General features: G+C 74.8%; 34 protein-coding genes and 3 pseudogenes. 19 read left to right on the top strand and 18 right to left on the bottom strand.

What is annotated here, in order from left to right; translation table 11 throughout:
• The 3 genes from ABD363_RS27775 to ABD363_RS27765 all read left to right on the top strand — a co-directional run.
• The coding region (locus ABD363_RS27775; protein WP_344608378.1) for an SDR family NAD(P)-dependent oxidoreductase at nucleotides 1–4,213 on the top strand (4,213 nt) is incomplete at its 5' end.
• Nucleotide 4,214: 1 nt separating this feature from the next.
• The gene (gene fabD, locus ABD363_RS27770) at nucleotides 4,215–6,563 is read left to right on the top strand and encodes an ACP S-malonyltransferase (protein ID WP_344608376.1); all 2,349 of its coding nucleotides are present in this window, start codon (nucleotides 4,215–4,217) and stop codon (nucleotides 6,561–6,563) included.
• Between the two features lie 318 nt (nucleotides 6,564–6,881).
• Entirely contained in the window at nucleotides 6,882–7,394 is a 513-nt protein-coding gene (locus ABD363_RS27765) for a DinB family protein (protein ID WP_344608374.1), read from the top strand.
• A gap of 55 nt (nucleotides 7,395–7,449) precedes the next feature.
• On the opposite strand, the pseudogene ABD363_RS27760 reads toward ABD363_RS27765, so the two are convergent.
• Nucleotides 7,450–7,980 (bottom strand): annotated as a pseudogene (locus ABD363_RS27760) (helix-turn-helix domain-containing protein); the annotation flags it as partial.
• Between the two features lie 104 nt (nucleotides 7,981–8,084).
• Entirely contained in the window at nucleotides 8,085–9,074 is a 990-nt protein-coding gene (locus tag ABD363_RS27755) for an aldo/keto reductase (protein ID WP_344608372.1), read from the bottom strand.
• A 216-nt stretch (nucleotides 9,075–9,290) separates the two neighbouring features.
• On the opposite strand from ABD363_RS27755, the gene ABD363_RS27750 reads away from it, so the two are divergent.
• From ABD363_RS27750 to ABD363_RS27715, 8 genes are all read left to right on the top strand, one after another.
• Entirely contained in the window at nucleotides 9,291–10,247 is a 957-nt protein-coding gene (locus ABD363_RS27750; protein ID WP_344608370.1) for a GlxA family transcriptional regulator, read from the top strand.
• 107 nt (nucleotides 10,248–10,354) lie between these two features.
• Nucleotides 10,355–11,353 carry a type I glyceraldehyde-3-phosphate dehydrogenase gene (gene gap / locus ABD363_RS27745; RefSeq protein WP_344608368.1) on the top strand — a complete coding sequence of 333 codons (999 nt, stop codon included), beginning with the start codon at nucleotides 10,355–10,357 and terminating at the stop codon, nucleotides 11,351–11,353.
• Nucleotides 11,354–11,726: 373 nt separating this feature from the next.
• A complete protein-coding gene (locus ABD363_RS27740) occupies nucleotides 11,727–12,791 on the top strand; it encodes an NAD-dependent epimerase/dehydratase family protein (RefSeq protein ID WP_344608366.1) in 1,065 nt (354 codons plus the stop codon).
• Nucleotides 12,788–13,624 carry a UbiA family prenyltransferase gene (locus tag ABD363_RS27735; RefSeq protein WP_344608364.1) on the top strand — a complete coding sequence of 279 codons (837 nt, stop codon included), beginning with the start codon at nucleotides 12,788–12,790 and terminating at the stop codon, nucleotides 13,622–13,624. The genes ABD363_RS27740 and ABD363_RS27735 overlap by 4 nt, the downstream gene beginning before the upstream one ends.
• On the top strand, nucleotides 13,624–14,805 hold the full coding sequence (locus tag ABD363_RS27730) for an NAD(P)/FAD-dependent oxidoreductase (RefSeq protein ID WP_344608362.1): 1,182 nt from the start codon (nucleotides 13,624–13,626) through the stop codon (nucleotides 14,803–14,805). The genes ABD363_RS27735 and ABD363_RS27730 overlap by 1 nt, the downstream gene beginning before the upstream one ends.
• Nucleotides 14,802–15,890: a type III polyketide synthase gene (locus tag ABD363_RS27725; protein ID WP_344608360.1), complete on the top strand. Its 1,089-nt coding sequence runs from the start codon at nucleotides 14,802–14,804 to the stop codon at nucleotides 15,888–15,890. Before ABD363_RS27730 ends, ABD363_RS27725 begins: the two co-directional genes overlap by 4 nt.
• Nucleotides 15,887–16,405, top strand: coding sequence for an isoprenylcysteine carboxyl methyltransferase family protein (locus tag ABD363_RS27720; RefSeq protein ID WP_344608358.1), 519 nt, complete (start codon nucleotides 15,887–15,889; stop codon nucleotides 16,403–16,405). Before ABD363_RS27725 ends, ABD363_RS27720 begins: the two co-directional genes overlap by 4 nt.
• Before the next feature lie 10 nt (nucleotides 16,406–16,415).
• The gene (locus tag ABD363_RS27715) at nucleotides 16,416–17,444 is read left to right on the top strand and encodes an NAD(P)/FAD-dependent oxidoreductase (RefSeq protein ID WP_344608355.1); all 1,029 of its coding nucleotides are present in this window, start codon (nucleotides 16,416–16,418) and stop codon (nucleotides 17,442–17,444) included.
• A 302-nt stretch (nucleotides 17,445–17,746) separates the two neighbouring features.
• Here ABD363_RS27715 and ABD363_RS27710 read toward each other — a convergent pair whose 3' ends face one another.
• Nucleotides 17,747–18,154, bottom strand: a complete 408-nt coding sequence (locus ABD363_RS27710) for a RidA family protein (protein WP_344608353.1) — start codon at nucleotides 18,152–18,154, stop codon at nucleotides 17,747–17,749.
• 144 nt (nucleotides 18,155–18,298) lie between these two features.
• On the opposite strand from ABD363_RS27710, the pseudogene ABD363_RS27705 reads away from it, so the two are divergent.
• Nucleotides 18,299–18,635, top strand: a pseudogene (locus ABD363_RS27705) (winged helix-turn-helix transcriptional regulator); the annotation flags it as partial.
• A gap of 2 nt (nucleotides 18,636–18,637) precedes the next feature.
• Here ABD363_RS27705 and ABD363_RS27700 read toward each other — a convergent pair.
• The 3 genes and pseudogenes from ABD363_RS27700 to ABD363_RS27690 all read right to left on the bottom strand — a co-directional run.
• A pseudogene (locus ABD363_RS27700) lies at nucleotides 18,638–19,087 on the bottom strand (tellurite resistance TerB family protein); the annotation flags it as partial.
• A 76-nt stretch (nucleotides 19,088–19,163) separates the two neighbouring features.
• Nucleotides 19,164–20,174 (bottom strand): sporulation protein, encoded by a 1,011-nt coding sequence (locus ABD363_RS27695; protein WP_344608351.1) that lies wholly within the window; start codon nucleotides 20,172–20,174, stop codon nucleotides 19,164–19,166.
• Nucleotides 20,175–20,270: 96 nt separating this feature from the next.
• Nucleotides 20,271–20,489, bottom strand: a complete 219-nt coding sequence (locus tag ABD363_RS27690; RefSeq protein ID WP_344608349.1) for a hypothetical protein — start codon at nucleotides 20,487–20,489, stop codon at nucleotides 20,271–20,273.
• Nucleotides 20,490–21,012: 523 nt separating this feature from the next.
• Here ABD363_RS27690 and ABD363_RS27685 point away from each other — a divergent pair.
• Both ABD363_RS27685 and ABD363_RS27680 read left to right on the top strand, forming a co-directional pair.
• Complete coding sequence (locus ABD363_RS27685) at nucleotides 21,013–22,344, top strand: hemolysin family protein (protein ID WP_344608347.1); 1,332 nt, start codon at nucleotides 21,013–21,015, stop codon at nucleotides 22,342–22,344.
• A complete protein-coding gene (locus ABD363_RS27680; protein WP_344608345.1) occupies nucleotides 22,341–23,354 on the top strand; it encodes a hemolysin family protein in 1,014 nt (337 codons plus the stop codon). Before ABD363_RS27685 ends, ABD363_RS27680 begins: the two co-directional genes overlap by 4 nt.
• Before the next feature lie 230 nt (nucleotides 23,355–23,584).
• On the opposite strand, the gene ABD363_RS27675 is transcribed toward ABD363_RS27680, so the two are convergent.
• The 3 genes from ABD363_RS27675 to ABD363_RS27665 form a co-directional block, all read right to left on the bottom strand.
• Nucleotides 23,585–24,037: a DUF4383 domain-containing protein gene (locus tag ABD363_RS27675; protein WP_344608343.1), complete on the bottom strand. Its 453-nt coding sequence runs from the start codon at nucleotides 24,035–24,037 to the stop codon at nucleotides 23,585–23,587.
• A gap of 641 nt (nucleotides 24,038–24,678) precedes the next feature.
• Entirely contained in the window at nucleotides 24,679–25,722 is a 1,044-nt protein-coding gene (locus tag ABD363_RS27670; RefSeq protein WP_344608341.1) for an alpha/beta hydrolase family protein, read from the bottom strand.
• 10 nt (nucleotides 25,723–25,732) lie between these two features.
• A complete protein-coding gene (locus ABD363_RS27665; protein WP_344608339.1) occupies nucleotides 25,733–26,020 on the bottom strand; it encodes a 3-oxoacyl-[acyl-carrier-protein] synthase III C-terminal domain-containing protein in 288 nt (95 codons plus the stop codon).
• A gap of 431 nt (nucleotides 26,021–26,451) precedes the next feature.
• On the opposite strand from ABD363_RS27665, the gene ABD363_RS27660 reads away from it, so the two are divergent.
• On the top strand, nucleotides 26,452–27,198 hold the full coding sequence (locus ABD363_RS27660) for a hypothetical protein (RefSeq protein WP_344608337.1): 747 nt from the start codon (nucleotides 26,452–26,454) through the stop codon (nucleotides 27,196–27,198).
• Nucleotides 27,199–27,495: 297 nt separating this feature from the next.
• Here ABD363_RS27660 and ABD363_RS27655 read toward each other — a convergent pair whose 3' ends face one another.
• A complete protein-coding gene (locus tag ABD363_RS27655; protein WP_344608335.1) occupies nucleotides 27,496–28,098 on the bottom strand; it encodes a TetR/AcrR family transcriptional regulator in 603 nt (200 codons plus the stop codon).
• Between the two features lie 73 nt (nucleotides 28,099–28,171).
• Between ABD363_RS27655 and ABD363_RS27650 the strand changes: the two genes are divergently transcribed.
• The 3 genes from ABD363_RS27650 to ABD363_RS27640 all read left to right on the top strand — a co-directional run bounded on the left by ABD363_RS27650 (nucleotide 28,172) and on the right by ABD363_RS27640 (nucleotide 32,142).
• Nucleotides 28,172–28,993 (top strand): class I SAM-dependent methyltransferase, encoded by an 822-nt coding sequence (locus tag ABD363_RS27650; RefSeq protein WP_344608333.1) that lies wholly within the window; start codon nucleotides 28,172–28,174, stop codon nucleotides 28,991–28,993.
• A 516-nt stretch (nucleotides 28,994–29,509) separates the two neighbouring features.
• Nucleotides 29,510–30,922, top strand: coding sequence for an MFS transporter (locus ABD363_RS27645; protein WP_425578032.1), 1,413 nt, complete (start codon nucleotides 29,510–29,512; stop codon nucleotides 30,920–30,922).
• Complete coding sequence (locus ABD363_RS27640) at nucleotides 30,919–32,142, top strand: FAD-dependent monooxygenase (RefSeq protein WP_344608329.1); 1,224 nt, start codon at nucleotides 30,919–30,921, stop codon at nucleotides 32,140–32,142. The genes ABD363_RS27645 and ABD363_RS27640 overlap by 4 nt, the downstream gene beginning before the upstream one ends.
• Here the strand turns inward: ABD363_RS27640 and ABD363_RS27635 are convergent, their stop codons facing one another.
• The 8 genes from ABD363_RS27635 to ABD363_RS27600 form a co-directional block, all read right to left on the bottom strand.
• The gene (locus ABD363_RS27635; protein ID WP_344608327.1) at nucleotides 32,143–32,835 is read right to left on the bottom strand and encodes a response regulator transcription factor; all 693 of its coding nucleotides are present in this window, start codon (nucleotides 32,833–32,835) and stop codon (nucleotides 32,143–32,145) included.
• Nucleotides 32,832–34,151: a sensor histidine kinase gene (locus tag ABD363_RS27630; RefSeq protein WP_344608325.1), complete on the bottom strand. Its 1,320-nt coding sequence runs from the start codon at nucleotides 34,149–34,151 to the stop codon at nucleotides 32,832–32,834. The genes ABD363_RS27635 and ABD363_RS27630 overlap by 4 nt, the downstream gene beginning before the upstream one ends.
• A gap of 198 nt (nucleotides 34,152–34,349) precedes the next feature.
• The gene (locus ABD363_RS27625) at nucleotides 34,350–36,242 is read right to left on the bottom strand and encodes a DUF2264 domain-containing protein (protein WP_344608323.1); all 1,893 of its coding nucleotides are present in this window, start codon (nucleotides 36,240–36,242) and stop codon (nucleotides 34,350–34,352) included.
• Entirely contained in the window at nucleotides 36,239–37,270 is a 1,032-nt protein-coding gene (locus tag ABD363_RS27620; RefSeq protein ID WP_344608321.1) for a hydroxyacid dehydrogenase, read from the bottom strand. Before ABD363_RS27620 ends, ABD363_RS27625 begins: the two co-directional genes overlap by 4 nt.
• Complete coding sequence (locus tag ABD363_RS27615; protein WP_344608319.1) at nucleotides 37,267–38,130, bottom strand: carbohydrate ABC transporter permease; 864 nt, start codon at nucleotides 38,128–38,130, stop codon at nucleotides 37,267–37,269. The genes ABD363_RS27620 and ABD363_RS27615 overlap by 4 nt, the downstream gene beginning before the upstream one ends.
• The gene (locus ABD363_RS27610; protein WP_344608317.1) at nucleotides 38,127–39,116 is read right to left on the bottom strand and encodes a carbohydrate ABC transporter permease; all 990 of its coding nucleotides are present in this window, start codon (nucleotides 39,114–39,116) and stop codon (nucleotides 38,127–38,129) included. The genes ABD363_RS27615 and ABD363_RS27610 overlap by 4 nt, the downstream gene beginning before the upstream one ends.
• A 25-nt stretch (nucleotides 39,117–39,141) precedes the next feature.
• The gene (locus ABD363_RS27605) at nucleotides 39,142–40,476 is read right to left on the bottom strand and encodes an ABC transporter substrate-binding protein (protein WP_344608315.1); all 1,335 of its coding nucleotides are present in this window, start codon (nucleotides 40,474–40,476) and stop codon (nucleotides 39,142–39,144) included.
• Nucleotides 40,477–40,596: 120 nt separating this feature from the next.
• Nucleotides 40,597–41,688 (bottom strand): substrate-binding domain-containing protein, encoded by a 1,092-nt coding sequence (locus ABD363_RS27600; RefSeq protein WP_344608380.1) that lies wholly within the window; start codon nucleotides 41,686–41,688, stop codon nucleotides 40,597–40,599.
• A gap of 482 nt (nucleotides 41,689–42,170) precedes the next feature.
• On the opposite strand from ABD363_RS27600, the gene ABD363_RS27595 reads away from it, so the two are divergent.
• Nucleotides 42,171–43,334, top strand: a complete 1,164-nt coding sequence (locus ABD363_RS27595) for a CPBP family intramembrane glutamic endopeptidase (protein WP_344608313.1) — start codon at nucleotides 42,171–42,173, stop codon at nucleotides 43,332–43,334.
• Nucleotides 43,335–43,449 lie beyond the last annotated feature (115 nt).

Genomic DNA, 43,449 nt, shown 5'->3' with positions numbered 1-43,449 from the left:
GCTGGAGGACAGCCCGTTCTACCTGGTGCGCGAGCGGCAGCCCTGGGCCGCGCCCAGGGACGCCGAGGGCCGGGAACTGCCCCGCAGGGCCGGCGTCAGCTCCTTCGGCTTCGGCGGGGTCAACGCCCACGTCGTCCTCGAGGAGTACGTCCCGCCCGCCCCCGCCCCCGGCACGCCGCCGGCCGGCGAGCCCGTGGCCGTCGTGCTGTCGGCGGCGGACCCGGACACCCTGCGCGCCCGCGCCCGCGACCTCGCCGCCTGGATCGACGCGGGCCGCGTCCGCGAGGACGACCTCACCGCGCTCGCCCAGACCCTGCAACTCGGCCGCGTCGCCATGGAGGAGCGCCTCGGCTTCGTCACCGACTCCCTCGCCGACGCCCGCGACCGCCTGCGCGCCTTCCTGGACGGCGGCACGGCCCCCGGCGTCCACGCCGGGCGCGCCGCCCGCCAGGAGGCGTGGAGCACCCTCACCGCGGACGAGGACGTGGCCCGCGCCGTCGACCGGTGGATCGCCCGCGGCAACCTCGCCCGCCTCGTCAAGCTGTGGACCGCCGGCTGCGACTTCGACTGGAACCGCCTGCACACCGGCCGGCCGGTGCGACGCGTCCCGCTGCCCGCCTACCCGTTCCGGCTGCGGCGCTACTGGATCGCCGACCGGGCCGACGGCCGCCGCCCCGGGGCGGCGCCGCGGGCCGGCGCGGAGGAGCGGCTGCGGCACCTCGACGGACGGGAGCCCTACCTCGCCGACCACCGGGTCCTCGACGTGCCCACCCTGCCCGGCGCCGCCCACCTGGAGTTCGTCCGCGAGGCCCTCACCGCGTCGGTGCCCGGCGCCGCCCCCACCGGCGTGCGCCTGCGCGACGTGACCTGGCTGCGGCCGGTACGGGTGACCGGGCCGCGCACGCTGCGCATCACCCTCACCCCCGGCGCCGGGGGCGCGGACGGCCACGCCGTGCGCACCTTCGAGGTACGCGCCGACGACGCGCCCGACGTGCACGCCCGGGGCACCGCGCAGCTCGACCCGGCGCTGCGCGACGCGCCCGCCGGGACCCACGACATCGACGCCCTGCGGTCCGGCTGCCCCCGGCGCCGCGACGCCGACGAGTGCTACGCCCTGTTCACCCGCATGGGCCTGGACTACGGCCCCGCCCTGCGCGCCGTCCGGGCGCTGTACCACGGGCCCGACGGCGCGCTGGCCCGGCTGCGGCTGCCCGCCGGGGCCGCCGGCCTGACCACCGACCCGAGCATGCTCGACGGCGCCCTGCAGGCCACGCTCGGCGTGCTGCTGGAGGAGCAGGACGCCGAGCCCGCCGCCGGCTCGGCCGCTGTTCCCTTCACCGTGCGCGAGGTCCAACTGCTGCGGCCCACACCGGCCGAGGGCTGGGCGGTGGTGCGCCGCGCCGCCGACGACCGGGGGGAGGGGCGTCCGCGCCGCCTCGACGTCGACCTGTGCGACGACCGGGGCACCGTCTGCGTGCGCCTGCTCGGCTTCGGCACCCGCGCGATCCGGACCCCGCAGACCACCGGCCCGGCGCGGGCCGTGCCGGACACGGCCACGGCACCCGCGGCGGACCCGGACGCCGCCCTGCTGGCCCGCGTCGACTGGGTCGACCCGCAGGACCGCGCCGGCGCCGGCCGGGACCCCCGCGGCGGCACGCCCGGGCACGTCGTCCTGTGCGAACTGCCCGGCGCCGACGCCCCGGAACTCGCCCGCGCCCTCGGCGCCGAGTGCGAGGCCTGGCAGGCCGACGGCGACGTCGCGGCCCGCTACACCGCGTACGCCGGCCGGCTGCTCGCCCTGCTGCGCGAGGCGGTGCGCCGCCCCACCGGCGCACCCCGGCTCGTGCAGGTCGTCACCCCCGCGCACACCCCCTGGCTGGCCGGCCTGAACGGCATGCTGCGCACCGCCCGCGCCGAGCACCCCGGGCTGCTCACCCAGTGGATCGAGATCGCGGGACCGGCCACGCCGGACGACCTGGCGGCCGTTCTGCGCCGCGCGGCCGCCGACCCGGACGAGGACGCCGTACGCCACGCCGACGGCCGGCTGCGGGTGCCCCGCTGGCGGGAGCTGACGGTGCCGGCCCCGGCGTCACCGTGGCGGGACGGCGGCGTCTACCTGCTGACGGGCGGCGCCGGGGGCCTGGGCGCTCTCCTCGCCAAGGACATCGCCCGGCGCGTCGGCGACCCCGTCCTGGTGCTGTGCGGGCGCAGCCCGGCCGGCGCCGCCCACGACCGGCTCCTCGGGGCGCTGCGCGCCTCGGGCGCCCGCGCCGAGTACCGCGTCCTGGACGTCACCGACCGGGCCGCCGTCCTGACCGCCGTACAGGAGATCGAGAGCCGGTACGGGGCCCTGCACGGCGTCGTCCACGCGGCGGGCGTGCTGCGCGACGGCTTCCTCGCCGCCAAGAGCGCCGACGACCTGCGGGACGTCCTCGCCGTCAAGGCCGCCGGGCTGGTCCACCTGGACGAGGCGACCGCCGGCTGCGACCTCGACTGCTTCGTCGCGTTCTCCTCGATGGCCGCCTTCGGCAACACCGGCCAGGCCGACTACGCCGCCGCCAACGCCTTCCTCGACGCCTACGCCGCCCACCGCCAGGACCTCGTCGACCAGGGCGAGCGCCGGGGCCGCACCCTCTCCGTCAACTGGCCGCTGTGGCAGGAGGGCGGCATGCGCGCCGGCGCCGGCGCCCTGACCGCCATGGAACGCGCCGGACTGCGCGCCCTGGACGCCGGCACCGGACTGGACGCCCTCCACCGCGCCTGGGCCGCCGCACTGCCCCAGGTGATCGTGGTCCACGGCGACCACGACCGCATCCGCGAACGCTTCCTGCCCGGCGACACCCCGGCGCAGGCGCCGGCCGGCACCGGCCGTCCGCCGGCACCGTCCGCCGACCGCGTCACCGCGCTGCTGGCCGAGGTGCTCGAACTCGACCCGGCCGAGCTGAAGCCCGACGTGCCGCTGCGGCGCTACGGCTTCGACTCCATCTTCCAGGTCCAGTTCCTCGCCCGCGCGCAGCGGGACATCGACCCGGACCTCACGCTCGACACCCTCGTCGACAGCGAGACCCTCCAGGACCTCGTCACCGCGCTCGGCGGACCCGGCCGCGCGGACACGGCACCGGCCGCCCCGGCGCCCCCGCCGTCCCGCGAGCCCGCCCCCGACCCGGCGCGGGCCGCCGCCTCCGTGCTCGTCCGGATGAACGGCGTCACCACCGGCCGGCCGGTGTTCTGGATCCACGACGGCAACGGCGGCATCGGCGGCTACGCGCCCCTCGCGGCCCGCTGCCGGCGCCCCTTCTACGGCATCAGCCCCAAGGGCTGGACCGGCACGGAGGACATCCTCACCGGCCAGGAGGCCATGGCCCGGTACTACGTCGCGGCCATGCGCTCCGCCCAGCCGGAGGGCCCCTACGACGTCGGCGGCTTCTCCCTGGGCGGCCTGTTCGCCTACGAAGTCGTGCGCGAACTGCAGGCACAGGGCCAGGAGGTGTCCTCCTTCGTCATGCTGGACACCCTCGACGGCACCGCCACCAACCGCGCCAACGACCAGGTGCTCGGCGGCCGCACCGACCCCGACGCGCGCGCCAAGGTCAGCCTGTTCCGCGCCGTCAACCTGGTGCTCGGCGACAACCGCCTCACCGTCCCCGGCGACGCCTCGCCCGTCCTGCACCGCGACGAGGTCGACCCCGCCCTCGACGTGGACGCCTTCCTGGACTCCCTCGTCAAGGCCGCCCTGGACCGCGGCGTCGACCGCACCGAGAGCCAGCTGCGCACCCGGATCCGGCAGCTGGCGCGCTACTTCGACGCCGTGCAGGGCGAGACGTACACCGTCCGGCCGCTGCCGCGCCCGGACCGGGTGCCCTGTCACTACGTGCGCAACAAGGGCGGCAAGTTCTTCGGCGCGTACGAGGAGTACATGGTGCTCTTCCCCGACCACGGCCTGCCCACCGTCGACGGCACCGAGTACTGGCGCGAATGGGAGCGGCACATCGAGGACTTCACCGTCGTCGACGTCGACACCGTCACCCACTCCGACGTGCTGAGCGCCCCCCACGCCCTGGAGAAGATCCTGGACCTGTGCGACACCCTGTACCGGCCGCACGGGTCCGCCGACGACGCCGCGACCGCGCCCGCCCGGGCCGTGGACGCACCGGCGCCGGACCGCACGGCCGGCGACCGGACGGCCGGCCCGTCCGTGCGAGGAGGCCGCTGAGATGAAGGCACTGATCTTCCCCGGACAGGGCGCCCAGTTCCGCGGCATGGGCCGCGACCTGTTCGACGCCTACCCCGAGGCGGCCGAGCAGGCGTCCGACATCCTCGGCTACGACCTGCCGCGCCTGTGCCTGCACGACCCGCACCGGGTCCTGAACGACACCGAGTACACCCAGCCCGCCCTGTTCGTCGTCGGCGCCCTCGCCCACCGCCGCTGGCGGGAGGAGAACGGCGACGCGGCCGGCTACCTCGCCGGGCACAGCCTGGGCGAGTACTGCGCCCTGCACGCCGCCGGCGCCTTCGACTTCGCGACCGGCGTGCGCCTGGTCCAGCGGCGCGGCGCGCTCATGGCACGGGCCCGCGGCGGCGGCATGGTCGCCGTCGTCGGCGTCGACGGCGACCGGCTCGCCGCTCTCCTCGCCGAGGGCGCCTTCACCACGCTCACCGTCGCCAACCACAACACCCCCACCCAGCACGTCGTCTCCGGCGACGCCGAGACGATCGGCGCGCTGGAGACCCACCTGGAGGACCGGAAGGTGCGGTGCGTGCGCCTGAAGGTCTCCGGCGCCTTCCACTCCCCGCTGATGCGGCCCGCGCAGGAGGAGTTCGCCGCGTTCCTGCGCGACTTCCGGCTCGACGACCCCCGCCTGCCGGTCATCGCCAACGCCACCGCACGCCCCTACCCGGCCGGCCGCACCGCGGACCTGCTCACCCGGCAGATCACCAGCCCCGTCCGGTGGACGGAGAGCGTGCACCACCTGCTCGACCTCGGCGTGAACGACTTCGTCGAACTGGGCGGCACCGTGGTCGGCCGCCTGGTCGACCAGATCCGCACCGCCCCGCGCCCCGCCCCCGCGGCGCCACCGCCGGCGCCCCGGGCGGACGAGGCGCAGCCCCGCCCCGCCGGCCCGGCCCCCGGCCCCCGGGCCGCCGACGCCGCCCGCGCCGCCACCGAGCTGGGCAGCGCCGTCTTCCGCCGCCGCCTCGGACTGCGCTACGCCTACGCCGCCGGCGGCATGTACCGGGGCATCGCCTCGCCCCGCATGGTCATCGCGCTCGCCCGCCGCGGCATGCTCGGCATCCTCGGCACGGGCGGCACCCCGCACCGGGAGATCGAGGAGGGCCTGCGCACCATCCGCGCCGCCCTCGGCCCCGACCGGCCGTTCGGCGTCAACTTCCTCGCCCACCACGACGACCCGGCCGCCGAACGCGCCATGGCCGACCTGCTGCTGCGTCAGGACGTCCGGATCGTCGAGGCGTCCGCGTTCATCCGGATGACCCCGGCGCTCGTCCTGTACCGGGCCCGCGGCCTGCGCCGCGGCCCCGACGGCACGCCCGTGTGCGACCACCGCGTCGTCGCCAAGGTCTCCCGCCCCGAGGTCGCGCGGGCCTTCATGGCGCCCGCCCCCGACGCCGTGCTCGACCGCCTGGTGCGCGACGGCGACCTCGACGCCCACCGGGCCGAACTCGCCCGCCAGGTGCCGATGAGCCACGACATCACCGTCGAGGCCGACTCCGGCGGCCACACCGACGGCGGCATCTCCACCGTGATGATGCCCGCGATGCACCGGCTGCGGCAGGAGGCCCAGCACCGCCACGGCTACGCCGAACCCATCTGCCTCGGCCTCGCCGGCGGCCTGGGCACCCCGGAGGCCGTCGCCGCCGCGTTCATGCTCGGCGCCGACTACGTGCTGACCGGCTCGGTCAACCAGTGCACCGTCGAGGCCGGGACGAGCGACGCCGTCAAGGACATGCTCCAGGACATCGACATCCACGACACCGAGTACGCCCCGGCCGGCGACATGTTCGAGATGGGGGCCAAGGTGCAGGTCCTGCGCAAGGGCGTGTTCTTCCCCACCCGCGCCAACAAGCTGTTCTCGCTGTACTCGCACTACGACGGCCTCGACGAGCTGCCCGCCAGGACCCGTGACCTGCTGGAGCGCACCTACTTCCGCCGCACCCTGGACGAGGTGTGGGAGGACACCCGCGCCCACCTGCGGTCCCGGGGCCGGCACGACGACCTCGCCCGCGCCGAGGCCAACCCCAAGCTGCGCATGGCGCTGGTGTTCCGCTGGTACTTCGCGCACACCGCGCAGCTCGCCCTCAACGGGCGCGACGACCGCACCAACTACCAGGTGCACACCGGGCCGGCGCTCGGCTCGTTCAACCAGTGGGTCAAGGGCACGGACCTGGAACGGTGGCGCGAGCGCCACGTGGACGACATCGGCGTACGCCTCCTCGAAGGCGCCGCCGAACACATCGGCGCCATGTGCCGCGGCTGGCACGGGCCCGCACCGGCCGCCCCACGGCCCGTGCCGCGCACCGAACCGGCGCCCACGGGCGCCGCGTAGCCGCAGGCCGGGGGCGGGCGCCGGGCCCGGCACCGCGTCCGGCCGTGGCGGACGGGGCGACGCGCGGTGCCGCACGGTGACGGTGGAGCGGCCGCAGGGAGGCGATGTACCGGTGGCATCCGTCCCTCGGCGCCCTCCGATCGTTCCCCGCGTGCACCCGGACCTCGCGGCCCCGCCCGCCCCGGGCCCCGGGCCACTCCTCCACCGGGCACATGCCCGGTGGAGGAGGAACGCCGCTCCAGTGCCGCATCGGGCAACGTTCGCCCCGTTGTGAGGCCCTGCCTGTCGACGGATTCGACCGCTGGCGATAATCGACCGATGGCCATCATCGAACGCCCTATGCCGCCCCTGAACGCCGACGAGCGCACCACGCTCGAAAGCTGGCTCGACTTTCATCGCACCACCCTCGCCATGAAGTGCGAGGGCCTGGACGACGAGAAGGCCGCCGTCGCATCCGTGCCGCCGTCCGCCTTCACACTGACCGGCCTCGTCCAGCACATGGCGGAGGTGGAGCGGAACTGGTTCCGCCGAGTGCTCGCCGGAGAACAGGCCCCGCCCATCTACGACCCGCAGGCTGACCCCGATGGCCCCGACGGCGGCTTCGAGCTGGCCGAGGGCGCCACCCTGCGCGACGCTCTGGCCACCTGGCACGCGGAGATCGCCCGCGCCCGCGAGCACTGCGCCGACCGCGCCCTGACCGACACCGGCCGCTTCATGGAGCAGGACGTCAGCCTCCGCTGGATCTACGTCCACATGATCGAGGAGTACGCCCGCCACAACGGCCACGCCGACCTGCTCCGGGAACGCATCGACGGCACCACCGGCGTATAGCGCTTCCGGATCAGGCAGTGCTGGCCCGGTCGGCGACGGCGCGTAGGTGCCGGTCGTCGGCGATTGCGTAAAGGTGCTCGATGTGGGCCTTCTTGGCCGCGCAGTCGGGGTCGCGGGAGGTTTTCCAGGTTTTCAGGCGTCGAAAGGAGACGCCCTCCTCGCGGAGCGAGATGCGCAGGCCCTCGTGGCTGATGTCGTCGACCACCCCCTCGGCGACCAGGGAGTCCGCCAGCTCGGTCGGGCTCCAGGCGGAGAACGGCAGGTCGTGCTCGGGCGGCTTGGACTTCGCGATCTTCCTGGTCTCGCGGCGCTCGGGTAGCGTGAAAGCCCTGGGCCGGCCGCCCTTGTACTTCGGGTACAGCGAGTCGAAGCCGTCGACCTCGAAGTCGTGGATCACGTCCCGGACCCGGTCGGCGCTGGTGAACGACACCTCAGCGATCTTCGCTACCGGCATGCCCTGTGCGGACAGCGGCACCATCTGGGCCCGCCGCCAGGTCACCACCGATCCGGTGCCCCTGCGGATGATCCGCAGCAGTCGTCTGCCCTCGGCATCGTCGATTCCACGCACACGTACTCGTTCTGCCACCCACCCAGAATGACGGTCGCGCGTCGCTCGGAACGGGACCGAGCGGCGCGTCACATCACGACGGGCAGGACCTTACGACGGGGCGAACGTTGCCTGATGCGGCACTAGCGGTCGACGGCCCGCATCCCCGCCTCGTCGTACCGCTCGCCCGCCGCCTCGGGCAGTTCGGCGTCGATGCGGGCCAGGTCGTCCCCGGTCAGCGTGATGTCGACCGCGGCGGCGTTCTGCTCCAGGTAGGTGCGGCGCTTGGTGCCGGGGATGGGCACCAGGTCCTCGCCCCGGGCCAGCACCCAGGCGATGGCCAGCTGGGCGGGGGTCACGTCCTTCTCGGCGGCGATCTCCCTCACCTTCGCCGCCAGCCGGAGGTTCGCCTCCAGGTTGGCGTCCTGGAAGCGCGGGTTCTCGCGGCGCCAGTCGTCCGCGTCCAGCTCGTCCGGCGTGGTGAACCGCCCGGCGAGGAAGCCGCGGCCGAGCGGCGAGTACGGCACGAAGCCGATGCCCAGCTCCCGGCAGGCGGGCAGCACCTCGGCCTCCACGTCCCGCGACCACAGCGAGTACTCGCTCTGCACTGCGGTGACCGGGTGCACGGCGTGGGCGCGCCGGATGGTCCGCGCGCTCGCCTCGCTCAGGCCGATGTGCCGCACCTTGCCCTCGGCGACCAGCTCGCCCAGCGCGCCGGCCGTCTCCTCGACGGGAACGTCCGGGTCGACCCGGTGCTGGTAGTACAGGTCGATGTGGTCGGTCCCCAGACGTTCCAGGGAGCCGTGGACCGAGCTGCGGACATGTTCGGCCGAACCGTCCGGCGGGCCGACCGTGCTGATGTCGCCGGGCACGGCGTGGTCCATCCGGTAGTTGAACTTCGTGGCGATCACGTACTCGTCGCGGTGCCCCCGGATCGCCTCGCCGACGAGCGACTCGTTGGTGAGCGGCCCGTACATCTGCGCGGTGTCGAGGAAGTTCACCCCGAGGTCCAGGGCGCGCCGGATGGTCGCGATCGCCTCCTGCCGGTCGGCGGATCCGTAGAAGGCGGACATGCCCATGCACCCCAGGCCGATGGCCGACACCCGAAGGTCCCGCAGACTGCGCTTCCGCATACCGTGTCCCCGCCTTTCCCTGCACGCTCGCTCGTCGCCCGGACGGCACGAAGCCCTTCCTCCATCTAGCGACGGATCCCCCCGCCCGGCATCTCGGGGAGGCGCCGGGCGGCGCGGACTTCGTACGCGCGACGTCCGCGACGCTCCGCCGCAGGGCCGCCCGCGCGGTCCGCGCAGCGGACGGAGCGGCAGCACGCCCTCACGTAACCTCGTCCCGTGCCAGCCTCCCGCCTGCATCGCGTCGCCGTCCTCGTGCTCGAGGGCGCGAAGCCGCTCGATGTCGGAATCCCCGCGCAGGTCTTCACGACCCGCGCGAGCATGCCGTACGAGGTACGGGTGTGCGGGGCGACCCCCGGGCTGGTGACCGGCGGCGACGGCCTCGCGTACCACGTCGCCCACGGCCTGGACGCGCTGGCGTGGGCCGACATCGTCTTCGTCCCCGGCTACCGGTTCCCGGACCGCGACGACCCGCCGCGAGCCGTCGTCGACGCACTGATCACCGCCCACGACCGGGGCGCGCGGCTCGCCGCCATCTCCACGGGCGCCTTCGCGCTCGCCGCCACGGGCCTGCTCGACGGCAGGCGCGCCACGACGCACTGGCACTACACGCGGGCGCTCGCGGCCCGGCATCCGCTCGTCCGGGTCGACGAGAACGTGCTGTTCGTCGACGAGGGCAGCGTGCTCACCTCGGCCGGCGCCGCCTCCGGCATCGACCTGTGCCTGCACATCCTGCGCGGCGACCTCGGAGTGGCCGCGTCCAACCACGCGGCCCGGCGTCTGGTCGCGGCCCCCTACCGCAGCGGCGGCCAGGCCCAGTACGTGCCGCGCAGCGTCCCCGAGCCGCTCGGCGAGCGGTTCGCCACCACCCGCGAGTGGGCGCTGCACCGGCTCGGCGAGCCCCTCACCCTCGACATACTGGCGCGGCGGGCGGGGGTCTCGCCGCGCACGTTCTCCCGGCGCTTCGTCGAGGAGACCGGCTACACGCCGATGCAGTGGGTGCTGCGCGCCCGCGTCGACCTGGCCCGCGAACTGCTCGAGCGCTCGCAGCGCAGCGTCGAACAGATCGCCGCCGACGTCGGGCTCGGCACCGGCGCGAACCTGCGCCTGCACTTCCAGCGCATCCTCGGCACCACGCCGAGCGAGTACCGCCGCACCTTCACCCGGGGCGAGTGATCCGCCGGCCCCCTCGTGGCGAGATCCTTTTGAACCGTGGCGACCTCGCCACTGTCAGCGGCACCGGCCGCGGGCGAGCCTGGGGGCGAAGGGAAGGGACCTCACTCATGACTCGCATCGCCATCAACGGATTCGGCCGCATCGGACGCAATGTGCTGCGCGCGCTGCTGGAGCGCGACAGCGCCCTCGAGATCGTCGCCGTCAACGACCTGACGGAGCCCGCCGCTCTCGCCCGGCTGCTCGCCTACGACAGCACGGCCGGCCGGCTCGGACGCCCGGTGACCGTCGACGGGGACGCCCTCGTCGTCGACGGCCGCCGGATCACGGTGCTGGCCGAGCGCGAACCGGCACGGCTGCCGTGGGCCGAACTCGGCGTCGACGTCGTCCTGGAGGCCACCGGCCGCTTCACCTCGGCCGAGGCCGCCCGCGCCCACCTCGACGCGGGCGCGAGGAAGGTGCTCGTCAGCGCGCCGTCGGACGGCGCCGACGTCACGCTCGCGTTCGGGGTCAACACCGACGCCTACGACCCGGCCGGGCACACGATCGTCTCGAACGCCTCCTGCACCACCAACGCCCTCGCGCCGCTGGCCAAGGTGCTCGACGAACTCGCCGGTATCGAGCACGGGTTCATGACGACCGTGCACGCCTACACGCAGGAGCAGAACCTGCAGGACGGCCCGCACCGCGACGCCCGCCGCGCCCGGGCCGCCGGCGTCAACATCGTGCCGACCACGACCGGCGCCGCCAAGGCGATCGGGCTGGTGCTGCCGAACCTCGACGGCAAACTGTCGGGCGACTCGATCCGCGTACCGGTGCCGGTGGGCTCGATCGTCGAACTCAACACGACCGTCGCCCGCGACGTGACGCGCGACGACGTGCTGGCGGCGTACCGCGCCGCGGCGCAGGGGCCGCTCGCCGGCATCCTCGAGTACTCGGAGGACCCGCTCGTGTCGTCCGACATCACGGGCAATCCCGCCTCGTCGATCTTCGACTCGGCCCTCACCCGCGTCGACGGCCGCCACGTCAAGGTGGTCGCCTGGTACGACAACGAGTGGGGCTTCTCGAACCGTGTGATCGACACGCTCGAGCTCCTCGCCGCCCGCTGACGGACGCCGGGGGAGCAGCGGAGGCGGGCCCGCCGGTCCGCGCGGGAAGGACGCGAGGCGGCCGGCGGCTCGTCCCCGCCCCCGGCCCCGCCGAACTCCCCCGGCCGGACCACGACGGAGGACGACGCGCCCGGCCCCGCCCTGCCCGACGCCGGACGCGCCCTCCCGGCACGGCCGTCCCCGCCCGGCGGCCCTCCAGGCCGGTCCGCTTCCGGGTTTTCCGCCGCCTCCCGGCGCCCGGGCCGTGCCCCCCGCGGGCACGAACCCGCCCGGGCGGGCTTGCCCGGCAGCGCGCCGGCCGGGTGACACCGGTGTCCGCCGGATGCCGGAGCACTCCGTGTGAGCGGAGGAGCGACGGGGCACCCCATCCTGCATGCGCATCGTGATCACCGGGGCGACCGGGAACATCGGGTCCGTCGTCGTGCAACGCCTGCGTGCCGAGGGCACGCACGACCTCGTGGGCCTGGCCCGGCGGCTGCCCGAGGGCCCCGACGGCCGTGGGGTCGACTGGCGCCCGGCGGACCTCAGCACCGACGCCTGCCACGACACGCTCGTCGAGGCGTTCACCGGCGCGGACGCGGTCGTCCACCTGGCGTGGGGCTTCCAGCCGTCCCACGATCTCGCCTACCTCGCCGAGCTCGGCGTCGGCGGCACCCGCCGCGTGCTCCGGGCCGTCGCCGGAACCGGTGTCCCGCACCTGGTCCACATGTCCTCGGTCGGCGCCTACTCCCCGAAGAGGGACGACCGTCCGGTCGACGAGTCCTGGCCCACCGGGGGCGTGCGCAGCTCCCGCTACAGCCGGCACAAGGCGGCGGCCGAGCGCCTCCTCGACCGGCACGAGGCCTCCGGCGCCGGCACGCTCGTCACCCGCCTCCGGCCGGGGATCGTCGGGCAACGCGCCGCCGGCAGCGCCCTGCTCAGGTACGGCGTGCCCGCCCTCGTGCCGCCCAAGGCGCTCGACCTGCTGCCGATCCTGCCGATGGACCGGCGGCTGACCATCCCGATGGTCCACACCGACGACGTCGCCGAGGCGATCGTCGCGGTGCTCCACCGGCGCGCGGGCGGCCCGTTCAACCTCGCCGCCGACCCGCCCGTGACCGCGGCGGTCCTCGCGGACGCGCTCGGCGCCAGACTGGTGCACGTGCCCTCCGCGGTGGTCCGCGCCGCCATGTCGGCCGCCTGGCACGCGCATCTGCAGCCGGTCGACACCGGGTGGCTCGACATGGGCTTCGCGCTCCCGACGCTGGACACGACCCGCGCCCGCACGGAACTCGACTGGACCCCGGCCAAGGACGGGCCGCAGGTGATCGCCGAGGTGATCGAGGGCATGAGACGGGCCGCGTCCGGCCGGACACCCGTGCTGCGCCCCCGCACCGTCCTCGGCGCGCCCGGCGACGCGGCCCGGCGCGGACCGGTCGCCGTGCGGCGGCGCCCGTGACCGCCGGCGCGGCCCCGGCACGCCCCGGGCCGCCGCCCCTGCGCGCGCTGCTCGCCGCCGCCCACGGCGGGCCCGCCCTGGCGGTCGGCGCCGTCACGGGTCTGCTCGCGCTCCGCAGCGACCTGCGCCCGCTCGACGCCGCCGTCGTCACCGCGGCGGTGCTCACCGGCCAGCTCACCATCGGCTGGGCCAACGACCTGCGCGACCTGCCCCGCGACCGCGCCGTCGGCCGCACCGACAAACCACTGGTCACCGGAGCCCTCCCGGCCGGCTGGGCGGTGCGCGCCCTGGCCGTGTCCGCGCTCGCCTGCCTCGTGCTGTCCGCGCTCGTCGGCTGGCGCGGCGCGCTGGTCAACGTCGTCCTCGGCGCCGGCGCGGGCCACGCCTACAACCTGGGGCTCAAGGCGACCCGGTGGTCGTGGGTGCCGTACGCCAGTGCCTTCGGGACACTGCCCTCGGTCGTCACCCTCGCCGGTCCCGCCCCCGCCTGGGCGCCCCTGTGGGCGACCGGCGCCGGCGCCGCGCTCGGCGTCGGGGCCCACCTGCTCAATGCGCTGCCCGACCTCGCCGACGACGCGCGCACCGGCGTCCGCGGCCTGCCGCACCAGATCGGCGAGCGCCCCTCGCGCGTCCTGGCCGTCGTGCTGCTGTCCGCCGCCTCGCTGCTGGCCGTGTTCGGTCCCGCAGGATCCCCTCCGGCATGGACGTGGGCGGTCCTCGCACTGGTGGCGGTCCTCGTGGTGCTCACGTCGGCCGCCCGCGGCCGTGCCCCCTTCCGGGCCGCGGTGGCCATCGCCCTGCTCGACGTCGTGCTGCTCGTGGCGGCCGGCTGATGGCGCCGGCCCCCGCCCACTGGGACCTCGCGGTGGTCGGCGCCGGACCGGCCGGTGCCGCCGCCGCCCTGGGCGCGTTGCACGCCGACCCGGGGCTGCGCGTCGTCCTCCTGGACCGGGCGGACTTCCCGCGGGACAAGGCGTGCGGCGACGGGGTGGGCCCGCACGTCCTCGACCTCCTCGCCGAGGTCGGCGTCACCGGCGTCGTCGGCGACCGGGTCCCGGTCGACCGCCTCCGTCTCGGCCGCGGCGGTCTGGTCGCCGAGCGGCGGACGGCCCGCCCGGCGTGGGTGGTGCCGCGCCGGATCCTCGACGCCCGACTGGTCGACGCGGCCGTCGCCGCCGGCGCCCGCCTCCTGCGGCACCGCGTGCGCGAGCTGCGGCAGCGCGCCGACGCGGTGGTCCTGGACGGGGAGGTGTCCGCCGCGGTCGTGGTCGGCGCCGACGGCGCCCACTCGGCCGTCCGGCGCGCGCTCGGCCGGCCCCGCGGCCCGGTGGCCCTGGCGCTGCGCGGCTACGCCCCGGTCGCACCCGGGCGGCGCGGCGCGCAGGTCATCGAGTTCGGCACCCGGAACCAGCCCTCGTACGCCTGGTCCTTCGACCGCGGTGACGGCCTCGCGAACGTCGGGTACGGCGAGCTCCTCCACGCGGACCGCCCGGCACCCACCCGGGCCCACCTGCTCGAACGCCTCGAGGCGCTGCTGCCCGGCGCCACCGGGGGCGGGCGGCACTGGATCGGGCACCACCTGCCGCTCTCGACGGCGCGCCGGCGCCTCCCGGCCGGCCGCGTACTGCTCGCGGGCGACGCCGCCTGCCTGGTGAACCCGCTGACCGGGGAGGGCATCCACCGCGCCGTGGCCACCGGCATCGCGGCCGGCCGGGCCACCGCCGCGGCCCTGCGCGAGGGGCGGCCCGACCGGGCGGGGGAGCGGTACGCCCGCGCCACCCGCCGGATCCTGCTGCCCCACCTGCGCCACACCGCCCTGGCCGCCCGGCTCGCCCGCAGCCCGCGCCTCGTCGAGGCCGGGCTGCGGGCAGCGGCCGCCGACCAGCGCGTCTTCGACGACCTCGTCGAACTCGGTCTCGCCTGCGGCCGGCTCACCCCCACCGTCGCGCTCGGCCTCGGCCGGGCGCTCCTCACCCCCGCCCGTCCGACCGGCCGACCTCAGGAGCCAGCATGACCACGCGCATCCTCAGCGTCCGCGGTGTCCTTCCCGAACACCGCCACCGGCAGCAGGAGATCACCGAGTCCTTCACCACCATGCTGGCCGGGGGCACGGTCGACCGCGGCGTCGTCGAGCGGTTCCACCGCAACGCGTGCGTCGAGACCCGGCACAGCGTGCTCCCGCTGGAGGAGTACGCCCGGCTCGGGGACTTCGGCCGGTCGAACGACGTCTTCATCCGGGCCGGCGTCGAGCTCGGCGGGCGCGCGGTCGTCGACGCGCTCAAGGACGCCGGCCTCACACCGGCCGACGTCGACTACATCGTGTCGTGCACGGTGACCGGACTGGCCGTCCCCACGCTCGAGGCCCGCGTCGCGGAACGGATCGGGCTCCGCCCCGACGTGGTGCGGCTGCCCCTCGTCGGCCTCGGCTGCGTCGCCGGCGCGGCCGGCGTCGCACGCCTGCACGATCTGCTGCGCGGCCGCCCGGACGGGGTCGCGGTGCTGATGTCGGTCGAGCTGTGCTCGCTCACGCTCCAGCGCGAGGACACCTCGGCCGCCCACCTCGTGGCGAGCGGCCTGTTCGGGGACGGCGCCGCGGCGGTGGTCGCCGTCGGGCCCGGGCACCCGCTCGCGCGGTCCGACGACCCCGCCCACCCCCAGGTGCTCGCCTCGCGCAGCCGCCTCTACCCCGACTCGGAACGCACGATGGGCTGGGACATCGGTCCCGGCGGCTTCAGGATCGTGCTGGACTCCTCGGTCCCCGACCTGGTGCGCCGGTACGTCGGCGACGACGTGCGCGGCTTCCTCGCCGACCACGGACTGACCGGCGACGACCTCGGCTGGTACGTCGCGCACCCCGGCGGTCCCAAGGTCATCGAGGCGCTGCAGGACGCTCTCGGAGTCGGGCGGGACGCCCTGGGCGTCACCTGGGACTCGCTGCGGCGGGTCGGCAACCTGTCCTCCTCCTCGGTGCTGCACGTCCTGGCGGACACGCTCGCCGACCGCCCGCCCCGGCCCGGCTCCCACGGGCTCATGCTCGCCATGGGCCCGGGGTTCTGCTCCGAGCTCGTGCTGCTGCGCGCCCCGGGGGAGGAGGGATGACCGGCCAGGTCCTGTTCACCGTCCTGGTCCTGGCCGTCGGTCTGGAACGGGTCGCCGAGCTGGTGGTGTCCCGCCGCAACGCCGCCTGGAGCCTCGCGCGGGGCGGCGTGGAGTCCGGGCGGGGACACTACCCGTTCATGGTGGCGCTGCACACGGGTCTGCTGGCCGGCGCGCTCGTGGAGGTGTGGGTGCGCCGGCCGGACGCCGCACCGGTCCTCGCCTGGACCATGCTCGCCCTCGTCGCGGCCGCGCAGGCGCTGCGCTGGTGGTGCATCGCCACCCTGGGCCGGCAGTGGAACACCCGGGTGATCGTCGTGCCCGGCGCCCCGCGCGTGACCGGCGGCCCCTACCGCCGCCTCCCGCACCCGAACTACGTCGCCGTCGTCGTCGAGGGGCTCGCGCTCCCGCTGGTGCACTCGGCCTGGATCACGGCGGCCGTCTTCACCGTGCTGAACGGGTTCCTGCTCGCCACCCGCATCCGCGCCGAGGACGCCGCCCTGGCGCGGCTGGCCTGAGGAGATGCGCATGGACCTGCTCGTCGTGGGCGGGGGACCCGCGGGTCTGGCCACGGCCCTGCACGCGGCCCGGGCGGGGCTGGAGGCGACCGTCTGGGAGCAGCGCGCCGGCACCGTCGACAAGGCGTGCGGCGAAGGGCTGATGCCGGGCGCCGTCGCCGCCCTGGCGGCGCTCGGCGTCCATCCGCCGGGGCACGACCTGCGGGGCGTCCGGTACGTCGCCGGGCCGCGCCGGGCCGACGCCGACTTCCGGGCGGGTCCGGGCCGCGGGGTGCGGCGTACCGCGCTGCACGCGGCGCTGCGCGAGGCGGTGCTGGCCGCGGGCGTGCGGATCGAGCAGCGCACGGTGCGCCGTGTCGGGCAGGACGGGACCGGTGTGGTGGTCGACGGCATCCGGGCCGGCCATCTCGTCGCCGCCGACGGCCTGCACTCGCCGATCCGCCGGGCCCTGGGGCTGCACCGGCCGCGCCGGGCCCGCCGGCGGCACGGGCTGCGGCGCCACTACGCGCTCACCCCGTGGAGCGACCGCGTCGAGGTGCACTGGGCCCGTGACGCGGAGGCCTATGTGACCCCGGTGGCCGACGGCCTCGTGGGCGTCGCGATGCTCACCGCCGGCCGCGGAACGTACGACGACCACCTCGCCGCCTTCCCCGAGCTGCGGGAGCGGCTGGCCGGAGCCGGGACCGCCGGACCGGTGCGCGGGGCGGGCCCGCTCCGCCAGGGCGCGAGCGCGCGCACCGCCGGGCGGGTGCTGCTCGTCGGCGACGCGGCCGGCTACGTGGACGCGCTGACCGGCGAGGGCATCGCGCTGGCCCTCGCACAGGCGTCGGCGGCGGTGCGGGCGGTCGTCGGCGGCGACCTGGCGGCCTACGAACGGGAGTGGCGGCGACTCACCCGGCGCTACCGCTGGCTGACCCATGCGCTGCTCGCCGCGACCAGGGTGCCCCCCGTCCGCGCGGCGCTGGTACCCGCGGCACAGCGGCTGCCGCGGCTGTTCTCCGCGACCGTCGACGCGCTGGCGCGTCCGGCGGGGACGTGATCCGGCGGGTTCCGGGCACCGTCGGCACGGCGGCCGGCGGCCTCGGCCGCACGAGGGGACCGGTTCCCGGCGCGGCGCGCCGGGCCGCTTACGCGGCATCGGCCTTTCGGTGGGCGGACATGAGGAACATCATGCCGCCTGCACGGTCCGGCGCCCGTCGGGAAACCGCATCCGGTGCCGGCCCACCGCGCCGGCCCCCGGCCCGGCGTCCGCCGGCGGGCCGGGGGCAGGGGGGCGGCCCTTCGCCGGCCGCCGAGCGCCGTGGCCGGCCGCTTCGGCGCTCAGCGGGCGGGGGCGCCCGTTCAGTCGAGGACCGCGGTGGCCTCGATCTCGACCAGGTGGTCGGGGACGTCCAGCGCGGCCACGCCTATCAGCGTGGCCGGCGGGGCCGAGGCGGTCCCCAGCCGTGCGGTTGCCCGGGAGATCCCCTCCAGGAGCGAGGGCATCTTGTCGGGGGTCCAGTCGACGACGTAGAAGGTCAGTCTGGCCACGTCGTCGAAGGACCCGCCGACCTCGGCCAGGGCGGTGCCGATGTTGAGGTAGCACTGCTCGACCTGGGCGGCGAGATCGCCTTCGCCGACCGTGATCCCCCCGGCGTCCCATGCGACCTGCCCGGCGACGAAGACGATCCTCGACCCCGACGCGATCGACACCTGCCGGTAGACACCGACCTCGGGCAATCCACCGGGGTTCACCGAAGTGATGGCCATGCTGTCCGCCTCCTCGTCCTGGGCGCCTGCGGGGCCGTGTCGGCCCGGCGAAGACGCCGCGGTCTCTTGTGGTTACTCGGGAACCGTAGGAGAGTGAGCGCTGACGTGGAAGAACGCACTTTTCAGTGACTGAGGAACCGGACGGTGACCAAGCAGTTCACGGCCTTGTCCGACGCGGACCCGGCGCGTGCGGACTCCCTGGCGCGGGGGATCCTCCCGGACGTCGCCGGCAAGTGGGCGTTCCCGATCGCCGAGGCCCTCGGTGACCGCACCCTGCGCTTCAGCGGGCTGCGGAACGAGACCGAGGGCATCAGCCACAAGACGCTCACCCGGAACCTGCGCATGCCGGAGCGCAACGGCCTGGTCGAGCGCACCGTGCACCCCACCGTCCCGCCGCGGGTCGAACACACCCTCACCGAGCCGGGCCCTGCGCGCGACGGTCGACGGGATGTGCGGCTGGACCCACCGGTACCACGGGTACCGGTCGAACTCGTGGGGCGGCAGGTCGAGGGCGTGGCAGGCTTCGCGGACGACGGCCTGTTCGCTCTTGTCGAAGTCACCGTCGGCACCGCCGATGACGATGCCGATCCGGACGACGGCGCGGGCTTCGGCGGGCTTCTTCCTGGCCTTGGCGATCTCCTGCGGGACACCGACCCCGCCGAGGGCGAAGCCGGCCGTCGGCTCGGCCAGGTTCTCCTCGAAGCGGCGCCGGAGGCCGGCGGCGTGGAAGGTCTGCGGCACCTCGTTGGTGGCGGTCGACTGCGCCACGCGCCGGCGCTCGGCGGGGTCGACGGTGCCGTCGGCCGCGGCGACGGGCGCGCACATCGCCGAGGCGGCGTCCCGGAACGCGCCGGACCCGGGGTGGTTCCTCCTCGCCGTCAGCCGGGCCCGCATCGCTGATGCGGACTCCCGGACGCGGTCCCACAGGGCCACGGGCAGCTTCCTCGTCATGGGGCGCCCGGGCCGGGCCGGGGGCGGCCCGGCCCGGGCCTGTGCCATGCGGGGCGGGTCAGGCCTCGTCGCCCTCGTCGTCGCCTTCGAGGAAGTCGCCGACCTCGTCGACGACCTCGGCGGCGACGAACCCGCCGGCCACGCCGACGGCGAGCCCGGCCGCGCCCGCGGCGACGGCGGTGCCCATGCCGGGCCCGGAACGGTGACCGCCGTGGTGACCGCCGTGGTGGCCGTCGTGGTGGCCGTCGGAGTGGTACGCGTCCGCGTGTCCGTAGGCGGCGGGGGCGCTGTGGTGACCGTGGCCGGCGACCAGCTGGCGGATCCAGGCGTCGACGACGGTGCTCCAGTCGCGCTGGGCGGCGCCCTCATGGCTGACGACGTGCCGGTTGACGACGTCGTGGCCGGAGGAGAAGAACCCGCCGGGCTTGTCGGCCTCCAGGACGACCTCCATGCCGCCGGGGTTGGCCAGGAAGGTGACCTCCAGCTCCCGCATGGCGTGCGCGTACTGGGGCGCGGGGACGAGCTCGATCTCCTGGTAGAACGGCAGCTGCTGGCCGGTGCCGCGGATGTGCCCATACTCCAGATCGGCGGACTTGAAGCCGAAGCCGAGCCGGCCGAGGGCTTCGAGGACCGCCTCCTGCACGGGCAGCGGGGCAACCGCCAGCGGATCGAGGTCCCCCTTGTCCTTCGCGCCGGCCACCGCCAGCTCCGTGCGCACCCCGAGCACGATGCCCAGTGCCTGCCCGTACAGCTCCGTGACCGGCGTCTCCCAGGGCAGCGCCACCGTGAACGGCACGCTGCGCTGCTCGCCCTCCGCCAGGCGGAAGCCGCCGGCGACGGTGAACCGGCCGAAGACCACCACGCCCTCGGCCTCGCCGCCGTCGTGCTCGGCCTCCACCCGGGCCACCAGCTCCAGGGTGACGTGTTCGATGTCGAAGTCGGCGCTGCCGCCCCGGAGGTGCACCTGGCCCGTCAGGCTGCCGCCGGGCAGTACGGGGCCCGGGTCGAGGACCGTGTCCACGGTGGGGCCGCCCACACCGAGCGCGCCGAGCAACTTCTTGAACACCATCGCGGCGTTCACTCCTTCATGTGTGAGATCTGCGGAGCGTGGTGCCGCGGGCCCTCGGCTCGAGGCGTCCGCGGCACCACGCGGCCGGAGGGATGGCTACTTCGCCGTGTCCAGCGCGGCCAGCGCCTGGGCCCAGCGGACGTACTTCAGCTCGGCGAGCTCGGCGACGGTGGTGACGCCGAACGCCTCCTTCAGCAGCTCGCCGTCCCGGTCGGACACCCCCTTCAGCGCCGAGACGGGGGCGGCGAGGACCTCGGCCAGCGGCTTGTCCGCCCATGCCCTGTCCAGCACCGTGTCCAGATCGATCGAAACCATGTATGCCCTCCCAGGCCGATGACGTGCGACAACAGGGGTGCGCGGCCCCGCAGCCGGCGTCCGGGGACGACGACGGCGGTGTCGTCCCGGCGGGAACCGCTGAGCGGGTCCCGCCGTCCCGGCGGCACGGCAGGGCAGCGGTGCCGCGTTCGTCCGGCCAGGGCCGCCGACCGCTCACCGCGCACCGCCTCCCCGTTCCGGGCGCGCACCCGGGGACGGCCGGAATCGCCGGACCGCCCCCTCGCTTTTTCTACACGACTGTAGAAGGATAGGTCGAGTCGGCGAGGCGCTTTCGGGCCACCGGGACGTCGAAGGTGTGAGAACGCCCCGCGACCAGACGCCTCGAAGGAGTTTTACCGACCCTTTACCATGAGGTGGGGAGACCTCCCCTCCCACGAAGACCTTCCGCCCCGCCGGGGGCGGGTGAACGACGAAGGAGCAGCAGACCCGCAATGGGTGAACCCCCCAGTCCGAGCCGTGCCAGACCCCGTCCGACAGCGAGCTGTGAAGCGGGGGTGGCACGGTGACCGAGTTCCTGCTGATCCTGCTCGCCCTGGCGCTGACCCTCGCGTGCGCGGTGTTCGTCGCGGCCGAGTTCTCCCTCACCACGGTCGAACGAGCCGACCTCGAACGGGCCGCCGCGGCCGGCGAGCGCGGCGCCGACAGCGCCCTGAAGGCCGTCAGGCGGCTGACCTTCCAGCTCTCCGGAGCCCAGCTGGGCATCACCGTGACCTCGCTGGTGATCGGTATGCTCGCCGAGCCGTCCCTGGCCGCGCTGCTGCGCGGCCCGCTGACCGCGCTCGGCCTGGGCGCCGCGGCTTCCACGATCGCCACCGTGCTCGGCGTCGCCCTCTCCACCGTGGTGCTGATGGTCGTCGGCGAGCTGGTCCCGAAGAACTGGGCGATCTCCCGGCCGCTGGCCGTGGCCAAGGTCGTCGCCGCCCCGCAGCGCGGCTTCACCGCCGTCTTCGGGCCCTTCATCGAGCACCTGAACAACACCGCCAACCGTTTCGTGCGCCGCTTCGGCCTGGAGCCGGCCGAAGAGCTGGCCCACGCCCGCAGTCCGGAGGAGCTGGTGGCCCTCGCCCGGCACTCCGCCGCGCAGGGCGCGCTGGAGCAGGACTCCGCCGAGCTGTTCGTCCGCACGCTGCACCTGGGGGAGCTGACGGCCGAGAACGTCATGACCCCGCGGGTGGACGTCAAGGCCCTCGAAGCCCACGCCAGCGCCGCGGACGCGGTCGGCCTCACGCACACCACCGGCCTGTCGCGGTTCCCCGTCTACTGGGACAGCCTGGACGAGATCATCGGCACCCTCCACATCCGCGACGTCCTCGCCCTGGACGAGCACCAGCGCGCCACCACACCGGTCACCGACCTGATCACGCCGCCGCTGCTGGTGCCCGACAGCCTGCCCGTCGACACGCTCCTGGCCCGGCTGCGCGCGCAGCGCACCATGGCCGTGGTCATCGACGAGTACGGCGGCACCGCCGGCGTCGCCACCGTCGAGGACATCATCGAGGAGGTCGTCGGCGAGGTCCGTGACGAACACGACCCCCTGGAGGTCCCCGACCTGCTGCCCGGTCCCGTCACCGAGGAGGGGCGCCGGGTCTGGCAGGCCGACGGCAGTGTCCGCGTCGACCAGCTCGCCGAGATCGGCCTGAGCGCCGTGGACGGACCGTACGAGACCCTCGCCGGCCTGACCGCCACCCTCCTGGAACGCATCCCCCGACCTGGAGACACCGTGCACTTCGACGGATGGGACATCACCGTCCTCGACGTCGACCACCACCGCGCCGACCGCCTCGCCCTCACCGCCCCGGCGGCGGACCACGTCACGCAGGAGACAGCCCGATGACCGCCGTCCAGTTGCTCGTCGGCGCCCTGACCCTGCTCACCAACGCCTTCTTCGTCGGTGCCGAATTCGCCCTCATCTCGGTGCGCCGCAGCCAGATCGAGCCCAAGGCCCACGCCGGGAACAGGCGCGCCGCGACCACCCTGTGGGGGATCGAGCACCTGTCGGCGATGATGGCCACCGCCCAGCTCGGCATCACCGTCTCCTCCCTCGTGCTCGGCGCCGTGGCCGAACCGGCCATCGCCCACCTGCTGGAACCCCCCTTCCACGCCATCGGCGTGCCCGAGGGGCTCATCCACCCGATCGCCTTCGTCATCGCGCTGACCCTGGCGACGTACCTGCACATGCTGTTCGGCGAGATGGTGCCCAAGAACATCGCCCTGGCCGCCCCGGCGCCCACCGCGCTGTTCCTCGGCCCGCCGCTGGTCGCGCTCACCCGTGCGCTCAAGCCCGTCGTCTTCGGCATCAACGCCTTCGCCAACACCCTGCTGCGGATGCTGAGGGTCGAACCCAAGGACGAGGTCGCCGCCGTCTTCACCGACGACGAGCTCGCCCGCCTCGTCGCCGACTCCAGCCAGGCCGGCCTGCTCGACCCCGCCGACGGCGAACGGCTGCGCGACGCCCTGGAACTCGGCACCCGCCCGGTCGGCGAGGTCCTGGTGCCGCTGGCCCGGATGAGCACGGTCGGCCACCGCGTCACCCCCGCCCAGCTGGAGAAGGCGGCGACAGGCGCCGGCTACTCCCGGATGCCCGTCCTGGGCCCCGGCGGCACGGTCATGGGCTACCTGCACATCAAGGACGCCATCGGCGTGCCCGAACGGCACAAGCCCTTCCCCCGCACCGCCCTGCATCCCGTGACCCGGGTGCAGATCGACACCCCGCTCGACGACGCCCTCACCGCCATGCGCTCCACCGGCACCCACCTCGCCGCCGTCACCGGCGACAAGGGCACCGTGATCGGCTTCGTCACCATGGAGGACGTCCTGTCCGAACTCGTCGGCCCCGCCGCCTGACGGGCCAGGCGGCCGCGGCGCGTCCCGCACAGGCGTCCGCGGGCAGGACGCCGGGCTTCAGGGCGTGAAGGGACCCGATGCGGGCAGGGAGCCGGTCGCCGCAGGCGGGCGCGGAGCCGAACGGACGCCGCGCCCCCGCGGGGAACCGACGGAGCGGGAGCCGCGCTTCGAGGGCGGTGACTCGTCCCCGTTCGCGGTCGTCCTCACCGCCGGGCCCGGGCCGCCGGGAATCAGCGGGCGGCCGGTGCGGTGCGGCGGGTGAGCAGGACGCCCAGGGCGATCATGCCGATGCCCAGGACGAAGTGCAGCCAGTTGTCGGCCGTGTTGACCGGAACGAAGTTCGCGGCGCTGTCGAGGTCGATGATCAGCCCGTAGATCCACAGGAGCAGGTAGATCACTCCGCCGCCGATGAGGAACGTGCGGGCCGTGGAAGCCGCACGGGCCATGGCGATGCCGGCGATGCCGAACAGCAGGTGGACGATGTTGTGCAGGATCGACACCTGGAACAGGCCCAGGAGCTTGGCCTCGGAGTGGTGTTCGGCGAACCGCATGGTGTCGTAGTCGGTCGTGACACCGGGGATGAAGCCGAGAAGGCCGACCAGGAGGAACACCGTACCGACGGCGAGGGCGGCCTGCTGCACCCTGGTCCGGCCAGCCGCGGGGGTGGCGTGACGAGTGGACATGATGGTGACCCTTCCGGCGACGTAGGCGGCCGGAGCCGCGCAGAATGATCCTTCGGTTACCTTTTACCTCCCGTTTATCCGGTTCTCCACCGCTCGGTGCGCTGTTCGGTCCCCGGCTTTCCGCGCCACGTCCGTCTCCCGGAGCGACGGGATCCGCTCCTTCCGGCAGCGAGGAAGCAGATCCGGCCGCCTCTCCCTGCTCCCGCACCTGAAAAAAACAGCCCCGGCCGGCTGGGCCGGCCGGGTGACGCAGGGCCGGGCCGTCCCACGGCCGCCGGGCCGCTCACCCTGGTGCGCGGCTCGCCGAGGGGTGAGGCTCTCCCCGGTGCCGGGCACCTGGAAACCGGGACGTGAGGTTCCGGAGGGGACAGTGCCGGGTGCGACGCAGAAGCGACCGCGGCAGGCGGGGCACGGAGGGGCCCAGACGCGACCTGGTCGCGCTGTCCGCCTCCCCGAGGGGGGAGGACCGCCCGGGGAGGCGCTGCGTCGCGCCGGCCGCTGAAGGCGGCCCGGGCCCTCCTGCCACGCCTGGCAGGCCGGACATCAGGCCCACCGCCGTGGCAGCCGTCGAGTACGTCGGCCGGCCCGGTCAGGGTGAGGGCGGCCATGTTCTCCCCGTTCCTCGCGGAGCGGTCGGCGGGTCACGGGCGGGGCGGTGTGCCGGGCACGCCGGTGACGTCGCGGGCGAGGGCGTCGAGCACCTCGGGCGCGAAGGGGCCGTAGGTGCGGGTGCCGTCGGCGTGCGGCCTGGACATCAGATGTCCCAGACCGGGGTAGCTGCGCAGGGTCGAGTCGACCCCGTGGGCGGTGGCGCAGTCGTGCACCAGCCAGGCCTGTCGGGGCGGGGTGGTCCAGTCGTCGGCGCCGACGTGCAGGGACAGCGGGCCCGGGACGCGGGCGGCCCGCTCGTAGGCGTGCGGCTGCGCGGACCAGTCCTGCCAGAAGGAGGCCGGGCCGGACTCGTCGCCGTGGTGCAGGGCGCGCCGGGTGGCGGTGTCGTACTCGGCGGTGAGGTGCGCCCACAGCCGCTCGGCCGGCACCCGGCTTCCCAGGCGGTCGTGGAGGTCGAAGTCGTCCCACCAGCCGCTGCGCCCCACGGTGTCGCGGGCCGCCGCCGCCAGGTCGACGTTCCCCTCGTCGTCGACGAAGCCCGCGGACACCAGCCATTCCTGGCGCCGCTGGAGGTGCATCCAGCGTCCGCGCACCGCGTAGCTCTCGGCCACCGGGGCCACCAGGACCAGCCGGTGGGGCGCGCCGAGTTCCTCGGCGGCGGCGAGGGCGACCTCGGTCCCCATGGAGATCCCCAGCAGGCAGACCCGGGCGGGGTCGACCTCGGCGCGCTCGCTGAGCCACTTCACGGCCGCCACGGCGTCCTCGACCAGGCCGGTGAAGGTCAGCCGGGGCGAGCCCGCGCCCCCTTGGAACGACTCGGTGACGAACCGGCTGTCGTAGCCGAGCACCACGGCGCCCCGTGCGGCGCAGGCCGCGGCCACGTCGTCGAAGAGCCGGACGGGCCCGTTGCCCGACACCTCGTCCGGGAGGAAGCCGGCGCGGTCCCAAGCGCCGAACGGGTGCAGGAGGACGACGGCGGGAGCCGCCTGGGCGAGGCCGGCGGGGCTGGTCAGCGTCCCGGAGAAGCCGTTCAGCGACACGGTCTCCCGGCGTACCGTCCGATGGTCCGTCATGGGGGTCACCTCATACCTCGATCAGCGTGCGGAACCAGTGCATTCCGGTGGCCAAGCCTGCCAGGGCCGCCACGTCGCCCGGTCGCAGCTCACCCCGTTCCCGGTGGGCCCGCAGGCAGACGGGCCGGTCGGCTCCGCCGCAGCGGCCCAGTCCGGGGCCGGCTCCGCGTTGGTGCGGTCCAGCCCGTTCCCCCATCGCGCGGGCCATCTCCTTCATCGACCTCTGGTTGTCGTTCAGGCGGACGACGCGGGCGAGGCTCCGCCGTGGCACGCAGGCGCGGTCGATGACCTGCGCCACCCGCGCGTCGACGCTGCGGACGGACGCGGTGAGGCGCTCGGGATCCCTTCCGAGGCGGCGGTACGCCAGACCCAGGGGATCGGGGGAGCGACGGTCGGGTCGGAGACGCCCTCCGGCGGACGGGGGGCGCGGCGCCGCCGTGCTCGATGCGGAAGAAGCCGGCGCACTCCGGGGCGCTGGTCCGCTCCGTGCCCGGCCCGCCGGATCAGGAAGAGAAGAGGGCGGCGCCGGTGGGACAGCTACGGCAATGGAGCTCGCGGTGGCGGGGACCCGTCGACTCCCGACGCCTTGTCGCCCCCGGCCCCCTCGCCTTCGTGCCGCCGAGGACGACACCACGCGCCGAGCCGGCCGGACCAGGTCCTGTGGCGGCCCCGGACGGTGGACGCGAGAAGTCGGGTGTGCCGGTGGCGAGGCCGTGCGAGCATCGGCTGGTGACCGACGACAAGGAACTGCTCGCCGCCGACCTGATCGGGAAGCGACTGGTGCGGGTGACCGCGGCTCGGCACCACTGCTCCGACGGCGAACCGTCGCTGCTGCACCTGTGGCTGCACCTGGAGGAACTGGGCCCGGTCCTGTTCCACACCCCCGGGACCGGGCTGTCGCTGCGGGCCGACCAGCCGCACGGGCCGTATGCGATGGCGGAGCACGGCGACGTCTCGGTGGCCGACGATCCACCGGACATCGCGCTGACCCGGTTCGTCGGGCAGCCGGTCCGCTCGGTCCGGGAGATCGGCTACGACGACGGCCGTGCCGACTTCACGGCCGGTCTTGCGCTCCACTTCCCCAGCGGGAGCGTTCGCCTGCTCGGTCTCGACGACGACCTGCTGATCGCCCACGATCAGCGCCTGGGCGCTGTCGAGGCCCACCTGCACGAGGACGTTTTCCTCGCGCGTGTGGTGCAGACCTGCGGGGCCCGGCCGGCACAGTGGGATGCGTGGGCAACCAAGGGCCGGTACCTGTCCCTGCGATACCGGCACGGCGAGGGAACCGTCGAGCAGCATCCGGGTGAAGACACGGACACATGGGACGGCGAGGAGTCGAGACTCTGGACCAGATGGGACGACGGGACCAACGGCGGCTGGATCGACCTCGCCGATTTCCTTGCCACGGCCGGGCTGCGGCTGACGCCGGACGCCGAGGTCCGCGCCGCACCGCCGGGGATCGGCCGGGAGGGCTGAGGACGAGGGCCGCGCACCCCAGCGGCGACTGCGCGAGCACTGCGGTGCACTCCGCGCCCGACGACGCCCGGTACCCGAAGCGGGACCTCGTCCGGCGTCGACGAACTCCGGTGGCCGCCGTCGTCCCGGACAAGGACCCGGCGCGGGAGCCGATGGCCCGCTCCGATCCCGCGGGCGGCGCCGGGACGCTCCGGGTGAGGCCGTGCGCGGGTTCATGGACCGGGCCGAGGGGGAGATCCGCACGTCTCGCGCCGGGCCGCTGCGTCTTCACCGCCCGCCGCGGGCCGCAAGCCGGGTTCAGCGCGGCCGCCGTTGCACGACGCCGGCGAGCACCGTGGTCACCAGCTTGTCGACGGTCGCCGTGGTCGGCGGGCCCGAGTCACGGTCTGCGAACAGCAGGTGCCCGCCTCCGACCAGGGACAGGGCGAGCGAGTCGATGTCGGCGTCGGCCGCGATGCGGCCCCGTGCCCGCTCGTCGGCCAGGTAAGCGGAGACCGCGGTCCTGACCTGGTCGAGGATCGCGATGCCGCCTTTGGGCCGGGCTTGCCGCAACCGCGCACGCAACCCGTCCCGGAAGGTGACGAGCGGGATGATCGCCACGGGAACCGGTCCGAACAGGCCGGCCAGCGCGTCGGTGAGGTTGTCGGCCACGGTGCCGGTGCCGGCGGCCGCGCGCAGCGCCTGCGCCTGCGTCTCGAGCTGCGCGGCCCGGTCGAGCACGAGCTCGGCGAGGAAAGCGTCGAAGTCGGTGAAGTGCCGGTGCAGCACGCCCTTGGCGCAGCCCGCCTCGTCGGTGACGGCCCGGCTGGTCAGCCCGTTCGGGCCGTCCCGCAGCAGCACGCGTTCGGCGGCGTCGAACAACTGCTGCCGCGCGTCGCGAAGGTGTACCCCGGTCGGCACGCGACGGATCCTCTCGTACGTCGGACTCCAGGCGCCCATCGGCATGTGGGTGCTTGCCCACTAAAGTGAACGCATGCCCACTTTACCGCGAGAGCAGCCGGAACCGGCACAGTCGCATCAGGCTCGGCGGACGGCCGAATCGTTCGGCACGGACGCGCGACGCTACGACCGGGCCCGCCCCGGATACCCCGATGACCTGGTGGCGCGTATCGTCGCCGGGAGCCCGGGGCCCGACGTGCTCGACGTCGGCTGCGGCACCGGCATCGCGGCCCGCCAGTTCCGGGCCGCCGGTTGCACCGTGCTCGGCGTCGAGCCGGATCCGCGGATGGCCGACTTCGCGCGCGCCCGCGGCCTGCGGGTCGAGGTGGCGGCCTTCGAGGCCTGGGAACCGGCCGGCCGAGCGTTCGACACGTTGATCGCCGCCCAGTCGTGGCACTGGGTGGATCCGGTCGCCGGCGCCGTGAAGGCGGCCGAGGTGCTGCGTCCGAACGGGCGCCTGGCGATCTTCGGGCACGTATTCGAGCCGCCCGCCGAGGTGGCCGAGCCGTTCGCGGCCGCCTACCGTCGGGTGGCGCCCGACTCCCCGTTCGCCGGCCGGCCGGCGCGACGTCCGCCGGAGACGTACCGGGCGGGGTACGCGAAGATCGCCGACAGGATCCGCGAGACCGGGCGGTTCAGCGATCCGGAACAGTGGCGATTCGACTGGGAGCGGTCCTGCACGCGCGACCAATGGCTGGACCTGCTCCCCACCACCGGCGGCCTCACCCGGCTCCGTCCCGGCCGACTGGCCGAGGTACTGGGCGCGGTCGGCCGTGCCATCGACGCTCTGGGCGGCCGCTTCACGATGCGCTACACCACTTTGGCGACCACCGCCGTACGCGTCGGCACCCCTTGATCCGCTGCCGCACGGTCGCGCGGGCCCGTTCCCGGTGCTCGTCCTCGGACGGGCCCGGGCCGCGCGGCGGACGCAGGCACCGGCGGCTCGGGGAGCGGGAAGGAACACCGTCCGGGCACGGTGCCGTGGTGCCGCACGGGCGGCGGGCGGCGGGCAGCGTCCTCGCCCCGGACATCGAAGCCGCCCGCGCCGGCCGGTTCACCGCGGCGTCCATGCGCCGGGTGTCGCACAGCACGAAGGCGCCGAGGACCGGGCCCGGGGAGCCGGTCCTCCGCGGACCCGGCCCGGCCGGGTTCTGCCCGCAGGGGCCCTCGCCGGCGTGCCGCCTGCGCGCGAGGCCCCCGGCCCGGCCTGTAGTGCGCAGGCACCAGGACGCGTGCGCGGCTGGTGCGGGAGCACCAGGGAAAGACGGTGACGGGAGACGATGCCCCGCCAGGGCGCCGGAGGGAACCGTGGGAGGCGCGCGCATCTCGCGCGTTCCCCCTGCCCGACGACGCCTGGAGTGATCGCTGAATGATGGAAAGAACGTCTCCCCCCGAAGCCGTGGTCTCCCCGGCCCGCACCGGGAGGCTGTGGATCGGTGCCCTCGGCGTCCTGGCGCTCGCCCTCGGCGCCCTGCAGTCCGTGGTGGAGCCCGCTCTGCCGCTGCTGCAACGCGAGCTGGGGGTCAGCCCCGCCGAAGGGGCCCTGGTCGGCAACGCGTTACTCGTCACCGGCGCGGTCATCGCCCCCGTCGCGGGCAAGCTCGGCGACCGTCACGGCGGGAAGCGGGTGCTGGTCCGGCTGATGGCCGTGGTCTCGGTGGGTGGCCTGCTGGCCGGCCTGGCGCCGAACCTGCCGATGCTGTTGCTCGGTCAGATATTGCAGGGCGCCATGGTGGGTGCGCTGCCCCTCTCCTTCATCCTGGTGCGCACCCATCTGGCCGCAGGGGCGTCACAGGCGGCGATCGGGCTGGTCGTCGCGCTGTTCACGGGCGGCGGCATCGTGGGAACGGTGCTGGCCGGGCCGATCGCCGAAGCACTGTCCTGGCAGTGGATGTTCACGCTGCCGACGCTCGCGGTCATCGCGGCGACGTCGGCGGTCGCGCTGCTGATGCCGCATGATCCGCCGGTCCGGTCGGCCCCGGGGATCGACTGGCCCGGCGCGGTTCTGCTCAGCGGCACGCTGCTCGCGTTCATGCTCGGGCTGGTGACGCTGACGGGGGACGGCGGCCTGCCGCCGCTCGCGGTCGGTGCCCTCGCGGTGGGCGTGGCCGCCCTCGCCACCGGATGGGTCGCCGTGGAGCGCCGGGCGGCCTCGCCGATGGTCGATCTCCGCATGCTGGCGAAGCCCGCGATGTGGCATGCGTGCGTGCTCACCCTCGTCATCACCACCGGTTACGGGATGGTGACCCTCCTGCTGCCGCAGTTGTTCGGGGTGTCCGCCGACGGGTACGGCTTCGGAGCCGGCACCACCGAGATCGGACTGCTCCTGCTGCCCGGCGTCCTCGCCGGGGCGGTCAGCGATTCGGTCGGCGGGATCGCGGCGCGGCGTTTCGGTCCGCGTGCCGTGGTCGTCGCGGGCGCCGTCGTCACGGCGGCCACGATGATCGCCCTGGCCGCGCTGCACAGCGCGGAATGGCAGCTCGCCCTCGCGAAGGCGCTGACCGCGTTCGCCGCCGGCGTCGGCACCACGGCGCTGCTCGCCGGCACCGCCACCGCCGTCGAGGCCAAGGATGTCGGCATCGCCACCGGCCTGCTCGTGGTGACGCGCGTGATCGGCGCCGCCCTGGGCGCCCAGGGCGCGGGCGCGATCCTCGTCGCCGGGGCCGATCCGACGACGGGCCGGCCGGCCGAATCGGCCTTCGTCACCGGGTTCGCCGTCGCCGGCCTCGTCGCCGCGCTGTCACTGCTCGTCGTCCGTGCCACGAGAAAAGGAGCCCGGGCATGACACCCACCGGTCCGTCGACGGACGTGACTGCCGGCACGAAGCGTGACGTGCTGATCTGCGGAGCCGGTATCGCCGGGCCCGCGCTGGCGTACTGGCTGCACCGGGCAGGATGCGCGGTCACCGTGGTGGAGAAGGCGGGATCGCCGCGCGACGGTGGCTACCCGATCGACGTCCGCGGCACCGCGACGGAGGTGGTCCGGCGGATGGGGATCCTGCCGCAGCTGCGGGAGGCGCACATCGATTCGCGCCGCTGCACCTTCCTCGACGCCGACGGCGGCACGGTGGCCTCGGTCGTCCCGCGCGTCGTCGCCGGCGCCGTCGAGGGACGGGACCTGGAGGTGCGTCGCGGGGATCTGGTCGCGATCCTCCACGCGGTGGTCCGCGACGACGTGGAATTCCTGTTCGGCGACTCCATCGACACCCTCGACCAGTCCGAACGAGGGGTCGACGTCGCCTTCCGCAGCGGGCGGCGGCGCACGTTCGACCTGGTGGTCGGCGCCGACGGCATGCACTCGGCCACCCGGACGTCCCTGTTCGGCCCCGAGGAACGGTTCCACCGCCCCCTCGGCCACTGCTTCGCCGTGTTCACCATGCCGAACACCTTCGGGCTCTCCCACGAACTGGTGCTGTGGAACACCCCGGGCAGGGCCGCGGCCCTCTACGCCGTCGGGGACGACGCCGAGCTGCACGCCTTGCTGGCCTTCCACCGGCCGCACCCGCCGGTCGACGCCCTCCGGGACCCGGGCGCCCAGCGGGACCTGGTCGCCCGGGTCTTCGCCGGCGCGGGATGGGAGGTCCCCGGCATGGTCGGCGCCCTGCGCGACGCGGACGACCTGTTCTTCGACACGGCCGGTCAGATCCGCATGCCCCACTGGTCCAGCGGCCGCGTCGCGCTCGTCGGCGACGCCGCGTACGCGCCCTCGTTCCTCACCGGACAAGGTTCCAGCCTGGCGCTGGTCGGCGCCTACATGCTCGCCCACGCCCTGGCCACGAACCGGGACCACACGGCCGCCTTCGCCGCCTACGAACGCGGCGTCCGCCCCTTCGTGGCCATGAACCAGGCACTGGTCGACAACGGCGCGGCCACGCTCCTCCCCCTCACGGCGCGGGCCCTGGAGCGACGCAACACCCTGCTGCGCGCCCTCGACACCATGCCCACCGCGCCGGCACGACCGGCCTATTCAGCCCTTGCGCTGCCCGGATCCGTCCCGATGCCGTGACTACGGCAGCCGGTCGGTGCCGCCGTCGGGGGCGGTGCGGGCCAGGCCCGTCCGGTAGGCGATGACGACGAGTTGCGCCCGGTCGCGGGCCCCCAGTTTCGTCATGGCGCGCTGCACATGGGCGCGGACGGTGAAGGGGCTGAGGGACAGCCGTTCGGCGATCTCCTGGTTGGACAGGCCGGTCGCGACCAGCGCCACCATCTCGCGTTCGCGCGGGGTGAGCACGGCGAGCTCTTCGGCACGGCGCGACGGGGCGTCCTCCGGGGTGGCCAGGAAACGGGCGACCAAGGAGCGGGTCGCGGCCGGGGACAGCAGGGTATCGCCGGCGGCGATCGTCCGCACGGCGTCCGCCAGGTCCTCGGCCCCGATGCCCTTGCCGACGAAGCCGCCGGCCCCCGCGCGCAGCGCCCGGGCGACGTACTCGTCGGTCTCGTACGTGGTGAGGATCAGGATGCGGCTGGCCCGCAGTTCCGGGTCGGCGCAGATCTCCGCCGTGGCGGTGAGGCCGTCCACCCCGGGCATCCGGATGTCCATGACCACCACGTCCGGGCGCAGTTCCCGGGTGAGCCGCACCGCCTCCCGGCCGTCGCCGGCCTCCCCGACCACGGTGATGTCGTCGGCGCTGTCGAGCAGCATCCGGAAGGCGCCGCGCAGCAGGGCCTGGTCGTCGGCGAGCAGCACCCGGAGCGTCACGGCGCATCCCCGGCCTCTCCGTCGCCGGTCCGTGCGTCGCCCGCCGCCGCGTCGGCCGTCCGTCCCCCGGTCGCTCCGTCGGCCGTCCGCGTCGTGTCCCCGGCGGGCGGGAGGGGCAGCTCGGCGGAGACGAGGAAGCCGCCCTCCGGGCGCCCGCCCGCGAAGAGGCGTCCCCCGACCGCGGTGGCACGCTCGCGCATTCCGATCAGACCGTGACCGGGCGGGCGGTCCGGGACCGGGGAGGCGCCGGGCCCCGTGGACGCGGACGGCGCCGTACGGGAGCCCTTCCCGTCGTCGGCGATCGTGATGGTCACGCGATCGTGGTTCCAGGCGAGGCGCACCCGGGCGCTGCCGGTGCCGGCGTGCTTGGTCACGTTGGTCAGGGCCTCCTGGACGATGCGGTAGGCGGTGAGGTCCACCCCGGGCGGCAGCGGTCTGGCCGTGCCCTCCTGATGCACCGACACCTCCAGTCCCGCGCGGCGGAAGGAGGCGAGGAGCGCGGGAAGCCGGGACAGTCCGGGCGCCGGTTCGGCGGGCGCGGCCGCGTCCCCGGACTGACGCAGCAGACCGACCGTGGCGCGCAGTTCGTCGAGCGCGTGGCCGGTGGTCTCGACGAGCTCCGTCAGGCTCTTGCGGGTCTGCTCCGGGCGGGTGTCGAGGAAGTGGGCGGCGACCGTGGCCTGCGCGTTGGCCAGGGTGATCTGATGGGCCACCAGGTCGTGCAGTTCCCGGGCGATGCGCACCCGTTCCTCGGCCACTCTCCGGCGGGCTTCGCTGTCCCGGCTCTCCTCGGCCCGCCGGGCCCGCTCCTCCACGGCCGCCAGGTAGGCCCGCCGGTTGCGCACCGAGTGCCCGAGCACGCCGGCCACCAGCGGGAAGGCCGCCACCACCGCCATCCTGCTCGCGTCCTTCCACGAGAAGTCCCCGGACAGGGGGGTGACGGCGCCCAGCGCCGCGGAGGCGAGCAACACCGCGCTCGCCGCGCGGCGTTCGGTGCGCGCGGCGAGCGCGTAGGAGTAGGCGGTGATCACGGCGGGGGCCACGACGAGCGGGGTCATCAGGAGGCCCAGGGGCGGCACCAGCACACCGACCGCGGTCGTGGCCGCCAGGGCGGCCAGGGGTGCCCGGTGCCGCACGGGCAGCAGGGCACAGGACACCACGGCGATGAAGCAGGCGGCGGCGGGCGGCGGCGACAGCGTGTCGTCGACCTGCATCATCCCGCCGAGCAGACAGAACGCGAGCGCCGTCGCCGTGACCGCCACCTCACGCCACCACGTGCCGCGCGGTCGCGCACCACCGCCACCCGTGTCCGTCATGGCCGGCTCAGCCCCGGCCGACGGGGAGCCGCTGCGTCGTCACGTCCGGTCCGGTCGCGAAGGCCGGTACGCGCCGGCGCAGTTCCTCGCTCTCGACATCGACATTCGGCAGCACACGGCTCAGGATACGGGGCAGCCGTCACTCCCCGCCGCGCCGCCGATGCGGGTGCGGCACTCCGGCGACACCGCCGGCCCCTGTCATGCGCCGTGCGTCACGCGCACCGTGTCGCCGAACGCCACCCGCGTGCGCGCCCCGTCCGCCCAGACCACCTCGACGGCCGCGTCCCCGGGCACGACCTCGGTGACGGCCTCGGCCAGCGGGCCGGGGCCCGGCGCGGCGGCGAGGACGGCCAGGCTGACGTGCAGGGAGGTCCCCGCCGCCGGGCCGGTGAGGCGGGGAACCAGGGCCCAGCGGGCATAGGCGGTGCCCTGCGGGGCGCGTACCGTCTCGGACGCGGTGTCCCAGCCGTGCAGCCCGTGCAGGCCGGAGACCAGGGGCTCGTCGGGGCCGGTGGCCCAGCCGGTCTGGACGACCCGGGCCCCGGGCGGCGCCCCGGTCACCCGGTGCACCCGCACCTCGTAGGGCCCCCGCGCCACCGTCACGCTCTCCACCCGCAGCCCCGGCACCATCGGGGGCCCGTCGGTGAAGACGGGCCGGTGCCAGGACGCCGCCCAGCCCCAGCCGTCGCCGTGCCCCGCCCCGAGCGGATGGACACGGCGCCGGACGCTGTGCCGGCCGGCCACCTCGACCGACAGATGGTTGTCCGCCACGTTCCGCGCGGCGGTCGGGCCGGTCCTGGTCGAGTAGGCCTGGCGGCCGTAGTGCGGATCGTCCTCGGCGGCGGACTCGCCCTCGTGGGGGCGCACGTGGTCGCTGCCGTGGTTGTGCAGCCGGACGATCCCGTCCTCCCGCGTCGCCTGCACCAGCAGCCCGGGCACGGGCAGTGCCAGCGTCCGGTCCTCCTCCTCCACCGGCGCGGGCTCCTCCGTGGCCGTCCACAGCGGATGGCCGGCGGGCGCCAGCAGGGAGACGAACGCCTTCGACGCCCAGTACGGGGAAGCCGGGCCCGAGTACGGCTGCAGCGTGGCCTCGTGCGGGCCGTGCCAGCCCAGGCTCAGCAGGCCGTCGTCCGTCAGCGCGCCGCGCTCGGTGAAGTAGCGCAGACTGCCGCTGGCCAGCCGGCGGGAGGCGCCCGGCGTCAGCGGGGTGTGCCCGGTCAGCGCGCCCAGGCTCACCGCGGCGGAGGCGGCGAAGCGGTACGTCAGGGACCGGCCGAAGTGCAGGGGCGCACCGTCGGCCCCGAACAGCAGGCCGAATCCGGCCAGATGGGCGCGCAGCCGGGCGCCGTACCGCTCCAGGGCCTCGGCGTCACCGGCGAGATGGGCGTCCAGCACCGGGTACAGGTGCAGCGCCCAGCCGTTGTAGTGGTCGAAGGCGCGTCCGTCCCCGTCGGCGTACCAGCCCTCGCCCCGGTACCAGCCCTCCAGCAGCTCCAGCGCCCGCCGCCGGGCCGCCGCCGTCTCGGCGTCGCCGCGGCCCACCGACTCCAGGAACCCGGCGACCGTGTAGGGGAACAGGTACCAGTTGTTGGGTGCGGGCGTGTGCCGGAGCGCCCCGCGCAGCCACGCCTCCGCCCGGTCCTTGACGCCCGCGTCGAGGTGGTCCCACAGCCAGGGCGCGGTCAGCCTGAGCCCCAGGGCGACCGACGCGGACTCCACCATCGGCTGGCCCTGCACGTCGTGGTCGAGGATCAGGGGCCAGGACTCGGTGTCGTCCCGCCCCGGGGAGCGGGTGCCCGAGGCGAGGCCGCGGGCGTAGCGGTCGAGCAGGCCGTGCGGATCGGCGCCGCCGGCGCCCGCCACCCGGAACGCCGCCGCGAGGAACGTCCGCGCGTACCCCTCCAGGCCGTCGGAGCGCACGCCCGACCGGGACGGCCGCCCGGGCAGGTCGAGCAGGGCGCAGCCGGGGGTGCTCCAGCGCCAGGCGGCGGCCAGCAGCCCGTCGGCCACCGCTTCCCAGTGGGCGCGGGTGTACCCGGTGTACGGGCTGGACACGCGGTCCTCGGCGGGCAGGTCGAAGGGGATGCTCATGCGAGGAAGGCCAGCCTTTCGCGTCGTACGGGATGGAGGAAGCCGGAGCCGGACGCCCACCGGGCGGTCTCGGCGAGCGCGAGGTCGGCCAGACGGCGCCACTCGTTGCCCTGGGAACCGGCGAGGTGAGGGGTGATCAGCGCGTTGTCGCACTCCCAGAGGGGGTGGTCCGGTGGCAGCACCTCGGGATCGGTCACGTCGAGGACCGCCCGGATGCGTCCCGCCAGGACGGCCTCGGTGAGCGCCTCCTGGTCGACGACCGCCCCCCGCGCGGTGTTGATCAGCACCGCGTCGTCCGGCATCGCGCGGATCAGGTCGCGGCTGACCAGACCGCGTGTCCGCGGCAGCAGCGGCGTGTGCACGCTGACGGTGTCGCAGCGCGCGAACAGCTCCGGCAGCCCGACGCGTTCGGCGCCCAGAGCGGCGGCTTCCGCGTCGTCGACGTACGGGTCGTACAGCAGGACGTCGAGGTCGTGCGGGCGCAGCAGTTCGATGACCCGGCGGCCGATCAGCGACGCGGACAGGATGCCGACGGTGCGGCGGTGGTTGCCGACGGTGCGCGGGGTGCGCAGCCAGTCGTCCCGCGACCTCGACGCGCGGTAGTCGCGGGCCCGTTCCAGGACCCGCTTGCCGGTGAGCAGAATCATGCCGAGCGTGTACTCCGCCACCGGCACGGCGTTGGCCGCGGCGGCGGAGGACACCTCGATGCCGCGCTCCCAGCAGGCGTCGGTGACATGCCCGCGAACACTGCCCGCGGTGTGGACGACCGCCCGCAGCCGGGGCGCCGCCCGCAGCACCTCCGCGTCCAGCGGCGGGCAGCCCCAGCCGGTGATCAGCAGGTCCACGTCGGCCAGTACGGACCGCGCGCGGGGCGTGGTCAGCTCGTCCAGCACCGGCGGCGGGGCGAGGTCGCAGACCGTGCGGAAAGCACGCAGCGTCTCGGGGTCGAGGACGGCCCCGGCGGCGTCCCGGGACATGGCCACGGCCGCCCGGGGACGGAAACCGGGGCCGGGGTCGCGGGGGGTCATTTGACGGCTCCGGCGGTCAGCCCGCTGCGCCAGAAACGCTGGAGCAGGACGAAGGCGAGGATGAGCGGGACGACGGCGAGCAGCGACCCCGTGATGACCACGGGGTAGTACTCCGGCGACACCGACGCGGCGCTGTTCCACTGGTACAGGCCGAGGCTGACGGGATACAGGCTCTGGTCGGACAGCATCACCATGGGCAGGAAGAAGTTGTTCCAGATGGCGGTGAGCTGGAAGAGGAACACGGTGACCAGGCCGGGCCCGAGCATCCGCAGCGCCACTCTGGCGTACGTGGTCAGCTCCCCCGCGCCGTCGACCCGCGCCGCCTCCAGCACCTCGTCGGGCACGTAACCCCGGGCGAAGATCCGGCCGAGGTAGACGCCGAACGGGTTGAACAGCACCGGGACGAACACCGCCCAGAAGGTGTTGACCAGGCCGGCCTCGGAGGCCATGAGGTACAGCGGCAGCGCGAGCACGGTCTGCGGCACCATCACCGCCGCCAGCACCAGGCCGAACAGCTTCTCCTTGTGGCGGAAGCGGTACTTGTCGAAGGCGTAGCCGCAGGCGACGCTCAGCAGGGCGCCGACCGCGGCGCCGAGCACCGCGTACAGCAGGCTGTTGACGTACCAGCGGCCGTACAGCCCGCCGTCCATGGCGAACAGGTCCCGCAGGTTCTGCGCGAAGGAGAAGCCGCCCGGCGACAGCAGGTCGCTGCGGAACAGCGCGTCCCGGTCCTTGGTGGCGGCGAGCACCAGCCACGCCACGGGCAGCAGCGTGTAGAGGACGAAGACCGCGACGACCGCGTTGACCGTCGTGACGCTCAGCAGCCTCGGCCGCCGCGGGGCGTTGCCGGCGGCGCTCATCGGGCCTCCTCGGCGGTGTCGGCGCGGCTGGTGAGGCGGGTCACGCCGTAGGACAGGGCGATGGTGCACACCAGCAGGACGACCGAGGCCGCCGCCGCCAGGCTGTAGTTGTTGCGGGTGAACGCCGCGTCGTGGATGTACATGCTCGGCGAGAACCGGGAGTTGATCATCGGTGAGGACTGGCTGAGCAGCATCGGCTCGGTGAACAGCTGCAGCGCCCAGATCAGCGTGAAGATCGACACCATCACGATGGAGGCGCGCACCAGCGGCGTCTTGACCTGGAGCGCGGTGCGCACCGGGCCCGCGCCGTCCACCACCGACGCCTCGATCACCTCGCGGGGCACGGCCTGCAGGGCGGCGTAGAAGACCACCATGTTGTAGCCGAGGTTGCTCCACAGGGCGATGTTCACGATGGACGGGACGACCGTGTGCACGCCGAGGAAGTCGACGGTGATGTCGGCCCGGGCGAACAGGTCGATCACCGGGCTGATGCCGGGCGTGTACAGGTACAGCCAGATCAGCGCCGCGATGATGCCGGGCACGGCGTGCGGCAGGAACAGGCCGAGCTGGGCGAGGGCACGCAGCCGGACCATGCCGGAGTCCAGCAGCAGGGCGAGAGCGAGCGCGCCGGCGACCATCAGGGGCAGGTAGACCAGGCAGTACAGGGCGACGGTGCCGAGGCCGCCGAGGAAGGTCGGATCGGTCAGCACGGCCGCGTAGGAGCGCAGGCCGACGAAGACGGTGCGCTCGGGGCCGAAGCCGAGGCCGGGCTGGTCGTCGCTGTGGAGACTGAGGTGGACGGCCGTGCCGACGGGGATCAGGAAGACGGTGAGCAGCAGGGCGAAGAACGGCGTCATGAGCACGGCGCAGGCGGTCAGCCGACGGCGCCGGGCGGCTCTGCGGGCCCGCAGGCCGGCCGGGGAGGGGGCCGGGGGAGCGGGGCACGACGTGCCGGCCGGCACCCGCCGGTGGGTGGTCGCGGTCATGGGGTGTCACCTGCCTTTCGACGGCTCAGGTGCTGTGCTGGGTGGTGGACAGGCCGAGGGCCTTGAGGTCGGGCATGGTGCCCTCCTGGGCCGCCCGCAGGGACTCGACGAGGGTGCCCTGACCGCCGCCGACACGGGCGAAGGAGTCCTGCATGACTTTCTGGGTGGCGCTCATCCGCGGCCCCCAGACCCAGCCCTCGCCGATCTTCTCGGCCTCCTGCTCGAACAGGGCGTAGATGTCCTGCCCGCCGTAGTACGACCGGTCGAACGCCTCGCGCCCGACGGGGACCAGGCCGGGCGTGGCCGGGTACTGGCTGCTGGTGCCGCTGGACAGGCGGGCACGCAGGGCGTCGGGGTGGGAGACCTGCCAGGCGATGAACTCCATCGCGGCCTCGGGATGGCGGCTGTCCTTGGTGACGGCGAAGGTGGAGCCGCCGTGCGTGCCGACGGCCGGGCGGCCGGGATCCCACTGCGGCAGCGGGGCGATCCGCCACCGGCCCTTCTGACCGGGCCGCGCGTTCATCTGCGCGCCGGCGTCCCAGGCGCCGCTGAGCCGGGTGAGCACCAGGCCGTTGCCGATCTGCGCGTCCGCCTGCCGGCTCTCCACGGCGTTCACGAACACCTCGTCCCGGTCGATCAGCCCCTGCCAGTAGTGCGCGACCTTGCGGGAGGGCGCGTCGGCGAGCGAGACGTTCCAGGCGCCGCGGACGGTGTCGAACCACCGGGCGCCGGCCTGCCAGGCGTAGGCCGCGAACTGGGTCATCCCGTCGGTCGGGAAGAGCACCAGCCGCCGGCCGGGCGCCTTGCGGCGCACCACGCGCGCCTGTTCGGCGAACTCGTCCCAGGTGCGCGGCACCGTGAGTCCGTAGCGCTCGAACAGGTCGGCCCGGTAGTGCATCACCATCGGCTCGACGTCGAGCGGCACGCTGAAGATCCGGCCCTCGAAGGTGGTCAGGCCGAGCGCCTGCGGCAGCAGGGCGCGGCGCAGGCCGTCGGGGACCAGATCGGTGATGTCCCGGGCCACACCGTCGATGGCGTACCCCGGGACCTGCGGATACTCGATCGTGGCGATGTCGGGGGCGTTGCCGGCCCGGGCCGCGTTGCTGAGCTTGGCGTAGCCGCCCTGCCCGCCGGAGGGGATCTGCTGGAAGTCGACCTGGATGCGGTCGTGGGTGCGGTTGAACGCGTCGACCACCTCCTGGCTGCCGCGCAGGGCGGACCAGAAGGTGATGCGCGTGGTTCTGCTCCTGCTGCCACGCGACCGGCCGTCACGTCCGGCGCTGCAGGCGCTCACGGCTCCTGACAGCGGTACGGCGGCCATCGCGGCGAGCACGGATCGACGGCTGCGTCGACCGGGCATGGCGCCTCCCGGGGCTCCTGCGTGTCGTCCTCGACACGGCTCTTCGGGACAGGGGAATCCTGAACTCCCGGGAACAAGCGGTCAATAGATCAATCAGAAGAAAATGAAACGATCAAACGATCACGCGGACGGCGTGCTCGTCGAACCCCGCACCGTCAGGCGCGGCAGCAACTCCACCCGCCGGACGGGCCGGCCGCCCGGCGCACCGGACAGCCGCTGCAGCAGCAGCTCCGCGGCCACCCGCCCCACCTCGGCCTTCGGCGGGGAGACGGCGGTCAGCGGCGGCGCGCCGAGACCGGCCACCACGTCGTCGTAGGCCACCACCGAGCAGTCCTGCGGGACCCGCACCCCCTCGTCCGCCAGCCGCTGGACGATCATCAGGGCGTCCACGTCGCCGTGCAGCACCATCGCGGTCGCGCCCACCTCGCGCAACAGCGCCGGCAGCTGGGCGGTCTCGTCCGCGGCGTACGGGCCCCCGGCCCCGGCCTCCGGCGCGCTCAGCGCCCACGCCCACCGCTCCACCAGCGGATGCCCCCCGGCGATCCCGGTGAAGGCGGTGCGCAACGAGCGCGCGGTGGGACTGTCGTCGCGCGTCGCGAACACCAGGCGCCGATGACCGAGGCCCACCAGGTGCTCGACGGCCAGATGCGCGCCGTACCAGTGGTCCGAGCACACGGAGTCCAGGGCCTGCGCCGCGCTGCCGCGCCGCGGGCGGCGCTCCATCAGCACCGTCGGTACCGTCAGCTCGGCGAGCCAGCCTTCGTCGGCCTCCTCGTCGGCCCGGCTGCGCCACCGCGGGGCGAGCAGCAGCCCGCGCGCCCCGTCGGCGAGCGCCCGCTCCACCAGCGGCCGTTCGGCGCCGGGCACCTGCGGAGCGATGTGCAGGGCGATGCGCAGCCCGGCCTCCTCCAGCACCGTGCGGGCGCCGTGCAGGGTCTCGGTCAGATACGAGTGCCGCTCCGGGACCACCACGGCCACCCGGTCGCCGGGCGCGGCGCCGGCCCGGGCGGGCACCTCCTCGGCGGGCAGCGTCGAACGGACGACGCCGTGACCGCGGCGCAGCCGCCCCGCACGGGTCAGCTCCTCCACGTCCCGGCGCACGGTCACCACCGAGACCTGCAGCTCCTCGGCGAGATCACGTACCCGTGCGGTGCCGCGTGCCTGCACCGCGGCCAGAATCCGCTGACGCCTGAGATCGACCGGCTCCCGCATCGAGCCTCCCACCCGAGAATGTTCGTTTGAACGATAAGCGTCATCCTATCGATCGTCCGGATGGCGGGATCACGGGCCGGGACCGGCGGCCCGGGGCGATCCGCTCGAAGCCCCTGGGCCCGGCGTGCGGAGCCGTCCGGTACGCAGTCGCGATCATGATCGGCGCAGGGGCGACGAGCGCCGGCTGCCCGGCGGCCGGCCCGCCCCCTTCCCGTCCCTGAGGCGTCGTCACCCGGATCGAGGCGGCGGCGCCGGGACGGACTCGGACGCGCCTCGCCGACAGCGCCACGCAGGCCCGGCCGCTCCCGGGGGAGTCCCGCCCATCATCGCGAAGCGGCGCGCCGGGGCGACGTCCGGCCGTCCCGCCGATGTCGAACGCCCCTTCCGCCCGGGAACCGGGCGGCGTCTGCAACCGAAGAGGGAGACGGCATTCCTGCCGATGGTGGACGTCCCACGCGGACGATGACGAGATGCTGTCGGACATGACCACACCTGCTCCCTCACCGTCCCTCCCGTACCACCGGCTGGCCCGCCTCACCGGCCGCCACCGGTGGTGGCGGCCGCTGCCGGGCCTGCTGCTGGTGCTCGGCGGCTGGATACTCGGCGTCGGCCTCGTCGACACCGTCACCTACGCCGTCGGCAAGGCATCGGGCCGGCCGGAACTGCCCGACGGCTCGGTGGACTTCGGCCCGCTGCCCACCACCGCGCTGGAACTGTCGTACATCGCCTTCCTGCTGCCCCTGGTCCTGCTGGCCGTACGCTGGACGGAGCGCAGACCGGCCGGCAGCGTCTCGTCGGTGGCCGGCCGACTGCGCTGGGGCTGGCTGGCGCGCTGCCTGGCGGTCGCGGTACCGGCGGTCTCGCTGCTGGCCCTGGCGTCGGTGTCGCTGCCCGGCGGTGACCCCGAGTCCTCGGCACCGGCCGAGTGGGTCGGTCTGCCGGCGTTCCTCGTCTCACTGGCCGTGCTGGCGGTGTTCGTGCCGTTCCAGGCGGCCGCGGAGGAGTACGCGTTCCGGGGCTGGCTGCTGCAGGCGGTGGGCGGTTTCCTGCGCTCGCCGTGGTGCGCGATGCTGCCGCAGGCGGCGCTGTTCGCCGCCGCGCACGGCTGGGGCACCCCGTGGGGCTTCGCCGACCTGCTGGTGTTCGGCCTGGTGGCGGGGTGGCTGACCGTCCGCACCGGAGGGCTCGAAGCCGCGGTCGCCCTGCACGTGCTCAACAACCTGATGGGCTTCGGAGTCGCCGCCGCGGTCGTCGACGGACTCTCCTCGGACGAGACCGCCGCCGACCTGCCCTGGCAGCTCGCCCTCGTCGACACGGCGATGATCCTGCTCTACGCCGCCGCGGTGCTGTGGCTCGCGCGCCGCAACCCCCCGCAGCGCCTCGCCGCCCCCGCGCCCGTGACGCCCGCCCCGGCGTTCGCGGCCCACCCGTTCGCCGCCTACGCCCCGCCGCAGTACCCGGCGCCGGCCGCGTACCCCGCCCCGCCGCAGTACCCGGCACCCGTCGCGTACCCCGCCGGGCCGTACACGCCGCCGCCGACCGGAACGTACGGCACCGCGCCCGCACCGTCACCGGATGACGGGTCCGCCGCACCGGTCGAGCACCCGCCCGCCCACCCTCGGGACGCCTGGCGCCCGCCGCGGTGACCCGCGGCGGCCGAGGAGCCGTGGTCCGGCCCGGCGGCGTCGACGCGGGCCGTCGTCCCCGGCCGCCCGGGGCCGCGGGTGAGCGACGGCGCGCAGACACCCGCCGTCGTGCGGC

This window comes from Streptomyces glaucus (genome assembly GCF_039533365.1).
GTDB lineage: Bacteria > Actinomycetota > Actinomycetes > Streptomycetales > Streptomycetaceae > Streptomyces > Streptomyces glaucus.
This window is presented reverse-complemented; position numbering and strand designations above follow the sequence as displayed.

Bases quoted from the DNA above. Each gene is read 5' to 3' on its own strand.
- fabD (WP_344608376.1), top strand. From the start codon at position 4,215: ATGAAGGCACTGATCTTCCCCGGACAGGGCGCCCAGTTCCGCGGCATG.
- ABD363_RS27765 (WP_344608374.1), top strand. From the start codon at position 6,882: ATGGCCATCATCGAACGCCCTATGCCGCCCCTGAACGCCGACGAGCGC.
- ABD363_RS27755 (WP_344608372.1), bottom strand. From the start codon at position 9,074: ATGCGGAAGCGCAGTCTGCGGGACCTTCGGGTGTCGGCCATCGGCCTG.
- gap (WP_344608368.1), top strand. From the start codon at position 10,355: ATGACTCGCATCGCCATCAACGGATTCGGCCGCATCGGACGCAATGTG.
- ABD363_RS27740 (WP_344608366.1), top strand. From the start codon at position 11,727: ATGCGCATCGTGATCACCGGGGCGACCGGGAACATCGGGTCCGTCGTC.
- ABD363_RS27730 (WP_344608362.1), top strand. From the start codon at position 13,624: ATGGCGCCGGCCCCCGCCCACTGGGACCTCGCGGTGGTCGGCGCCGGA.
- ABD363_RS27725 (WP_344608360.1), top strand. From the start codon at position 14,802: ATGACCACGCGCATCCTCAGCGTCCGCGGTGTCCTTCCCGAACACCGC.
- ABD363_RS27720 (WP_344608358.1), top strand. From the start codon at position 15,887: ATGACCGGCCAGGTCCTGTTCACCGTCCTGGTCCTGGCCGTCGGTCTG.
- ABD363_RS27715 (WP_344608355.1), top strand. From the start codon at position 16,416: ATGGACCTGCTCGTCGTGGGCGGGGGACCCGCGGGTCTGGCCACGGCC.
- ABD363_RS27710 (WP_344608353.1), bottom strand. From the start codon at position 18,154: ATGGCCATCACTTCGGTGAACCCCGGTGGATTGCCCGAGGTCGGTGTC.
- ABD363_RS27695 (WP_344608351.1), bottom strand. From the start codon at position 20,174: ATGGTGTTCAAGAAGTTGCTCGGCGCGCTCGGTGTGGGCGGCCCCACC.
- ABD363_RS27690 (WP_344608349.1), bottom strand. From the start codon at position 20,489: ATGGTTTCGATCGATCTGGACACGGTGCTGGACAGGGCATGGGCGGAC.
- ABD363_RS27680 (WP_344608345.1), top strand. From the start codon at position 22,341: ATGACCGCCGTCCAGTTGCTCGTCGGCGCCCTGACCCTGCTCACCAAC.
- ABD363_RS27675 (WP_344608343.1), bottom strand. From the start codon at position 24,037: ATGTCCACTCGTCACGCCACCCCCGCGGCTGGCCGGACCAGGGTGCAG.
- ABD363_RS27670 (WP_344608341.1), bottom strand. From the start codon at position 25,722: ATGACGGACCATCGGACGGTACGCCGGGAGACCGTGTCGCTGAACGGC.
- ABD363_RS27650 (WP_344608333.1), top strand. From the start codon at position 28,172: ATGCCCACTTTACCGCGAGAGCAGCCGGAACCGGCACAGTCGCATCAG.
- ABD363_RS27645 (WP_425578032.1), top strand. From the start codon at position 29,510: ATGGAAAGAACGTCTCCCCCCGAAGCCGTGGTCTCCCCGGCCCGCACC.
- ABD363_RS27640 (WP_344608329.1), top strand. From the start codon at position 30,919: ATGACACCCACCGGTCCGTCGACGGACGTGACTGCCGGCACGAAGCGT.
- ABD363_RS27630 (WP_344608325.1), bottom strand. From the start codon at position 34,151: ATGACGGACACGGGTGGCGGTGGTGCGCGACCGCGCGGCACGTGGTGG.
- ABD363_RS27625 (WP_344608323.1), bottom strand. From the start codon at position 36,242: ATGAGCATCCCCTTCGACCTGCCCGCCGAGGACCGCGTGTCCAGCCCG.
- ABD363_RS27620 (WP_344608321.1), bottom strand. From the start codon at position 37,270: ATGACCCCCCGCGACCCCGGCCCCGGTTTCCGTCCCCGGGCGGCCGTG.
- ABD363_RS27615 (WP_344608319.1), bottom strand. From the start codon at position 38,130: ATGAGCGCCGCCGGCAACGCCCCGCGGCGGCCGAGGCTGCTGAGCGTC.
- ABD363_RS27610 (WP_344608317.1), bottom strand. From the start codon at position 39,116: ATGACCGCGACCACCCACCGGCGGGTGCCGGCCGGCACGTCGTGCCCC.
- ABD363_RS27605 (WP_344608315.1), bottom strand. From the start codon at position 40,476: ATGCCCGGTCGACGCAGCCGTCGATCCGTGCTCGCCGCGATGGCCGCC.
- ABD363_RS27600 (WP_344608380.1), bottom strand. From the start codon at position 41,688: ATGCGGGAGCCGGTCGATCTCAGGCGTCAGCGGATTCTGGCCGCGGTG.
- ABD363_RS27595 (WP_344608313.1), top strand. From the start codon at position 42,171: ATGACCACACCTGCTCCCTCACCGTCCCTCCCGTACCACCGGCTGGCC.